The organism is Vibrio sp. (assembly GCF_048266485.1).
GTDB lineage: Bacteria > Pseudomonadota > Gammaproteobacteria > Enterobacterales > Vibrionaceae > Vibrio.
Genome location: NZ_JBLWZK010000006.1, coordinates 114,424 through 172,094, shown reverse-complemented (window position 1 = coordinate 172,094; position 57,671 = coordinate 114,424). Strand labels below are relative to the sequence as shown.

Annotated in this window: 50 protein-coding genes (2 of these 50 only partly in view); 27 read left to right on the top strand and 23 right to left on the bottom strand. The window is 42.7% G+C overall.

The features are described from left to right. Together ACN0T8_RS09795 and ACN0T8_RS09790 are read left to right on the top strand one after the other, a co-directional pair. A protein-coding gene (locus ACN0T8_RS09795; RefSeq protein WP_417880433.1) for a PEGA domain-containing protein crosses the window boundary here: on the top strand, nucleotides 1-1,012 show its 3' portion. Its footprint begins 767 nt before the window's first position; 1,012 of the gene's 1,779 nt are visible here — the last part of the coding sequence; its start codon lies off the left edge, out of view; its stop codon occupies nucleotides 1,010-1,012. Continuing rightward, on the top strand, nucleotides 978-1,562 hold the full coding sequence (locus ACN0T8_RS09790) for a D-Ala-D-Ala carboxypeptidase family metallohydrolase (RefSeq protein WP_417880431.1): 585 nt from the start codon (nucleotides 978-980) through the stop codon (nucleotides 1,560-1,562). The genes ACN0T8_RS09795 and ACN0T8_RS09790 overlap by 35 nt, the downstream gene beginning before the upstream one ends. A 159-nt stretch (nucleotides 1,563-1,721) precedes the next feature. Here ACN0T8_RS09790 and gorA read toward each other — a convergent pair whose 3' ends face one another. Together gorA and ACN0T8_RS09780 are read right to left on the bottom strand one after the other, a co-directional pair. Then, nucleotides 1,722-3,080 carry a glutathione-disulfide reductase gene (gene gorA, locus ACN0T8_RS09785; RefSeq protein WP_417880430.1) on the bottom strand — a complete coding sequence of 453 codons (1,359 nt, stop codon included), beginning with the start codon at nucleotides 3,078-3,080 and terminating at the stop codon, nucleotides 1,722-1,724. An 85-nt stretch (nucleotides 3,081-3,165) separates the two neighbouring features. After that, on the bottom strand, nucleotides 3,166-4,002 hold the full coding sequence (locus tag ACN0T8_RS09780; RefSeq protein WP_417880429.1) for a 23S rRNA (adenine(2030)-N(6))-methyltransferase RlmJ: 837 nt from the start codon (nucleotides 4,000-4,002) through the stop codon (nucleotides 3,166-3,168). Between the two features lie 337 nt (nucleotides 4,003-4,339). Here ACN0T8_RS09780 and prlC point away from each other — a divergent pair, with 337 nt between their 5' ends. Next, a complete protein-coding gene (gene prlC, locus ACN0T8_RS09775) occupies nucleotides 4,340-6,394 on the top strand; it encodes an oligopeptidase A (protein ID WP_417880428.1) in 2,055 nt (684 codons plus the stop codon). A 195-nt stretch (nucleotides 6,395-6,589) separates the two neighbouring features. Here prlC and ACN0T8_RS09770 read toward each other — a convergent pair whose 3' ends face one another. Further along, complete coding sequence (locus ACN0T8_RS09770) at nucleotides 6,590-7,477, bottom strand: ArgP/LysG family DNA-binding transcriptional regulator (protein ID WP_417880427.1); 888 nt, start codon at nucleotides 7,475-7,477, stop codon at nucleotides 6,590-6,592. 125 nt (nucleotides 7,478-7,602) lie between these two features. Here ACN0T8_RS09770 and ACN0T8_RS09765 point away from each other — a divergent pair, with 125 nt between their 5' ends. Next, on the top strand, nucleotides 7,603-8,226 hold the full coding sequence (locus tag ACN0T8_RS09765) for a LysE/ArgO family amino acid transporter (RefSeq protein ID WP_417880426.1): 624 nt from the start codon (nucleotides 7,603-7,605) through the stop codon (nucleotides 8,224-8,226). Nucleotides 8,227-8,636: 410 nt separating this feature from the next. On the opposite strand, the gene ACN0T8_RS09760 is transcribed toward ACN0T8_RS09765, so the two are convergent. Together ACN0T8_RS09760 and ACN0T8_RS09755 are read right to left on the bottom strand one after the other, a co-directional pair. Then, nucleotides 8,637-10,250: an isocitrate lyase gene (locus tag ACN0T8_RS09760; protein WP_417880425.1), complete on the bottom strand. Its 1,614-nt coding sequence runs from the start codon at nucleotides 10,248-10,250 to the stop codon at nucleotides 8,637-8,639. 170 nt (nucleotides 10,251-10,420) lie between these two features. Beyond that, the gene (locus ACN0T8_RS09755; protein ID WP_417880448.1) at nucleotides 10,421-12,589 is read right to left on the bottom strand and encodes a malate synthase G; all 2,169 of its coding nucleotides are present in this window, start codon (nucleotides 12,587-12,589) and stop codon (nucleotides 10,421-10,423) included. Between the two features lie 257 nt (nucleotides 12,590-12,846). Between ACN0T8_RS09755 and ACN0T8_RS09750 the strand changes: the two genes are divergently transcribed. After that, nucleotides 12,847-14,400 carry a DUF3612 domain-containing protein gene (locus ACN0T8_RS09750; RefSeq protein ID WP_417880424.1) on the top strand — a complete coding sequence of 518 codons (1,554 nt, stop codon included), beginning with the start codon at nucleotides 12,847-12,849 and terminating at the stop codon, nucleotides 14,398-14,400. A gap of 177 nt (nucleotides 14,401-14,577) precedes the next feature. Here ACN0T8_RS09750 and asnC read toward each other — a convergent pair whose 3' ends face one another. Continuing rightward, the gene (asnC, locus tag ACN0T8_RS09745) at nucleotides 14,578-15,042 is read right to left on the bottom strand and encodes a transcriptional regulator AsnC (RefSeq protein ID WP_089125020.1); all 465 of its coding nucleotides are present in this window, start codon (nucleotides 15,040-15,042) and stop codon (nucleotides 14,578-14,580) included. 146 nt (nucleotides 15,043-15,188) lie between these two features. Here asnC and ACN0T8_RS09740 point away from each other — a divergent pair, with 146 nt between their 5' ends. From ACN0T8_RS09740 to ACN0T8_RS09715, 6 genes are all read left to right on the top strand, one after another. Beyond that, nucleotides 15,189-17,537, top strand: a complete 2,349-nt coding sequence (locus ACN0T8_RS09740; protein WP_417880423.1) for an EAL and GGDEF domain-containing protein — start codon at nucleotides 15,189-15,191, stop codon at nucleotides 17,535-17,537. Between the two features lie 42 nt (nucleotides 17,538-17,579). After that, a complete protein-coding gene (locus ACN0T8_RS09735) occupies nucleotides 17,580-18,368 on the top strand; it encodes a class I SAM-dependent methyltransferase (protein WP_417880422.1) in 789 nt (262 codons plus the stop codon). Nucleotides 18,369-18,461: 93 nt separating this feature from the next. Continuing rightward, the gene (locus tag ACN0T8_RS09730) at nucleotides 18,462-18,977 is read left to right on the top strand and encodes an ATP-dependent zinc protease (protein WP_417880420.1); all 516 of its coding nucleotides are present in this window, start codon (nucleotides 18,462-18,464) and stop codon (nucleotides 18,975-18,977) included. Nucleotides 18,978-19,125: 148 nt separating this feature from the next. Beyond that, on the top strand, nucleotides 19,126-19,797 hold the full coding sequence (locus tag ACN0T8_RS09725) for a hypothetical protein (protein ID WP_417880419.1): 672 nt from the start codon (nucleotides 19,126-19,128) through the stop codon (nucleotides 19,795-19,797). A gap of 647 nt (nucleotides 19,798-20,444) precedes the next feature. Beyond that, a complete protein-coding gene (locus ACN0T8_RS09720; protein WP_417880418.1) occupies nucleotides 20,445-20,879 on the top strand; it encodes a Panacea domain-containing protein in 435 nt (144 codons plus the stop codon). Nucleotides 20,880-20,887: 8 nt separating this feature from the next. Further along, nucleotides 20,888-21,307 (top strand): hypothetical protein, encoded by a 420-nt coding sequence (locus ACN0T8_RS09715; protein WP_417880417.1) that lies wholly within the window; start codon nucleotides 20,888-20,890, stop codon nucleotides 21,305-21,307. A gap of 123 nt (nucleotides 21,308-21,430) precedes the next feature. Here ACN0T8_RS09715 and ACN0T8_RS09710 read toward each other — a convergent pair whose 3' ends face one another. Both ACN0T8_RS09710 and ACN0T8_RS09705 read right to left on the bottom strand, forming a co-directional pair. Then, entirely contained in the window at nucleotides 21,431-22,021 is a 591-nt protein-coding gene (locus tag ACN0T8_RS09710; protein WP_417880416.1) for a response regulator transcription factor, read from the bottom strand. A 47-nt stretch (nucleotides 22,022-22,068) separates the two neighbouring features. Next, the gene (locus ACN0T8_RS09705; protein WP_417880415.1) at nucleotides 22,069-23,889 is read right to left on the bottom strand and encodes a sensor histidine kinase; all 1,821 of its coding nucleotides are present in this window, start codon (nucleotides 23,887-23,889) and stop codon (nucleotides 22,069-22,071) included. Between the two features lie 141 nt (nucleotides 23,890-24,030). Between ACN0T8_RS09705 and dsrO the strand changes: the two genes are divergently transcribed. From dsrO to ACN0T8_RS09690, 3 genes are read left to right on the top strand one after another with little or no spacing between them, the layout of a single operon-like run. Beyond that, entirely contained in the window at nucleotides 24,031-24,789 is a 759-nt protein-coding gene (dsrO, locus tag ACN0T8_RS09700; protein ID WP_417880414.1) for a sulfate reduction electron transfer complex DsrMKJOP subunit DsrO, read from the top strand. Continuing rightward, nucleotides 24,789-25,904, top strand: a complete 1,116-nt coding sequence (gene nrfD / locus ACN0T8_RS09695) for an NrfD/PsrC family molybdoenzyme membrane anchor subunit (RefSeq protein WP_417880413.1) — start codon at nucleotides 24,789-24,791, stop codon at nucleotides 25,902-25,904. The genes dsrO and nrfD overlap by 1 nt, the downstream gene beginning before the upstream one ends. Nucleotides 25,905-25,913: 9 nt before the next feature. Continuing rightward, nucleotides 25,914-29,000 (top strand): tetrathionate reductase subunit A, encoded by a 3,087-nt coding sequence (locus ACN0T8_RS09690; protein ID WP_417880412.1) that lies wholly within the window; start codon nucleotides 25,914-25,916, stop codon nucleotides 28,998-29,000. A 132-nt stretch (nucleotides 29,001-29,132) separates the two neighbouring features. On the opposite strand, the gene ACN0T8_RS09685 is transcribed toward ACN0T8_RS09690, so the two are convergent. Next, on the bottom strand, nucleotides 29,133-30,005 hold the full coding sequence (locus ACN0T8_RS09685; RefSeq protein ID WP_417880411.1) for a carboxylate/amino acid/amine transporter: 873 nt from the start codon (nucleotides 30,003-30,005) through the stop codon (nucleotides 29,133-29,135). Nucleotides 30,006-30,078: 73 nt separating this feature from the next. Then, complete coding sequence (locus tag ACN0T8_RS09680) at nucleotides 30,079-30,504, bottom strand: universal stress protein (RefSeq protein ID WP_417880410.1); 426 nt, start codon at nucleotides 30,502-30,504, stop codon at nucleotides 30,079-30,081. 273 nt (nucleotides 30,505-30,777) lie between these two features. Between ACN0T8_RS09680 and ftnA the strand changes: the two genes are divergently transcribed. From ftnA to ACN0T8_RS09665, 3 genes are all read left to right on the top strand, one after another. Continuing rightward, nucleotides 30,778-31,308, top strand: coding sequence for a non-heme ferritin (gene ftnA, locus ACN0T8_RS09675; RefSeq protein ID WP_237294408.1), 531 nt, complete (start codon nucleotides 30,778-30,780; stop codon nucleotides 31,306-31,308). A gap of 81 nt (nucleotides 31,309-31,389) precedes the next feature. Further along, nucleotides 31,390-31,713, top strand: a complete 324-nt coding sequence (gene uspB / locus ACN0T8_RS09670; RefSeq protein ID WP_417880409.1) for a universal stress protein UspB — start codon at nucleotides 31,390-31,392, stop codon at nucleotides 31,711-31,713. Between the two features lie 140 nt (nucleotides 31,714-31,853). Continuing rightward, nucleotides 31,854-33,041 (top strand): NAD(P)/FAD-dependent oxidoreductase, encoded by a 1,188-nt coding sequence (locus ACN0T8_RS09665; protein ID WP_417880408.1) that lies wholly within the window; start codon nucleotides 31,854-31,856, stop codon nucleotides 33,039-33,041. Between the two features lie 276 nt (nucleotides 33,042-33,317). Here the strand turns inward: ACN0T8_RS09665 and norW are convergent, their stop codons facing one another. Both norW and norV read right to left on the bottom strand, forming a co-directional pair. Next, complete coding sequence (norW, locus tag ACN0T8_RS09660) at nucleotides 33,318-34,475, bottom strand: NADH:flavorubredoxin reductase NorW (protein ID WP_417880407.1); 1,158 nt, start codon at nucleotides 34,473-34,475, stop codon at nucleotides 33,318-33,320. Next, entirely contained in the window at nucleotides 34,475-36,052 is a 1,578-nt protein-coding gene (gene norV, locus ACN0T8_RS09655) for an anaerobic nitric oxide reductase flavorubredoxin (protein WP_417880406.1), read from the bottom strand. The genes norW and norV overlap by 1 nt, the downstream gene beginning before the upstream one ends. A gap of 237 nt (nucleotides 36,053-36,289) precedes the next feature. Here norV and norR point away from each other — a divergent pair, with 237 nt between their 5' ends. From norR to ACN0T8_RS09635, 4 genes are all read left to right on the top strand, one after another. Continuing rightward, nucleotides 36,290-37,873 carry a nitric oxide reductase transcriptional regulator NorR gene (gene norR, locus ACN0T8_RS09650; RefSeq protein WP_417880405.1) on the top strand — a complete coding sequence of 528 codons (1,584 nt, stop codon included), beginning with the start codon at nucleotides 36,290-36,292 and terminating at the stop codon, nucleotides 37,871-37,873. A 54-nt stretch (nucleotides 37,874-37,927) separates the two neighbouring features. Further along, nucleotides 37,928-38,305 carry a DUF1971 domain-containing protein gene (locus tag ACN0T8_RS09645; RefSeq protein ID WP_417880404.1) on the top strand — a complete coding sequence of 126 codons (378 nt, stop codon included), beginning with the start codon at nucleotides 37,928-37,930 and terminating at the stop codon, nucleotides 38,303-38,305. A gap of 144 nt (nucleotides 38,306-38,449) precedes the next feature. After that, nucleotides 38,450-38,920 carry a Dps family protein gene (locus tag ACN0T8_RS09640; protein WP_417880403.1) on the top strand — a complete coding sequence of 157 codons (471 nt, stop codon included), beginning with the start codon at nucleotides 38,450-38,452 and terminating at the stop codon, nucleotides 38,918-38,920. Nucleotides 38,921-39,147: 227 nt separating this feature from the next. Further along, entirely contained in the window at nucleotides 39,148-40,611 is a 1,464-nt protein-coding gene (locus tag ACN0T8_RS09635) for an SLC13 family permease (protein ID WP_417880402.1), read from the top strand. A gap of 149 nt (nucleotides 40,612-40,760) precedes the next feature. On the opposite strand, the gene ACN0T8_RS09630 is transcribed toward ACN0T8_RS09635, so the two are convergent. The 6 genes from ACN0T8_RS09630 to ACN0T8_RS09605 all read right to left on the bottom strand — a co-directional run bounded on the left by ACN0T8_RS09630 (nucleotide 40,761) and on the right by ACN0T8_RS09605 (nucleotide 46,284). Then, nucleotides 40,761-42,500 (bottom strand): lysophospholipid acyltransferase family protein, encoded by a 1,740-nt coding sequence (locus tag ACN0T8_RS09630; RefSeq protein ID WP_417880401.1) that lies wholly within the window; start codon nucleotides 42,498-42,500, stop codon nucleotides 40,761-40,763. Nucleotides 42,501-42,584: 84 nt separating this feature from the next. Further along, entirely contained in the window at nucleotides 42,585-43,055 is a 471-nt protein-coding gene (locus ACN0T8_RS09625) for a YHS domain-containing (seleno)protein (RefSeq protein WP_417880400.1), read from the bottom strand. Further along, the gene (locus ACN0T8_RS09620; protein ID WP_417880399.1) at nucleotides 43,052-43,822 is read right to left on the bottom strand and encodes an NRDE family protein; all 771 of its coding nucleotides are present in this window, start codon (nucleotides 43,820-43,822) and stop codon (nucleotides 43,052-43,054) included. Before ACN0T8_RS09620 ends, ACN0T8_RS09625 begins: the two co-directional genes overlap by 4 nt. 16 nt (nucleotides 43,823-43,838) lie before the next feature. Further along, the gene (locus ACN0T8_RS09615; RefSeq protein WP_417880398.1) at nucleotides 43,839-44,390 is read right to left on the bottom strand and encodes a DinB family protein; all 552 of its coding nucleotides are present in this window, start codon (nucleotides 44,388-44,390) and stop codon (nucleotides 43,839-43,841) included. An 81-nt stretch (nucleotides 44,391-44,471) separates the two neighbouring features. Then, nucleotides 44,472-45,560: a D-alanine--D-alanine ligase gene (locus tag ACN0T8_RS09610; protein ID WP_417880447.1), complete on the bottom strand. Its 1,089-nt coding sequence runs from the start codon at nucleotides 45,558-45,560 to the stop codon at nucleotides 44,472-44,474. Nucleotides 45,561-45,633: 73 nt separating this feature from the next. After that, nucleotides 45,634-46,284 (bottom strand): DedA family protein, encoded by a 651-nt coding sequence (locus tag ACN0T8_RS09605; protein WP_417880397.1) that lies wholly within the window; start codon nucleotides 46,282-46,284, stop codon nucleotides 45,634-45,636. 321 nt (nucleotides 46,285-46,605) lie between these two features. Here ACN0T8_RS09605 and uvrD point away from each other — a divergent pair, with 321 nt between their 5' ends. From uvrD to pfkA, 3 genes are all read left to right on the top strand, one after another. Continuing rightward, nucleotides 46,606-48,777: a DNA helicase II gene (gene uvrD / locus ACN0T8_RS09600; protein WP_417880396.1), complete on the top strand. Its 2,172-nt coding sequence runs from the start codon at nucleotides 46,606-46,608 to the stop codon at nucleotides 48,775-48,777. 33 nt (nucleotides 48,778-48,810) lie between these two features. After that, a complete protein-coding gene (fieF, locus tag ACN0T8_RS09595) occupies nucleotides 48,811-49,710 on the top strand; it encodes a CDF family cation-efflux transporter FieF (protein WP_417880395.1) in 900 nt (299 codons plus the stop codon). A 326-nt stretch (nucleotides 49,711-50,036) separates the two neighbouring features. Next, on the top strand, nucleotides 50,037-50,999 hold the full coding sequence (gene pfkA, locus ACN0T8_RS09590) for a 6-phosphofructokinase (protein ID WP_417880394.1): 963 nt from the start codon (nucleotides 50,037-50,039) through the stop codon (nucleotides 50,997-50,999). Between the two features lie 216 nt (nucleotides 51,000-51,215). Here pfkA and tpiA read toward each other — a convergent pair whose 3' ends face one another. Continuing rightward, nucleotides 51,216-51,986 carry a triose-phosphate isomerase gene (tpiA, locus tag ACN0T8_RS09585; protein WP_417880393.1) on the bottom strand — a complete coding sequence of 257 codons (771 nt, stop codon included), beginning with the start codon at nucleotides 51,984-51,986 and terminating at the stop codon, nucleotides 51,216-51,218. A gap of 219 nt (nucleotides 51,987-52,205) precedes the next feature. On the opposite strand from tpiA, the gene ACN0T8_RS09580 reads away from it, so the two are divergent. Both ACN0T8_RS09580 and ACN0T8_RS09575 read left to right on the top strand, forming a co-directional pair. Further along, complete coding sequence (locus ACN0T8_RS09580; protein ID WP_417880392.1) at nucleotides 52,206-52,556, top strand: 5-carboxymethyl-2-hydroxymuconate Delta-isomerase; 351 nt, start codon at nucleotides 52,206-52,208, stop codon at nucleotides 52,554-52,556. Nucleotides 52,557-52,580: 24 nt separating this feature from the next. Continuing rightward, nucleotides 52,581-53,012 carry a DUF805 domain-containing protein gene (locus ACN0T8_RS09575; RefSeq protein WP_417880391.1) on the top strand — a complete coding sequence of 144 codons (432 nt, stop codon included), beginning with the start codon at nucleotides 52,581-52,583 and terminating at the stop codon, nucleotides 53,010-53,012. 149 nt (nucleotides 53,013-53,161) lie between these two features. Here ACN0T8_RS09575 and ACN0T8_RS09570 read toward each other — a convergent pair whose 3' ends face one another. The 3 genes from ACN0T8_RS09570 to glpX form a co-directional block, all read right to left on the bottom strand. Continuing rightward, nucleotides 53,162-54,430, bottom strand: coding sequence for an MATE family efflux transporter (locus ACN0T8_RS09570; protein ID WP_417880446.1), 1,269 nt, complete (start codon nucleotides 54,428-54,430; stop codon nucleotides 53,162-53,164). 98 nt (nucleotides 54,431-54,528) lie between these two features. Continuing rightward, nucleotides 54,529-55,155 (bottom strand): helix-turn-helix transcriptional regulator, encoded by a 627-nt coding sequence (locus ACN0T8_RS09565; RefSeq protein WP_417880390.1) that lies wholly within the window; start codon nucleotides 55,153-55,155, stop codon nucleotides 54,529-54,531. Between the two features lie 287 nt (nucleotides 55,156-55,442). Beyond that, nucleotides 55,443-56,450 carry a class II fructose-bisphosphatase gene (glpX, locus tag ACN0T8_RS09560; protein WP_417880388.1) on the bottom strand — a complete coding sequence of 336 codons (1,008 nt, stop codon included), beginning with the start codon at nucleotides 56,448-56,450 and terminating at the stop codon, nucleotides 55,443-55,445. 310 nt (nucleotides 56,451-56,760) lie between these two features. Between glpX and zapB the strand changes: the two genes are divergently transcribed. Then, the gene (zapB, locus tag ACN0T8_RS09555) at nucleotides 56,761-57,003 is read left to right on the top strand and encodes a cell division protein ZapB (RefSeq protein WP_027696425.1); all 243 of its coding nucleotides are present in this window, start codon (nucleotides 56,761-56,763) and stop codon (nucleotides 57,001-57,003) included. A 256-nt stretch (nucleotides 57,004-57,259) separates the two neighbouring features. Here the strand turns inward: zapB and rraA are convergent, their stop codons facing one another. Further along, nucleotides 57,260-57,671: the 3' portion of a ribonuclease E activity regulator RraA gene (rraA, locus tag ACN0T8_RS09550; RefSeq protein WP_417880387.1), read on the bottom strand. The gene runs 119 nt beyond the window's last position; the window shows 412 of its 531 coding nt (coding positions 120-531); the start codon falls outside the window, past its right edge — the gene reads right to left on this strand; the stop codon is at nucleotides 57,260-57,262.

The window sequence follows — 57,671 nt, the reverse complement described above, 5'->3', positions numbered from 1 at the left end:
GAATACGACACCTTCAGGAGCATCGGTTTATCTAAATGGGGCGCTACAATCTCAACTCTCACCGTTTGTGATTCAAAATATCCCTAACGGTCAAAACGAGGTAAAACTCTATATTCCGGGCTACAATGAAAAATTCGTCAGTTTTGATATGGCGACAGCCAGCGTAGAACTTTCAGAGCAACTCGTGAGGGGTGACTCATCGGTTTCACCTTTGATTGAGTTGGTACCTGAGATCACCGATGGACTTGTCGTCTCCGATAATGTGTTTAAGCTCGTCGGCACAGTAGCCGATACCAATGGGACATTTGAAAATGGTCGGTTAGTGCTCAACTTGAATGGTCTTGATTCTTTTATCTCCGTAACGGCAAATGGTGAGTTCGATCACACTATCTCATTGTTGCCTGGATCAAACAGTATTGAGCTGAGAGCGACCGATGCACTCGGCAATACTGGCACAATACCCACACTTGAGATCATCAATCGTGAAGGGCAGCAAGTCCAATTGTTCTCTATCGACTCCACTGCGCGCGCGGCCGCACAAAGTACAACGCAGAATCGCTCAATCACCATCATATTAACATGGTCATCGAACGATACTGATGTGGATATGCACATTACCGATCCCAATGGCAATAAAGCGTGGTACGGCAATTTAAGCGGTATCCCAGGCGCAAGGCTAGATATCGATGATACCGATGGCTATGGGCCTGAGACATTTACATTTCTTGACCCAATTTTCGGTACTTACAAAGCGGATGTTCACTACTACTCCGATCATGGTAACGGCTCCACGACCGCGAACCTATCTATCCAAGTCGGTTCTCGTCTGATTTTTAATGGTAGCCGTACGCTATCAAATCAAGGATGGTGGAATGCGCATACGTTCGATATTGACGATTTTTCTATTATTGAAGTATTGCCAAATGATGGTGTCTTCACTACTCAGAGTGGTGAGAATCAGCTTATCGTTACCCTAAATGTGCCAGAACATATTGATCCCAGCTTCGCATAAGCTGAAATACCAAATCAAAGCGCTATCAGGTGGTGAAGAGACAGATTCTGTCGAAATAGAACAAGAAGTGAAATCTCAAATTCGGCAAGAGTACGTAGATAAACTCGATTTTCGTCCAGACTTTGCACGTAATACCCCCACTCGTGACAGCATTATTACAGCGGCGAATTTCCCAGCAGGCATTACAAACTTCACATTTGATGAGTTTTCTACCTATTCTGATTACGGCCCCACTTATGCTGTGATCGGTGAGTCTGTACACATCGCTCAAACAATTCGCCAAGCTTGGGGTTATCCACTGCGTGTCACGTCAGGTTGGCGTAATCCAAGAAGGAATGATTCATTAGGTCCATCAAGTATTAATAGTTTCCACCAAACCGGGGACGCGGTGGATCTCAATCCATCTTGGAACTCCGCCCACTGGCCGCAAGATGCTTTCACCTATCAACAAGCTCAGCAGGCACTAACTAACTTGGCGAGAAACACCATGGATGCCAACTACGACATTTTGTTTCATGCTAATCATTTGCATGTCGAGCTCGATCCTTAAGATCATAAGTTAGCGGCGATATAGCTAAACGTGAAAAGGTGAATCTAATGGTTCACCTTTTGATTATCACCGCTGAAGCATAAACCACTGACCATACACCATAGTCAGTAGTTGATTATTTTCCAGAATTATTTACGCGTGTAAGATGCTTTTTCTACACTAACCCCTCATGGTAACGAATTCTTCACTACCCGTTGGGTGAATGGCGACAACAGCATCAAAGTCTGCTTTGGTAGCACCCATCTTCATGGCAACCGCAAAGCCTTGGATCATTTCGTCAACGGTAAAACCAATACCGTGCAGACCAACCACTTTTTCATCATCACCAGCACACACCAGCTTCATTTTACATGGTTGACGGTGTGAAGTGACGGCGGTGTACATAGCGGTAAAGCCTGAGGTATAGACTTTGACATTGTCTTCACCGTATTGCGCTTTAGCGTCTTGCTCAGTTAAACCAATAGTACCAATTGGCGGGTGGCTAAATACCACGGTTGGCACTAGGTTGTAATCCATCTTAGCGTCGGTTTTACCGTTAAATAAACGCTCAGATAATTGACGACCGGCTTTGACTGCAACAGGGGTGAGTTCAATACCGCCTTCCATGATGTCGCCAACACAGTAGATGCCTTTAACATTGGTTTCTTGGTATTCATCCACTTTGATGTAACCGCGATCGTTGGTTGCTACGCCAGTCACATCTAAGTTAATGGCATCGGTTGCTGGATGACGACCAATTGCCCAAATTAGAGTATCAACATTTTGGCTTTCACCGTTTTCTAGGTGAAGAGTAATGCTACCGTCAGCTTCTTTTACTACCTCTTTTGGTACAGAGTTAGTGTGTAGCGTTGGGCCTTCGGTGTTCATTACTTCAACTAAAGTCTCGACAATCATAGGATCGAAGCTACGTAGCGGTGATTCTTTACGAACAAATAAATGAGTTTCCGTGCCAAGAGCGCTCAGTACGCCAGCAATCTCTACCGCGATGTAACCGGCACCAACCACAGCAACGCGTTTGGGCTGTTCGTTTAGCTCGAAAAAGCCATTTGAATCAATACCGTACTCAGCACCAGGAATGTTTGGAATGGTTGGACGACCACCGACAGCGATCAGGATATGATCCGCCGTGTATTGCTCGCCGTTAACTTCAACGGTTTTCTCATCCACAAACTTAGCAAAGCCTCGGATAACATTGATTTTGTTATTACCTAATACGCGGTCGTAAGATTGGTGAATACGGCCAATATAGGCTTGACGGTTTTCTACCATTTTGGCCCAGTTAAAGCTTTTTAGCTCAACATCAAAGCCGTAATCTTTTGAATACAGGTTAATCGCTTCCGCTACTTGCGCGCCGTGCCACATTACTTTTTTAGGTACACAGCCTACGTTGACACAAGTGCCACCCAGATCTTGTGCTTCAATCAGTGCCACTTTTGCGCCGTACATGGCTGCACGGTTAGCTGATGCAATACCGCCACTACCGCCACCAATACAAATGTAATCAAAATGCGTTGTCATTCTGTTCTCCGTAACCTGTTATGTCTGTCTTTATGTAATGAGGGTAGCAGATGAATTATGCAACCCTAGTTCAATTTATTGCTGATTATTCTGGAACAATCCACTCAACTTTATGATGGCCTGTGCTTGGCGCGATTGCTTGTTGTAGCATAGGCAAAATTTCGGTCATTTGGCTTTCTAATTTCCACGGTGGATTAATCACTATCATGCCCGATGCCGTCATACCGCGCTCAAGACTATCGGCAGAGACGCCTAATTCAATTTGCAAAATGTTACGAATATCGAGTTTTTTAAGATTGGCAATCATGTCATCAATCGTATGACGATAAACCACAGGATACCAAATGGCATAAATACCGGTCGCCCAGCGCTTATGGCTTTGTGCAATGGCTCTCACCACATCTTGGTATTCGTGAGCCAATTCATAAGGCGGATCGATGAGCACTAAACCACGACGCTCTTTCGGTGGCAAGCTGGCTTTTAAATGTTCGAAACCGTCTTTTTGATGGATTTTAACCTGGCGATCACGATGAAATTCTTGCTCTAAAAGCGGATGATCACTGGGGTGAAGTTCTGTTAACACCATGCGGTCTTGATTGCGTAAGTGAGCACGTGCTACGCGTGGAGAGCCCGGATAGTAACGTAGTTCGTCACTATCATTGAGTACTTTGATTGACTCTAAGTAGCTCGTCACTTCTTCAGGAAGGTTTTGTCCCCAAATGCGTGCGATGCCTTGTTTGTATTCACCGGTTTTTTCTGACCATTCGTGAGTTAAGTCGTAGCGGCCTACACCAGCATGCGTATCATGGTAAACGAACGGCTTATCTTTTTGCTTTAAGGCATTCAAAATTAAGCTTTGTACTATGTGTTTTACCACATCGGCATGGTTGCCAGCGTGAAAACTATGGCGATAACTCAGCATGGTTTATCTCTTGAAATTGGGTCAATATTACCGTCTATGATACCGAATATTATTGAGCCTTGCCTGATAAAAGAAAGCCCAAAGTAGTTTTTACTTTCAGCGCCATTGAAATCTAGTGAGTTAGCCTACATTTATACCTAAAGAAAAGTTTCTAAATATAGAAGAATCACTATCCCCAAAGTAATTGGAGTTGCAGTGAGGCGACAAGAGAATGAGGCCCCATGAGCATAGCTTGTCTATGACTTTCTTTAATAAAGAGATAGGGGGGCGAATGAACGCCGTCAACAAAGCTGCAGCTTCAAGTACAAAGGGGATACACGAATTAAGGAAAGCATTCATGTCTAATCCGTTACTCTCGTTCGTTGAATCTAAAGATGGTTTACCACCGTTTTCTCAAATTAAACCAGAGCATGTCCAGCCTGCTGTAGAACAAGCGATTGCCGATTGCCGCGCCCAAGTTGAAAAGGTGCTTGCTGGTGGTGAAAAGCCAACGTGGGATAACCTTTGTGAACCACTAACGGAAACGGATGATCGTTTAAGTCGTCTTTGGTCACCGGTCAGTCACTTAAACTCAGTTCAAAATAGCGAAGAGTTACGTGAAGCTTATGAAGCCTGTTTGCCACTATTGTCTGAGTACGGTACTTGGGTTGGTCAACATAAAGGGCTTTATGAAGCGTATAAAGCGCTTAAAGCCAGCGATGAATTTACTAGTCTCACTACCGCTCAGCAAAAATCGATCACCGATGCATTAAAAGATTTTGAACTATCGGGGATTGGTCTACCTGCCGATCAACAAAAGCGTTATGGTGAAATCAGCAAACGTTTATCTGAGCTTGGTTCTAAGTTCTCAAATAATGTGCTTGATGCCACTATGGGGTGGACTAAACATATTACCGATGAAGCAGAATTAGCCGGTATGCCAGAATCTGCCATGGCGGCAGCAAAAGCGAATGCAGAAGCGAAAGAGTTGGATGGTTGGTTATTAACGTTAGAAATGCCATCTTACATTCCCGTGATGACGTATTGTGATAACCAAGTATTGCGCCAAGAAATGTACGAAGCCTTTGTGACTCGCGCTTCTGATCGTGGTCCAAATGCGGGTAAGTGGGACAATACCGAAGTGATGGCTGAAGAATTAAAACTTCGTCATGAAATCGCACGCTTGCTTGGTTTTAGCTCTTATGCTGAAAAATCGCTCGCCACCAAAATGGCAGAAACGCCAGCGCAAGTCTTAGAGTTTCTTAATAACTTGGCGACTAAAGCCAAACCACAAGGTGAACGTGAAGTTGAAGCACTACGCCAATTTGCTGAGCAAGAATGTGGTGTGACCGAATTAAACCTGTGGGACATTGCATACTACAGCGAAAAGCAAAAACAAAAATTGTTCCAAATTTCCGATGAAGAGTTACGCCCATACTTCCCAGAATCAAAAGTAGTATCTGGTTTATTTGAAGTATTAAATCGAGTCTTTGGCATGACAGTGACTGAAAAAACTGGCGTTGATGTGTGGCATGAGTCAGTACGTTTCTTTGAAATCACCGATAGCCAAGGTCAATTGCGCGGTAGCTTCTACTTAGATTTATACGCTCGCGAGCACAAACGTGGTGGCGCTTGGATGGATGAGTGTCGGGTACGTCGCACGCTGGCTGATGGCTCAACTCAATCACCAGTGGCCTATTTAACCTGTAACTTCAACAAGCCAGTGGGTGATAAACCTGCCTTGTTTACGCATGATGAAGTCGTAACCTTGTTCCATGAATTTGGTCACGGTATTCACCACATGCTGACTCAAGTTGAAGTGGCAGCGGTATCGGGCATTAATGGCGTTCCTTGGGATGCGGTTGAGTTACCAAGTCAGTTCTTAGAAAACTGGTGTTGGGAAGAAGAGGCGCTATCGTTCATTTCTGGTCATTACCAAACCGGTGAAGCGCTACCAAAAGAAATGCTGGATAAGATGCTTGCGGCGAAGAACTTCCAATCGGCAATGTTTATCCTACGCCAGTTAGAGTTCGGTCTATTCGACTTCACGCTCCATTCACAATACGACCCAGAAATTGGCGCGAAAGTGCTGGAAACGCTGGCGGATGTGAAATCCAAAGTGGCGGTATTACCAAGTCTAGAATGGAACCGTTTCTCACATGCCTTCAGCCATATTTTTGCTGGTGGTTATAGCGCAGGTTACTACAGCTACTTATGGGCCGAACTGCTTTCAAGTGACGCTTATTCACGTTTTGAAGAAGAAGGTATCTTTAACAAAGACACCGGACAAAGCTTCTTGAATAACATCCTAGAAATGGGTGGCAGTGAAGAGCCGATGGAGCTATTCAAACGCTTCCGTGGTCGTGAGCCGAAAATTGATGCGTTATTGCGTCATGCGGGGATTGAAGGCTAACTTCGGTTCTCGAATATCGAGCGCTTCGCTGCTCGTGACTTGAAAAAGATAGAAGCGATTTCATTAAATGGAGTCGCTTCTATTGTTTTATTCTAGTGTGAAACTGACATGCTTATTCGAGACACGAGACACGAGACACGAGACACGAGACACGAGACACGAGACACGAGACACGAGACACGAGACACGAGACACCTACCTAATCATCTCCTTGGTTTTTTCTCCCACCAATACATCCGACAACTTATTCAATACTGACCCTGTTTGATGCCAATAATGCCAATATAGAGGGACTTCAATCCCTTCACGATCGGGGAATATATCAACCAATTGTTCAGCAAAAGGTTGGGCTTGAATCACGGGTAACAAACCATAACCTTGACCATGTAAGAGCATGTCGGCTAGACCTTCGCTTGATGGGCAAATATGGTAGGGGAATTGGGTAGGTAAGTTCCATTTTTGAAATTGCTGTTTTTGCAGCTTATCGTCTGCGCCGAAAATTACCGCGGGAGCCACCTGTAATATGTCCGCAAGATCTTGTGCCGATTGCGAAGTCTGGAAGTATCTTTTATTAAAATCTGGAGAACAATAGAAACGATATTCCATCGTGCCTAAGTACTCACAACGGATGCCAGATAAGGTTTTATTCGAACTGCATAAACAGCCCATCGCTAACCCTTCTTCGAGGTGCTTTAATCCTTCGCTTTGATCTTCAATTAAGAGTTCAAACATTACATTATGTTGTTGATGGAAATTTTGGGTCGCTTTGAACCACCAAGTGGCAAGGCTATCGGCATTGATGACAATTTTGAGTGGGTGAGATACGCCGTCTTCACCGAGTAGGTAGTGTAATTCGAATTCGAGTTGTTTAACCTTCATGGCGTGATTAACCAAATTTTGCCCAGTAGGTGTGAGGGTTAAGTTCTTACCTCGTTGCACTAAAATGGCACCGACCCGTTGCTCTAGGTTAGTAATTCGTTGTGAAATAGCCGATTGACTAATATTGAGTTCTTGTGCCGCAGCTTCAAAACTTTTCAACGCTGCAATTCTTTCCAGTGATTCTAATAATTTGTAGTCAAACATGCCCACACCTTTCTTAAGTAATTCTTATGAAGCTTTAATTATTTTAATTTTAACTTATGTGTTTGGTCGTGCAATATTAGCCTCTATCAAGTGTGAGTAAGCAAGAATAATCAAGGATAAAAAGCATGTTGAGTGTGGCATTAAAGGGCGCGTTTGTATCAGGTAGTCTTATTGTGGCGATTGGTAGTCAGAATGCCTTTTTGCTTAAATCCGGTTTGAAAAATAATTATGTAATGCTGGTGGCGACCTTATGTTTCTTAGGGGATGTATTGTTGATCAGTACTGGCGTCCTTGGGGTTGGCGCATTATTACATCAAGCCCCTGTGATGACAGAAATCTTAACCTTATGTGGTGTCGCCTTTTTATGTTGGTATGGATTTTTATCGGCAAAATCAGCGTGGCGTGGTCAAAGTCATTTAGATATTGATAACTCGGAAGTCAGTCGTAATTGGATCAAGGTGGCGTTAATGACCTTGGCAATGACGTTTTTGAATCCTCATGTTTATATCGACACAATTTTGGTGTTAGGTGGCATTACTTCATCATTAAACTTTGAAGAAAAACGTTGGTTCTTGGTTGGTGCGTTAACTGCTTCTGCGATTTGGTTTTATGGCGTAGCCTATATTGCCAAAAAGCTGATCCCATTTTTTGCTAACCCGAAAACCTGGCAGATTTTAGATACAGTGATATCGGTGATTATGTTTTCGATTGCGGTGGGGTTGGTGAAGAGTTTAGTTTCTAGTTTCTAGTTTCTAGTTTCTAGTTTCTAGTTTCTAGTTTCTAGTTTCTTGGTGCGTGACTCGGTGCTCGGGCACTGCGTTGATCGTAGCTCGAACGGCGGTGGAAGATAGTAATAAAAATTGTCATCCCTGAAACGACGAAGGAGTTATCAGGGATCTATATTCAGCGCGTTGTGATTAGATTCCTGTTCTCGCTATGGCTCGGCGGGAATGACGAGAAAATGAAGCAACTCAGGTTGCTTTGGATTTTAGCTTTTCGAACCAAGAGCAATAATGCGGCCGAGATTCCGAACTTCGAATAACGATAAAAAAAGGCTTCCATACTCTCGCCAATTGAGAAGTAGGAAGCCTTTTGGTTAAGGGAACGAGTTAATCTTTTTCAAGTTACGAGCAGCGAAGCACTCGAGACTCGAGAGACGTTACGAGAACTGATTCATCGTATTATTCTCTCCCGATGCTTTCAGCGCTTGGTCACCTGAGAAGTACTCTTTGTGATCATCGCCGATGTTCGAGCCAGACATATCTTGGTGTTTCACTGAAGCTAAGCCTTGACGCAGTTCTTTACGCTGAACACCAGCTACATAAGCCAACATACCTTGCTCACCGAAGTAGTCTTTCGCCAGGTTATCGGTTGAAAGTGCGGCGGTGTGGTAAGTCGGTAGCGTAATCAAGTGGTGGAAAATCCCCGCTTGCGCTGCCGCATCACGTTGGAAGCTTTGGATTTTTGCATCCGCTTCTAGTGCTAGTTCTGAACCGTCATACACTTGGCTCATTAATTGGTCACGGTCGTAAGCGGATACATCTTGGCCTGCCTCTGCCCACATATCGAATACTTGCTGACGGAAGTTGAGCGTCCAGTTGAACGATGGGCTGTTGTTGTACACCAATTTCGCATTTGGAATCACTTCACGGATACGATTTACCATTCCGGCGATTTGACCAATATGTGGTTTTTCGGTCTCAATCCATAGTAAATCGGCGCCGTTTTGTAGCGAAGTAATGCAATCTAGTACTACGCGATCTTCACCTGTATTTGGTTTAAAGCGAACCAAGCCATTTGGTAGTCGAGTTGGCTTAATTACCGCATCACCTTGTTTTATTACCATATCACCAGAGTTCAACTCTGTTAGAGATTGAATCTCAACCCCATCAATGTAGGCATTGTATTGGTCGGCTAAATCACCTTCGCTTTGTGATACTGGGATTTTTTGGGTAAGCCCCGCACCCAGTGAATCTGTACGCGCGACAATTACGCCATCTTCCACACCAAGCTCTAAGAATGCGTAGCGAACTGCGTTAATTTTCGCTAAAAAATCCTCATGTGGCACAGTGACTTTACCGTCTTGGTGACCACATTGTTTGGCATCTGACACCTGGTTTTCGATTTGAATACAGCATGCACCGGCTTCAATCATCTTCTTCGCCAGTAGGTAGGTCGCTTCTTCATTACCAAAACCTGCATCGATATCGGCAATGATAGGTACTACATGAGTTTCAAAATTATCGATCTGCTTTTGTACCGCTTGTACTTTAATTTGATCGCCTGACGCTTGCGCCGCATCAAGATCTTTAAATAGATGATTGAGTTCACGCGCATCGGCTTGTTTCAAGAAAGTGTACAACTCTTCAATCAGCATTGGCACTGAGGTTTTCTCGTGCATGGATTGGTCAGGCAATGGGCCAAATTCAGAACGCATTGCCGCGACCATCCAACCAGAAAGGTACAAGTAACGACCACGAGTCGTTTCAAAATGCTTTTTAATTGAAATCATTTTTTGTTGGCCGATAAATCCATGCCAGCAACCTAGAGATTGCGTGTAGTTGGCAGAGTTTTGATCGTAAGCCTCCATATCTTCACGCATGATTTTTGCTGTAAAGCGTGCAATATCAAGCCCAGTGCGGAAGCGATTTTGTAAGCGCATACGAGCGACATACTCCGGCGTGATAGCATTCCAAGTACTTTGGCTTTCAATGGTTTTTTGCGCTTCAGTAAGTTGGTGCTTGTAGCTATGTTGGGTTGTTGTATTTGGCATAATGATTCCCTTCTATATTTTCGTTGCTAGAGCGCTTCGCTTCTCGTGTTTCGTCGCTCGGACGCTCTGCGTTTTTCGTTATTGGATTTGGTATGTTTTTATCGTTTTCTAATGCACTGTGCTGTTCTTCGAGAAACGAGCAGCGTAGCGCCCTAGATTCGAGATTCGTTTTAACCTTTTGCCCAAGCTCGGTACTGATGCAGTAACGGTTCCGTATACCCACTCGGTTGATTACGGCCTTGGAAAATCAACTCTCTTGCGGCTTGAAATGCCAGGCTTTGCTCAACATTTGGCAGCATAGGTTGATAACCTTCTGAGCCTTCGTTTTGTGCATCAACTACCTGTGCCATTTTGTTCATGCTGTCCATCACTTGCTCTGGGCGGCAAACTTTGTGCAACAACCAGTTGGCAATGTGTTGGCTGGAGATACGCAAGGTGGCGCGGTCTTCCATTAGTTCGATGTTATTAATATCAGGCACTTTGGAGCAGCCAATTCCCATTTCAACCCAGCGCACTACGTAACCTAAGATGCCTTGAATGTTGTTATCGAGTTCCGCTTCAATTTGTTGTTGAGAAAGCGTTTCTTCTAGTAATTCAAGGGTTAATAAATCCGCTTGATTAGTCGGTGTGCGCTCAGCGATCATTTGTTGCTCGGCAAATACGTCTACTTGGTGATAATGCAAAGCGTGTAATGTGGCCGCGGTCGGCGAGGGCACCCAAGCGGTATTAGCGCCCGATTTTGGATGAGTGACTTTAGCCGCCATCATGGCTTTCATTTCCTCTGGCATTGCCCACATGCCTTTGCCAATCTGCGCTTTACCAGTAAAACCACATGCTAGACCCACTTCGACATTGTTGTTTTCATAAGCTTCAATCCAGGTTTGCTGCTTAATATCCGCTTTCGGTTTAAACGCACCGGCTTGCATGCTGGTGTGAATTTCATCGCCAGTGCGGTCTAAAAATCCGGTGTTGATGAATACCACGCGTGATTGTGCGGCGCGGATACATTCTTTTAAATTAACGGTTGTGCGACGTTCTTCATCCATAATCCCCATTTTGATGGTATTCGGCTCAAGATCGAGCATGTTCTCTACACGTTCGAATAGTTCATTGCTGAATGCCACTTCTTGTGGGCCATGCATTTTCGGTTTAACGATATAAATACTGCCAGTACGGCTATTGGTCACGCGACATGCTTGTGGATTCTTAATTTCAATCGCGGCAATAAGTGCTGTGATCACAGCATCAATTAAGCCTTCTGGCATATTTTTACCTTGTGCGGTTTGTACTAAATCACTTGTCATCAAGTGACCAACGTTACGAACCAGTAGCAATGAACGGCCATGTAAGTTGTAGTCATCACCATTTTTATGGGTGTAGTTACGGTCGCAGTTCAGGCGGCGAATTTGAGTTTGATTGCTTTTGCTGATCGTGGCGGTTAGGTTGCCAGTGATTAAGCCAAACCAATTTTGATAGGCCTCAAGTTTGTCTTGGCTATCAACGGCCGCAACGGAGTCTTCAAAATCCATAATGGTCGAAAGTGCCGATTCAACTTGAATATCATCCAAACCTGCAATGTCATGTTTACCAATTGCACCTTTACGGTTAATGATTAACTCAATGTGCAAACCGTGGTTTTTCAACACGATAGAAGTTGGTTCTACATCTGGGTTACTAGAAGCAACAAACTGACAAGGTTGCGCTAAACCTGATTGACTACCATCAGGGAACGTCGCCAATAAGTGATGGAAATACACTGAATAGCTTTGAACATCGTGATGTGAGCCTTGTTTTAGTGGGAAGTTGTCATCTAAAAAGGTTTTAGCGAAATCAATCACATGTTTGCCACGAGCTGGGTTGTATTTCTTACCCGCTTTTAAGCCTTCCGATTGAGTAATGATGTCGCTGCCGTACGCTGCATCGTAAAGACTACCCCAGCGAGCATTGGCAGCATTCAGTGCAAAGCGAGCATTTTTAATCGGTACGACAAGTTGTGGCCCCGCTAGTGTGGCAATTTCTTGATCAACATTTTGAGTGCTGATTTGGAAGTCGTCGCCTTGTTCAACTAGGTAGCCAATTTGTTGTAAAAATGCCTGATATTCGCCTTGATTAAATTGAGGGTGGCTTTTGTGCCAGTCATCAATTTGAGTTTGTAGACGAGTACGAGTTTCTAGCAACTCTTGATTCTTCGGCGCAAGATCATTCAACAGTTGGCTGAAATTAGCCCAAAATTGCTGCTGATCGAGACCCGTTAATGGCAACACTTGTTGATTGACGAATTGAACTAGCTCGGCATTGAATTGGTGTTGAGTGGCTAATGTTGTTTGTGTACTGGTCATTGGACCATCGATAGTATGTGCTAAGTTCATATTCATTCCCTCATGTTGCGACTCATTTTTTAGCAGTGGCGATGATTTGATATTGGCTTTTTGACTATTTTTTTTTGAATCACTGATCTCTCAATTAGTGACCGCTGTCTTAAAGTTGAACATCAAATGCTGCTTTTTCATCCTGTGACTAAAAGAATAGCGATAAACTGAATAAAATTTCACAAAGAAAATTACACAATGTAAATTTTACAAATAAGAGGTCAGGGATGAAGGCATCAAGTTCGTTAAATAGACAGTCACACTTTCTCGGCACAAAAGTTCGTAACCTACGGAAACGTAATGGTTTAACTTTGGAAGACTTGTCATCGCGTTGCATTAAAATTGACCCTGAAGATGCGCCTTCGGTGTCGTACCTTTCGATGATTGAACGAGGTAAGCGAGTACCAAGCGAAGCCATGTTAGATGTGATCGCGCAGGTATTTCAAAAGCCACTGCACTGGTTTTTAGATGATGCCAGTGAAGAACAAGAAATCACCCCAGAAAAGGGTAGTCGTGGTGGAATTAATGGCATGGTGCTCGAACCAAGCTTTTTGTTTTCCAATGATATTTTACAAATTGCCATCCCCGAAGTGTTGTCGCAAACCGGTACGACTGGGCATCAATTTGCACACCTTTTAATTCGTGCTCACCAAGAACATCATCAAAATCACTTTCCTGATCTCGAAAAGGCAGCGGAAAAAGTCGGTCAAAAGCGCATGCCGCTGTCGGTCGAGGATTTATTGGAGATTTGCCAAGAGGTCGGGGTGAAAATTAAATGGTTTGATGAGCCATCACAAGATGTGGAGGATGTTCATGGGGTAAAATCCAAACATATTGTGCGTTCTTATGCTGAAGTGCCGGGCGTGATCCGAGTCAACCGTGCATTAAAAGCTACACCAGAAAAACTTAAATACGATTTAGCAGTACACATTGGCCATAAAGTGTTGCACAACAGTGATGGTGAAAAGCATGTGATTGCTTCGGATAATCGTAATTTATCCACTTTAATGCCGGATCAAACACGGGATGTGAATAGTTTAGATTCCAAACATATTCTGCAAGCGTGGCGCGATTTTGAATGTTCATTTTTTGCCGGTGCGTTGCTGTGTCCGAAAGTACCATTTCGTCAGTTGCTCGATCGTCATGGTTATGAGATTAGTGTAAGTAAATTAATCGGTGTGTCAGAGTCGGTGGTGATGCGTCGTATGACCGCGGTTTCACCGTACCCTCATTGGCATTATTTTGATGCTTATAATCCGGGTAAATTGAAAGCGGTCTATCGTGGTAATGGCATTCCTCTACCTTGGGGCAATATGCGAATGGTAGAAGATCCGTGCCAACATTGGTCGGTTTTCCGCATGATAGGCATTCCTGGTAACACACCAGTCGCGCAAATATCCGTTCTGAATCAAGATGGTATACCACATATTTATTGTTGTGAGTCGGTTAAAGTCAAAGACATGGCAGGTAATTATCATGTGTTGTGTTCGGGGGTTGATTTAAATCCAGCTTTAGAAGCACAAGGGGAAGATGCGATCACCATTGCCACTGCTTTGCAAAAAGAATGTGTGCGTAAAGGTGGTCAATGTGAAATCCCTTATCAAATTAAACAACAACTATGTACCGTAGCGCGGATCTTAAATATAAATTGGATCGAACGTGGGATCGAAAATCAAGCGAGGGTGATTTGTTCACGAGGCGGAATGTGCCCAAGGCTGCCGAGATGTTATAAGGATAAAGTCGAAACTCGTAGCTCGAATGCTAGAGTCTCGACTTTGTAATGATAGCTGAATCGACCTTCTCGAGTTACGAGCATTCGAGAGACGAGAAACGTTTATGTCCCTAATTCCGAGTTCCTAGTTTCTAGGTGGTGGATTAAGGTTGACTAGGTGGTATAAAAAACCAGAAGCGCACGTGGCGTTTCTGGTTTTTGTGTTTTTATCGGGCAGCTTTGTCGTTTATGGATTAACGTTACGATTAATCGGGTTTTGTAATGAAATCAAGGTTTCGGTGGACTGTACTTCATCAATCGCTTGTAGCTTATCAATCAATACATATTGCAGCTCTTCGATATTTTTACACATCAATTTAACGAAAATATTGTAGGCACCGGTGGTGTAGTAGGCTTCGACCACTTCATCTAACGCATTGAGCTTTTCAATGGCAGAGTGGTAATCTCGCGCCGCATTTAAATTAATACCAATAAAACAACATACGTCATAACCTAGTTTTTTAGCATTAACGACCACTTCAGTGCCTTCAATTACTTTAGCGGCTCGCATTTTTTCCACTCGAACATGGACTGTCGCCGGACTCACATCAAAGCGTTTTGCCATCTCGGCATAAGGTGTTCGTGCATCGGCCATTAAAATCTTCAGAATCGCTTTATCAAGTTCATCTAATCGGACATTCGGATCGGGCATGTGGATTCCTTAACTCACAGTATTAATTTAATTTTTTTCTTTGTTTTACGAATATAACAAACAAAACAATAAAATAGTTGGTAAGGTTAATAACATAAATCTTTATTGCTAAAGTGAGTGATTGCTCATTTTTATTTGGGTACAGAATGAATGTAAATCTTCGGTATGTTATTACTTTCGCTCTTTCCTTTGCGAGTAGTCTTGTTTGGGCAACTGGCAACGAAACCACATCAAGAATAGAGTCTACAATGTCAGAAACAAACTCAGCGATGATCCGCCAAGCTCAGTCTAGTTCTTCAGCTATTCCTCACTCTAATGATATGTTGCATTTTCTCGCCTATTTGATTGTATTAACCGTCGTTTTATTTTTAATTATTCGTCATTTTAAGCGTGTTCGTATTACTGAAAATCAATCACAGAAAAGTCAGTATTTATTAGAAACGGTTTATGATTTAAGCCGACAAGCCATTGGTATTGTTGATAAAAAAGGGCTATTGATCTCTAGTAATCAAACTTTGAAAGAATGGGTGTATGACCCGAACTTTGATTATGGTTACCCAGTTTGGACCTATGGAGGCTGGAAGGCATCGAGTGGTGAAAACGTTCAGCAGGCGTTTCTCAAAGCACAGCAAGAAGGTGTCGTTCGTCTTGAAGTTGAATTAATGAGAACCAATATTGGACCGATTACTTTAGATTTAAGCATTAAAAAGTTGCCAATAACGGATGGGCATGATGAACAATATTTATTTGAAGGCAAGGATATTACCGACCGCAAATTGGCAGAAAAACGCTTAATTGAAAGTGAGGCTAAGTTTAGAAATTATTATCAATTACAGCCAGTGATGATGCTGACTATTGATGAACAGGATTGTATTCAAGCTGCTAACAAGTTTACCTCGGAAATATTAGGTTACGATAACTTGCCAATTTTAGGTCGAAAACTACAAAGTTTTTATGCCAAAACCACTGACATCAATGTGCTAGAAAAGCTACGTCAACCACAAAAAAAACATGCTTTAGTCGCGCGTCGTGAAATCCAATATATTGATAATACGGGTCAGTTAGTCTGGATAAGAGAAAATATTCGGCAAATCCCAGAAACTCGTCAACTACTCATTGTCGGTGAAGATATTACCGAAACCTACCTGTTAGCTGAGCAATTAAAATACCAAGTTCATCACGATGGTTTAACCGGCTTGTATAACCGATATCATTTTGAGCAACAATTAGTCATGGCTTTAAAGGAAGTGAAAGACAATGCACGTGAACATGCTTTATTTTTTCTCGATCTTGACCAGTTTAAATTAATTAATGATACCGTCGGCCATGAAGCTGGCGATGCGGCGATTGTCTATAGTGCAGAGCTGTTAGAGCAGTTAATTCCAGAAAAAGCGACACTGGCAAGAACCGATGGTGATGAGTTTGCTATTTTATTGTGTGATTGTGATGAGGACGAAGTGAATCAATTTGCTCAGTCGATTCTCAATGGTTTTAATCAAAGTCAGTTTATGTGGCGAGGTATTCACTTTAACTTAAATTGCTCGATCGGGATCCGTAAAATTGATAGCACTGCAGAATCGGTGCAAAAAATTAATGCCCAGGCGGATACCGCTTGTCATTTAGCCAAAGAAGAAGGGCGTAATCGAGCGCATTTTTATAATTGTGATGATGAATACTTCCGTCATCGTGAGTTGGAAATGGCCTGTGTTTGCCAGGTATATGACGCATTAGCCAATGATCGATTAGAACTGTATGCTCAACCGATTTTAGATATTGCGCCAGCACCGAGTGATAAATTGCACTTTGAAATATTGGTGCGCTTGCGTGATGATAAGAATGAGCTGATGTCACCGGGGATCTTTATTCCAGCGATTGAGCGCTATAACTTGGCTCATTTGGTTGACCGGGAAGTATTTAAGCAAACTTTAGCCTGGTTTGAAGCGCGACTGGATGTGATTGATAAGCTAGGGCGTTGCTCAATAAATCTTTCAGGTCAGTCTATGGGCGATAAAGACTTTATTGATTTTCTGATTGATCTGTTGCAAAACACCAGTGTACCAACAGAAAAAATCTGTATTGAAATCACTGAAACGGCTGCGGTAGGGAATATGCAACAAGCCTCCCAGTTGTTTACTCGCTTAAAGCGGTTAGGTTGTAAGATTGCGTTAGATGATTTCGGTTCCGGCTTGTCTTCTTTTGCTTATTTAAAAACCTTACCGTTAGATATCGTGAAAATTGATGGTTGCTTTGTGCGAGATATGCATCAAAATGAAGTTGACTATATTTTAGTGCAGTCAATTCATAATCTCGTTAAGCAGCTTGGTAAGCAAACTGTGGCTGAGTTTGTGGAAAATGAAGAAATATTATCGTGCCTAGTTGGCCTAGGCGTCGACTATGCTCAAGGCTACTTAATTAGTCCTCCTCAACCACTAGAGTATCTAGTCGAAAGTTTTATTTCTCAACCTGCTTCATCTTATGTTCCGGATAACGGATAATGCCGCGTCATTATTTGAATCTGTATTATTTTTGGAGTTTGTGTGCAACTGAACCTATGTTGTGATAACCCTTCTCAGCAAGCTCAATTAGATGAGATTGCTGCGCGTTGGCAACTTACCCATCAGCCCGATAGCGTGTTTGCTTTGGTACTGACCGAGCAACGTTTGGAGTTACGTAAATTAGATGAACCTAAGCTAGGCGCTATTTATGTTGATTTAGCCGGAGGCGCAGTCGCTCATCGTCGTAAATTTGGTGGGGGTAAAGGCCAAGCGATCGCTAAAGCAGCAGGTTTAAACAAAGGTGCCACACCGAGTGTACTGGATGCCACTGCCGGATTAGGGCGCGATGCATTTGTATTAGCATCGTTAGGGTGCAAGGTTCAAATGGTAGAGCGTAACCCTGTGGTTGCGGCTTTATTGGATGATGGTTTAACTCGCGCTAAACAAGATCCTGAAATTGGCGAGTGGGTCAGTGAACGCATGAGCTTATTGCACGCTTCTAGTCACGACGCCCTACAGAAATTAATGGCGCAAAGTGATTTCGTTCAGCCGGATGTCGTCTATCTCGATCCTATGTACCCTCATCCTGAAAACAAAAAGAAAAGCGCATTAGTTAAAAAAGAAATGCGAGTATTTCAATCGCTAGTAGGGGCCGATAATGATGCCGATGGCTTATTAGAACCTGCACTGCAACTTGCCACCAAGCGAGTGGTAGTCAAGCGCCCAGACTACGCGCCGTGGCTCGATCAACACAAACCTAGTATGGCGATTGAAACCAAGAAAAATCGCTTTGATGTATATGTTCTCAACAGTATGGTGACACAAAATTAACACGCCCTAATGAATTAATGTGCGAGCATAGAGTCGGAATAAGAGTTGTTCCCCAATTATTGGGTATTTATATTCAGAGATAAAAAGGTGATTATGAAATTCTCTCAAGTTTTATTGACCGCTTCGTTATTCACTCCTTTAGCTTCGTTTGTGGTAGTTGCCGAACCACAACAAGAGGTCGCACAATTACTACAAGATAAAATCGTGGTCGGCGAAAAAGAGTGGATCACGGTTTTAGATACCGATCAGCGTACTATCGCCAAAATAGATACCGGCGCGACCACATCTTCGATCAACGCCATCGATATTCATGATTTTGAAAAAGACGGCAAAGATATGGTGTCATTTAAAATTAAAGCCAAAGATGATGTGAGCAAAGAAATTACCTTGCCAGTTAAGCGCTGGGTGCATATTAAACAATCTTCAAGTCCAGAAACCTCACGTCGTCCAATTGTTGAATTAACTATTAAGCTGGGCGATAAGACCTACACTACGCCATTTAACTTGGTGGATCGTGACCACATGATCAATGCGATTTTGATTGGTCGCTCTTTCCTCAACCCCGTTGCATTAGTGGATGTTGAACAAAAATATATCCATAAGAATTAATCTTAAAATCAAACCTTTGTCATAACTGCTTTCAAATGCGAGTAATTTTCACTTGTATTGAATGATATTTAACTCTATAAAGAAATGAGAATCGTTGTTATTTGCCTTATCGTAATTTAGATTGGTCATTTCATTAGGGTGTGTAGTTATGGCAAAGTCTTTATGTAAATTTTCTCGCCGCGATATTAAAGCCGGAAAAATCGACAAGTTAGTGTTGGACTCGCAATTTTATTGTGGCTCTTGTGCACGCACGTCGAATCAAAAAGGTGCGCTATGCAAACCTGTCTCTCTGGCCAAACTTTCTCAATCTAATCAACTCGATAAAAATGTGACTCAAGCATTATTGCCCATTCAGGCGAGCAATGTGCCTGAGGTGATCGCCAAAGCCAAATCGATGAAAGCACAACGCGAATATAACCAGCAAGCAACCATCAAGGCGCTTAATAATGGCGTCAACTTGGTGGTGCCATCAAAAGTAATTGCTAAACCGAGCATTGAGCCAACCATGCCTGAACTTGAGGCTCAACCTTTGCTTGCCCCAAATGAAATCAAGCAACAGTTACAAACCTTGAAGAAAGGCTTAAAAGCACAGAAGAAACAACAAAAACAAATGAAAAAACTGCTGAAAAAGCAGCGTAAGTTAGCGAAGAAGCATAAGAAAGTTTTAAAACAAGAGCTTAAATTGAATAAGCAAGAAGCCAAGATTGCCAAACAAGAAGCGCGTATCGAAAAGCGTTTATCTAGCTTTAACACAGTCGAGCCAATCCCGTTTCCAAAAAATATCACCGGCAAAGTGGTCGGCCTGAAATCATTGCATTAAGAAAAGCTTTGGTTTGTATGTGTAAATTCAAGGCTAGGTACATCTTCAAATTTATGCATTGAAACAACAAGCGATCCCAAATAACTCCCTCCCTTACCAACGAAAAATACTTGGCATCAAGCTTTACAGCCAAGGGAGGGCGGGGGAAGGTTGATGTGAGAAATTTATTTGTATCCCAAAGTAGTTTTGTATAACCAACCCCATCCCCGCTTCCCCTTATATTAACTCCTGCTGACAAGTGGCTTCACCTATCAAGGGGAAGAGCTGATCTTTGCCGCAGCTACTTTCATTTTTATCTAAATAAATTAGTCCGCGGTGAGTGTTTTTTGAAATCGTCATTCCAGCCGAGCCTAAGCGAGAGCAGGAATCTACTTACCTCGCGCTGAATATTTAAAGTGTTTTTTATGCTGAATAAATATGAGGTGAATTCATACTTTATGAATAAATTTAATTATTTAGCTTGTTGTTCAAAAAAGTGACTGAGAAGATAGACGGAAAGACTATACGGATTTTATCCGTCTATTAAATTGTTAGTTGTTCTAAAGTTGAGGTTGCACACGTTAAGTGCGTCAATTTTTTTATAAGCTAAACTTGTTGGATATAGATACACCTGTATAATCGCACAGCTATTTGCGAGGGGGTATGATATGGCAGATGTAAAAGACGTAGCTAAGTATTTTATTCGCTTAGCGGATGAGAATGATGAAGGTATCTCGAACTTGAAAGTTCAGAAGCTTGTGTACTATGCACAAGGCTTTTACCTTGCTTTGAATGAAGAAACTCTTTTTGACGCGGATATTGAAGCGTGGGCACATGGTCCAGTGGTTCCTGAGCTTTACCATGATTATAAAGAGTTTGGCAGAGAAGCTATCGAACTAGACCTTAGGTTTAACCCACATACACGCTTGACGAAAGGTGAAATTGAACATATCGAAGAAATTTTTGATGTTTTCGGTCAGTTTAGTGCTTGGAAACTCAGAAATATGACTCATGAAGAAAGTCCTTGGATAGAAAATGAAGGACATGCTGGTGTTATCTCAAAACGAGATTTAAAAGCATATTTTGACACTAGAGTTGAGTAATTCAATTTATGGCTAAAAAGAAGATCAAACATCCTAAAGCCAATACTAAATCCAAAATCACCGCAAAAGAAGTTAATGTTAATTATGACGATAAGCCTCCAATCTTCTCTCTAGAGCGCTTACAAGCAGGTAGCTTCTGTCTCCAATGTCTTGACCAAGAAGGTAAAGCATTCTTTGCCGAAGCGATGTTTCGTCGCAAGAACAATACGTGGCGTGAAATTAAACAGATGCCTCGTCATGGCTTGGGTTTTGAGAAAATCGATAGACAGTCAATTAGCGCTCCTATCCCCAACTTTATTACTCCAGATGTAGACCATTTTTTATCATTTCGGTTTTATGGTAAACGTCCGATGGTGGGTTATAGACAAAACGATGTATTCTATGTTTTGTGGTTTGATAATAACTTCACCTTATATGACCACGGATAAAACAACATAACAAACATTAAATACTTCAAGATACTTCTTTTAACCTGGTAGAAGCGGTTTAGGACAATAATCCTACATTGCTTTTGTCCAACCCCGTGGCCTTTCTGATGGTGATAAGTGGCTTTATTTCAATTGAGCATACTGCATCACCAACTCAGCAATGCTTTTGGCGGAAAACTTCTTCATTAAATTCGAGCGGTGGACTTCGACCGTTCGTACTGCGATACATAACTTATCGGCGATTTGTTGATTCTTCATTCCTTGCACGACCAATCCTAAAATCGCCTGTTCTCGCTCAGTTAACGACTCAAATGCCTTTTGTATCGTCATTGCTTGAGTGGCTTGCTCTGAATACTCACACGCCTTATTGATGGCCTCTACCAGTACTTTGCCATCTACTGGCTTTTGTAGAAAATCCACCGCGCCTTGCTTTAATGCTTCGACCGCCATGGGCACATCGCCGTGGCCGGTTAAATAAATCACGCCTAATGGACTATGTTGTTGCTGCAACAGTTGGTGGACTTGCTGGCCTCGCATACTTGGCATGCGGCTGTCGAGTACTACACAACCAGCTTGATCGAGTTTCGCTTGCTGGAGAAAGCTCTCGCCATCGGAAAAGCATAGCACTTGGTAGTCAAACTCTTGCAGCAAGAAGGCAAGGGAATCGAGCACGGATTCATCGTCATCAACGAGGTAAATCGGTAATTGAGTCATAGTGATCCTTTAACTGTTTGGTTGATGGTTAGTAGGTTGCCAGAACATTAACGATAGGGGAGTTGAATATGCGCTTCACACCCGTGTGGCTCAAGAGGAGACAAAGAAAAATGGCCATGATGATGTTCAATAATATCGTGGCAAATTGATAGTCCCAAGCCTAGTCCTTTTTCTTTTGTGCTGACAAAGGCGCTTTGTAATTCGCGAATAGGCAGAGTTAAGCCTGCGCCGTTATCACGTAGATAAATATCCAGTTGTTGTTCGGCATAATTAATGACCACTTCAATGCGATTAGTCGCCTCTTGAGGGTAGCTGAGGCAAGAATCGGCAGCGTTATTGATGATATTGACTAACACTTGTTGCAAACCTACTGCATCAGCATAAATCTGTCTCGGATTGCCATTTGAGATGACTTTGATTTGTATTTTTTTATCCGTTAAGTCGTGGCTGAGTAGGGCTAACGTATCATCGATTAATGCGTCGATGTTTAGGTTTTTCTTAGCCACGGTACGCTTGGTGATTAGCGTTCGTAAGCGCTGCACAATCGCATCGACGCGTACTACTTGTTGCTCAATTTTATCCATAATGGGCGTTAGGCTGGTGGCATCCGCGCCTTTTTCAATCCGCAGTTTTGCCCCTTGACTGTAATTGCGGATCGCGGAAAGGGGCTGATTGATTTCATGGGCCAGATTAGTACCAAGCCCGCCGACAATCGCTACTCGCTGTGCATGTTCTAGCATTTGGCTTTTTTGTTTTAATTCGAATTGTGCTTGATTGAGTAGCTTTTGGTTGCGGTTAAAACGAAATTCCAACCAAAAGTGATAAATGTTCAGTGCGATAAATAATACCGCCGCACCCCACGCCCATTGTTGATGCTGTTTAAGCCACATTAATGCCTGTTGCCACCAAGGGGTTTGTTGAGGGTGAATGTTCAAATCACGATACATTTTCACTACGCTTAATGAACTGATCGGCGATGACCAACCTTGTGATTTAGCAGTAATCGCAGCAGGACTATCTTTGGGTAGATTTAATAACGCTTGAGTAACGGCGGTGGCGACGATTTCATTGGCTTTGCTGGTTTTGGCAAATGACCAGTTGGGATACAGCGGGGTAGAGACTGCGCAAGGAAAGTTTTGCGGGGCGCTATTGTTGATTACTCGAAATTGCGATTTATCGATCAGGCCTTCTTGGTCCATATTCTCTAGTAAACAGACGGGAGTAATTGCCACATCGAACTGATGATCGCGTAGGTGGTACAGCATGGCATCAATAGGAAAACCGAGATAATCGATTTTTTTGAAAAATAAACTCGGGTCTTTTTGTTTGGATTTTAAATACTGACTTAAAGTTAGAAACCCACCAAATGCATCCGGTGACACGGCAACTACGTGACTATTTTGCAAATCTTCTAGGTCGATAAACGAGCTGTCATTTCTGACAACTAAGGTGCTGCCGAGCGCTTGATTGGTGCCATTGGGCCACGGGCTTTTTAACGTCGCGATCCAAGATAACGGATACTGCCACCCCAATTTTACTGACTGGCCAGGATTGGTGATCACAAATTCTGCGCTGTTGGTTTTAATTACGTCTTCCATTTGCTCCAGATTTCTTGGTCTTAGAGAAAATTGGTATTGAGGTAATTGCTGGTTGAGCCAATCAATAGTCGGTTGCCAACGTTGTATTGCTTGAGGATTACCGCGAGTCGCCAGTACGGCAACTTGAATCGGAAGTGGTTGAACTTTAGGTTGAGATTGAGTCTGTGAATTTTCTGCATGAGCTAAAGAAAAGTCGCTTACTCCGAAAATAATAAATAACAGGCGAAGTGACCATATAGCTTGAGTGAGTGGTTTGATAAAGCGGTTCACATGCTTTCCTTATTCGAAATAGTTCACGCAAAACTTGTTTTAGATCAAGTCAGATTGGGTTATGTGGAAAACCACAATAGAGCAAAAAGTATCCCTTGGTGAGAATACCTCTTAAGAGTTATCACCAGCAAGGTCAATCTCATGGATCAAACAAAACGACGCTTTCTCCGTGGTCTCGGCGCAGTTTCTGCCGGGGCTGCCATTATTCCGGTGGCGACCGCCGCCCCTATTATTCGTAATAACCAAGAGCCGGGCCGTCAAGGCATGAAGAGCAAACGTTATGCAATGATCGTCGACCTACGTAAATGTGTTGGTTGCCAAGCCTGTACTGTGGGTTGCAGCATTGAAAATCAAGCACCGATTGGTCAGTTCCGCACTACTGTTAAACAGTATGAAGTCACTTTAGATGACGGTTCAACAGCCAAAAAAGAAAGCAAGGTATTCACTTTACCGCGCCTTTGTAACCATTGTGAAAACCCACCTTGTGTGGCGGTTTGCCCTGTACAAGCGACCTTCCAGCGTGAAGATGGCATTGTGATGGTTGATAACAAACGCTGCGTGGCTTGTGCTTATTGCGTGCAAGCTTGTCCTTACGATGCACGCTTTATCAATGAAGAAACGCTCACTGCTGATAAATGTACTTTCTGTGCTCATCGCCTAGAAGACGGTTTGCTTCCAGCTTGCGTAGAAACCTGCGTTGGCGGCGCGCGTGTGATTGGTGATTTAAATGATGCCAATAGCCAAATTAGTCAATTGATGCGTGAATTTAAAAATGAAATCAAAGTGCTAAAACCGGAAGCTGGTACGCAACCGCATGTTTTCTATATCGGCTTGCAAGATGAGTTTACCTCACATATTGAAGGTAAAGCGGCGATTTACGATCCTCAAGGAGAGCACTAATGAATATTACTGAAGTTTTAATTCCGTCTCAGACGGTGGCTTGGCTTCCGTGGGCAGTGCAATACTTTTTCTATATTGGCTCGGCTTATGCGGCGGCGATTTTGTTTTTTGCTAGCCTAGTCCTACGAGATAAGACGAGTCATACATTACGTGCAGCATTGGCGTTATGTTTAGGTATTTGTGCGATTGTTGGCCCGTTAGCCTTAACCGCTGACTTACACCAACCGGGTCGTGCTTGGCATTTTTTCCCTCATTTAACTTCTTGGTCTTGGATGTCGCGTGGCGCAATTTTATTGCCAATATTTTCAATGTTAGCGGTATTAGCAGCGTGGTTATATTTACGCCCTGAGATTAGCAAGCTAGCCAATAGCGATAATAAATACCTTCGTCTTGTTGGCTTACTCACCCTCGGTCAGTGGCAAGCGTCCGCTAAATTAATTACTGCGGTTGCTGGGGTAACCGTTTTATCTGGCTTGTCGATTGCTCTGTACACCGGAATGGAAATCTACGTGGTTGCCGCTCGTCCAATGTGGCATCAACCTGCGTCGCCTATCTTATGGTTTGTGACGGCTTTCTTTGGTGCGATTGGTTTTACGTTGTTTATTTTGAACTTAATACCGAACCAAGATAAGGCCATTCAACTAACTTCAACTGATATGAGTTTGCTGAAACGTTGCGTGGAGATTTGCTCAGTGTTGTCGTTAATCCTATTACCTATCTGGGTATCGAATGGTGCCTATATGAATCTACTGCAATACGGCAGTTGGTTTAGCAACCTAGTGTTAATGATGGCCGCGTTTGTTGCTTGCTTAGTGATGGCAATGGTTGTAATGCGTGGTCAGCAATTTAAGCGACTTTCATTACTGGTTTGTAGTGCGCTTACTATTGCCACGTGTTGGGCGATTCGCTGGATGACCATGATTGAAGTGCAAACTCTGCCGAAATATGACCAAGGCCCGTACCCTTATGATTTGCCATTAGGCGCACCAGGTATGCTGGGGGTAGTTGGTATGGCGGGTTTATGGCTATTGTTGGCGGTGATATTAACCGAAGTAGTGCAATCTAAATCTGACAAATCAGTTTCATCAAACACTCCTTTATCAACTCAAGAGTAAGAGGTCATCATGGATAACAAACGTCGTAAGTTTATAAAATCTGGTCTTGCTGTTGGAGGTGGTGCTGCATTTGCTGCGGGGTATGTTTCCACTGCAATGCATGCTTCTAAAGGAATTATAGAAGGAACTGCTGGAGAGAAAACCAAACATATTCATTTTGGTAACTCACTTGACCCCGAATATCAGGTGAAGAACGGTAATTTAATTGCTAACTCCAAACAACGTGTTGCACCATCTATGTGTTTTGGCTGTTGGACGTTGTGTGGCGTTCGTGTACGTGTGGATAATGAAACCGATGAGATTCTGCGCATCTCAGGTAACCCTTATCACCCACTTTCCAGTGAGCAAAAAATCCCATTTGAAACCCCGGTTAAAGACGCTTATTTATCATTAACTGGTGAAGCGGGCATTGAAGGTCGTTCGACTGCTTGTGCACGTGGCAATGCTATGATGGATATTCGCACCAGTCCATATCGTATTACTCAACCATTAAAGCGTGTCGGTAAACGTGGTGAAGGTAAGTGGGAGCCGATCAGCTATGAGCAATTATTAAAAGAAGTGGTTGAAGGTGGTGATTTGTTTGGTGAAGGGCATGTCGATGGCTTAAAAGCGATTCGTGATGTTAAAACGCCAGTTGATCCGAATAACCCTGAATACGGCCCGCTAGCCAATCAACTATTAATGACCAATGCGAGTAATGAAGGTCGTGATGACATCATTAAGCGTTTTGCTTTTAATAGTTTTGGTACTCGTAACTTTGGTCATCACGGTTCGTATTGTGGTTACGCGTTCCGTGCTGGATCTGGCGCATTTATGAATGATCTGGATGGTTTCTCTCATATGAAGCCAGATTTTGAACATGCAGAATTTGCATTATTTATTGGTACTGCGCCAGCGCAAGCCGGTAATCCATTTAAGCGTCAAGCACGTCAATTAGCCAATGCGCGTACTCGCGGTAATTTTGAATACACGGTGGTTACGCCAACGTTGCAAATGTCGACTAGCCTTGCCACGGGGAATAATAACCATTGGTTGGCCATTAAATCGGGTACGGATTCAGCCTTAGTATTAGCCATCATTCAATGGATGATCAGCAACGACAAATACGATAAAAACTTCCTTGTCCAGCCTGGTGCTTCTGCAATGAAAAAAGCTGGTAATGCCCATTGGTGTAATGCAACGCATTTAGTGATTGTTGAGCAAGGCCATGAGCGAGAAGGGGGGTTCTTACGTGCCTCCGATCTTGGTCTTGCTTACCGTGGTGACAAATTGTCAGATGGCGATGCGTATGTGATTGTTGATCAGGCCTCTGGTAAGTTAGCTCTGCATACTCAAGACAAACCTGCACAGTTGTATGTCGATCAAAAGATAAGCACGCCAAATGGTGAGATTGCAGTTCGTTCATCGATGCAACAACTCAAGCAAGCGGCATTTGAATACTCTATTGATGAATTTGCTGATCTTTGTGGTATTCCTGCTAATGAAATTACTCAGTTAGCGGCTAAATTACATCAACATGGCAGCAAGTCGGTAGTCGATACTCATGGTGGCAACATGCACAGCAATGGTTTCTACAATGCTTTTAGTATTGTGATGCTTAACGCTATGTTAGGGAACATCAACAAAAAAGGTGGCATGATGGCTAAAGCGGGGGGTTACCCTACTTCGTCTGCTGGTCCACGTTACGATTTCACTAAGTTTGATGGCATGGTCGCGCCGAAGGGAGTATTTCTTTCTCGTTCTAAATTCCCATATCAAAAAACCACGGAATATAAACGTCGTATTGAAGCCGGTGAATCGCCGTATCCAACCCGTGCACCTTGGTATCCAATTTCTGCGCCATTACTAACTGAGCATTTATCGGCGGCAATTGATGGTTATCCTTATCGCTTAAAAGTTTGGATCAACCACATGGCGAATCCTTTATATGGTGTACCGGGGTTAACCACGTTGTTACGTGACAAATTGTGCGATCCGAAAGAGTTGCCTTTGATTGTTTCGGTGGATGCATTTATCAATGAAACCACGGCAATTTCTGACTATATTGTGCCAGATACCGTGACTTATGAAAGTTGGGGTATGGCTGGTCCTTGGCATGATGTTCCAACCAAAGCAGTAACGGCTCGTTGGCCGATTGTCGAATCTCGTACAGAAAAGACGGCCGATGGTCGCGAAATTTGCTTAGAAACCTTCTTAATTGATATGGCGAAAAGCATGAAGCTAGGTGGTTTTGGTGATAACGCGATTAAAGATGCGCAAGGTAATTGGCACGGCATTCATAATGCGGCTGATTTCTACCTACGTTCAGCGGCTAACCTTGCTTATGTTGCTGGTGGAACACCGAATGCCAGCAGTGAAGATATTTACTTCTCAGGACTAGAGCGTTTGCTGCCCGATATGCAACGCGTGTTAAGCAAAGATGAATTGGCGAAAGTGGCCTTTATTTATGCTCGCGGTGGACGTTTTGAAAATGCCACTGAAGCCTACAAAGGTGATGTCATGAAATATCAATGGCAAAAACCGGTGGCGATTTGGAATGAAAAACTCGGTACTTCGCGTAATACCATGACAGGTGAGTTGTATTCTGGTTGCCCAACTTGGTATCCACAAAAGCTGGCAGATGGTACGCCAATGGATGAGATGTATGCTAAATCAGAGTGGCCCTTTACCTTAACCAACTTTAAGTCGAATATTCATAGTGCAGTATCTAACCTTTCACCACGTTTGAATTCGATTAAAGGCAATAATCCAGTTTATATTCACCCAGAAGATGCCAAGCAATACGGCATGCAAACGGGCGATCAGTTTACGGTTGAAACGCCAACTCACTCAATCAAAGCAACGGCAATGCTGGTGGATGGTATTCATCGTGGCGTACTCGGCTTTGAACATGGCTTTGGTCATACCGAGCTTGGTGAACGATCTCACTGGATTGGTGATAAGCAACAACCGGTGAAAATGAAATCGAGCGATGGGGTGAATATCAACGATATCGGCCTGATTGATCCAACTCGTGAAGGGAAAGGCGTGTTACTGGATTGGGTAGTGGGTTCCGCTGCTCGTCAGGCGCTACCGGGTAAGATTAAACTGCCTTAATTGAGTATAGATTAATAATCTAGAACGAAAAACGGACGCTCATTAATTTGAACGTCCGTTTTTTATTGGGAGAATATTCTCGTTTCTCGTTTCTCGTTTCTCGTTTCTCGTTTCTCGTTTCTCGTTTCTCGTTTACGCGTTACACACCAATGCTTTGCGTTTTACCCAGGTTTCATTAACCCATAGCGACAACATAATGACTGAACCGCCTAGTAATAAACGGGTTAAATCCACATCGCGATTCCAAATCACAATATTGACGATTAATCCTGCCGGCACCAGTGCATTATTCATTACCGCCAATGCGCCAGCGTTCACTAGACAAGCGCCTTTATTCCATAAGAAATAGCCTAGTCCAGATGCAATCAAACCTAGGTAGGTTAAAATTCCCCATTGCAGATTGGTCGTCGGAAGCTTTTCTGGATTGCCCATCAAAGCAAAAGCGATAGAAGCGATGACAAACGCACCAATATAGAAGTATCCAAACACTGTACGTTGTGAGATCTCGACGTTGTTTTGCTCCATCACATGCTTATAGCCGACTTGACCAAGGGCAAAGCAAAGGTTGGCACCTTGTACCACTAAGAAACCAGTGAGGAAGTTTTCATTGATGCCGGCAAATTTAATGATGGCGGCACCGGCAACGGCAATCACTGCAGTTAACAAATACCAAGGTGAGAAACGACCTTTCAATAGATCATAAATCAGCGTCACATAGATAGGTGTGAAGACGGTGAATAACAATACTTCAGGCACGGAAAGCAACAGAAACGATTGATAATAAAAGCAGTACATTAAGCCTAGTTGAATGCCGCCAATTGCCATTAATTTACCGATTAAGTTAGCCGGAATGTTTTTAAATTTAAGGAAAGGAAGAAAAACGAGGCCAGCTAGGGCAATACGCATCCAAACAGAAAACCAAGCATCAACTTGACCTGCAAGATAGACACCGATCAAGCTAAATGAAAACGCCCACAAAAGAGTGACCGCAGAAAGATAAAACATAACTCACCAATTTAAATTAGATGTAAACTAAAAAGTAATTTTGTAGTTTACATTAATTTAAATTGAAAACACATTAGTCTTCTAAAGGTACGATTAGCATATCGACAGAAGTATCGTTAATCAGTTGGCGAGAGGTTGAAAGTAGCTTGCTCCAAAAATCTTTATGGTGACCACACAACACTAAATCGACATGTTGTTGCTCAATCGCATGGGAAATTTCATTACATAAATCACCGCTAGAGACGATGGTTTCAGTAATGGGGAAATCAATGCTCTCCACTAAGGTTTTAATTTTTTTCTGTGCAGCCTCAAGCATGGCATTTTGCGTTTCAGCAAAGTTGATTTCCATGAAGCCGGTATATATGTCAGTGAAATTGACATCAATATGAATCAGCGACAATTTAGCATCACAGACTTTGGCTAAGGCAGCGGCTTTATTGACGAGAATAACGCTGTCATCAGATAGGTCTACCGCTACAAGGATATGTTTGTACGTCATAATGCACTCTCCAATTATCATAATTTCAGTGCTTAGTTACTTGGGTATAGATTAAGATTTTAAGCACTGGGTCTATATTGAGACTATCATTAACATAGCGTAAAAAGTGTTGGTGATCTCTCACTATCTTTTACTATTTTAAGGTGGTAAATGATTTTCCATTAATGCAATAAGCAATGAGTTTAGTGATAAAATTGATGTGGTCGAGCCTTTTGTTTAGGTGGCGTGTTATAATTTGCAGAGGTGCGTATCAAAATATTGAAGGAGTCACAAATGCTGTCTAAAGCAATGGTTGAGCAGTTGAATGAGCAAATTAACCTAGAATTTTTCTCATCTAATCTATACTTACAGATGAGTGCTTGGTGTGAAGATAAAGGCTTCGAAGGTGCAGCAGAGTTTCTACGTACTCATGCAACTGAAGAGATGGAACACATGCAGCGTTTATTTACTTACGTGAGTGAAACCGGTGGCTTACCAATTCTAGGTGCGATTGATGCGCCAAAGCATAATTTTGATAGCCTAGGTGATGTGTTCCGTGAAACTTATGAACATGAGCAAATGATCACTCAATGCATCAATAAATTGGCTCACTTAGCTTTTACCAGTCAAGACTACTCAACCTTTAACTTTTTGCAGTGGTACGTGGCAGAGCAACACGAAGAAGAGAAGTTGTTTAAAGGGATTTTAGATAAGTTAGAGTTAGTTGGTGAAGATGGCAAGGCCTTGTTCTTCATTGATAAAGACCTAGCTGAGTTAGCAAAACAAGGTTCATCATCTGTGATGGCAGGTTCTACGACCGTTTAATCGATCGCGAAAAGCCAAGGCAACATAACGGTTGTTGAGATTGTCTTTTCCTCCTGTCATTTATGATGTTTGGAGGGAAAGATGATCAGTGCAGATATACTATTAACCGCGTTATCCATTGTTACCCTTATTAATTTAGTGCGTTATATTACCGCACTTCGCTCACTCATTTTCATTATGAGAGAAGCGCATCCTCTTCTTTACCAGCAAGTCGATGGTCGAGGCTTTTTTAGCACTCATGGCAATATGACTAAACAAGTTCGTCTCTATCACTATCTGAAAGGTAAAGAGTATCTTCATCATCACGAAGAAGTCTTTATTAATAAATGCAGTAAAGTTCGTGAACTGTTCGTGTTAACTTCCGGATTAGCTGGATTTACTTTGTTGATGGCATTTGTAGTTTAGCTTCATAGTATTGGTTGATATTTCTGCTGAACAAATGATGTGACATTGAAAGGATGTGCGTTAAAATCGCGCGTCCTTTTATTTTGCCTATATACCCAAGTCATTTGGATATATAGGCAAGCAGAGCAAGAGAAGTAGTTATGAGTACTCATTATGATGTGGTGATTATCGGTGCTGGCGCCGCGGGCTTAATGTGCGCAGCGGAAGCCGGAAAACGAGGTCGCACAACTTTAGTGATCGATCATGCGAAAAAGCCAGGGCGTAAAATCCTGATCTCTGGTGGCGGTCGTTGTAACTTCACTAATTACGATGTCAGTGCCAATCATTATCTCTGCCAAAATCCGCACTTTGTGAAATCTGCGCTATCGCAATACACCAATTGGGATTTTATCAGCCTAGTGTCGAAATATGGCATTGAGTTTGAAGAGCGCGAACACGGTCAATTATTCTGTGTTGATTCTGCTAAGCAAATCGTTGATATGCTCCTCAAGGAGTGTGACTACCCAAATGTCTCGCAGCGCTATCGTTGTGATATTCACGATATTGAAAAAACCGATAACGGCTTTCGTTTTAAAGCCAACAACGATGAAATCACTTGTGAATCTTTAGTGGTGGCAACCGGTGGGCTTTCGATGCCAAAACTTGGCGCAACGCCATTTGGCTACAAAGTAGCAGAGCAATTTGGTTTGTCAGTGATCAACACCACCGCTGGACTAGTGCCATTTACCTTGCACAAAGAAGACAAAGAAGACTTTGCCGAGCTTTCTGGTATTGCAATTCCTGCTGAAATTACCGCGCAAGATGGTACCGTCTTCAAAGAAGCGCTGCTGTTTACTCACCGTGGTCTATCTGGCCCATCGGTATTACAAATTTCTTCGTACTGGCAGCCGGGCCAAACTGTCACCATCAACCTGATCCCAGAGACCGATGTTTTAGAGCTATTAACTCAATCGCGTGAAAAACATCCTAATCAAAGCTTGAAAAATACCTTAGCCAAAGTACTGCCGAAGCGTCTCGTTGAAGTGCTAATTGAGCGTAAAATGCTACAAGACAAACCTCTTAAGCAGTTCAACCCAAATCAACTGCAAGTTATCGATCAGCAACTGCAAAACTGGCAAGTTCTTCCTAACGGCACTGAAGGCTATCGCACCGCAGAAGTAACACTAGGCGGTGTGGACACTAAACATCTCTCATCAAAAACCATGCAATGTAATAGCGTACAAGGTTTGTACTTTATCGGTGAAGTAATGGACGTAAGTGGTTGGTTAGGTGGCTATAATTTCCAATGGGCATGGGCCTCTGGTTTTGTTGCTGGGCAGTGGGTGTAAACTATACTTTTTAAATACCACAATGCATATTAAACAACATAAGAAACCTTAAATCGGCCACTTATGTTGTTTCAGTGTAGTAAAAATACTTACTTGGTTGTTATCTGATAATACTCACAAGCAAGCTCATGGTGGAGTGGGGAGGATTCGAGTTCGCACTCTCTTGGCTTATGCCGTGTTCGGCGGCTCACCATGTTTACTGACCATTTAGCCCATGATGTTTGTAGTTCATTGATATAATGATTTAGCACTTTCATATCTCCTCCCTCGCTCTATCTACACTAATGCTGGTAATGTTTTGAGCATTTTCAACGCATTACTCATGTGGTTTTGTGTGGTGACAAAGCCCACGAGTTTATCATTGTCATCAAATGCACGGGCGGTGATGCCTTGCTGATCTAATTCAATCGTCCACTTTGGTACGGATTGTCCCGTTTGCCCGGCTAATTGAATGGGCAAATTAGGCGTTTTTACTTTTACCAACATGGCCGGCAATTTTAACGTTGCTGCTGGGCCTGCTGTTTTTGATAAGACTTTAGCTAATACGTTGGCGCTTAATAAGGTTGGCTGTAGGTAGGAGCGAACTTTGTTCTCAATTTGAGCACAATCACCAAGTGCGTAGATATTAGAATCGGATGTTTGTAATTGACGATTGACTACGATGCCTTTATCTACCGTTAAACCAGTCTGTTGTGCTAGTTGGATATTGGGTTTGAGTCCTGAAGCTGAAATAACGCTATCGACAAGAAATTGTTCACCAGAATTGAGAATCACCTCTACGCCAAAGTCCGTTTGTTCGAGCGCTTGCACGGTATTATTTAAATGTAACTTCACGCCACTTTCGGTTAACTTTTTCTGTAAAGGCGCAGAAATAGCATCTGGTAACATGGTTTGCATGACGCTGTCGCAAGGATCAACAACCGACACGGTTTTACCTGATGTTGAAAGATCCATGGCCAGTTCAGTGCCAATTAAGCCCGCGCCAATAATGAGTACATGTTCTGCTTGGTAAAGTTTATGCTGTGCGGCTTGATACTCGATACGGCTATTGAGTGTCATCACCTCTTTAACCGCTGAGCCATTCATCGCTGGAATAAAGGTTGAAGCGCCGGTCGCCAAGACCAGTTTGGAATAGCTAAGCACATCCCCTTTGGTTGTTGTCACGTTTTGTGCATGGCGATCAATCGTTTCCACTTTGGTTTGGGTGTAGATAGTAATCTCATTATCTTGAGCGAAGCTATTTGCAGCTTGGCGGATAAGCGCATCGGCATTGTGTTTGTTGGTAAACACATGACTAAGATCGGGCTTATTGTAGTCATGCCCATCATCAGCGGTAATCACTGTGATTGGGGTTTGTTTATCTGAACGGCGCAATGCCTTCACTAATTGATAGGCAGCGAAACCACTGCCTATGATCATAATTGGATTACTCATTACGCCACCTGAGATTGGTTATCTTTGTCGATATTGTTACCTAATGTGCTTGCGCAAGGTTCAAACACTTCTTTACCAATACCACATTCAGGGCATAAGAAATCTTCAGGTACTTGCCCCCAAGCGGTTCCCGGTTCAACGCCTTGGTTGGGCTCACCAAGTTTAGGCTCATAGACCCATTGGCAAACGGTGCATAACATTGCTTGCTGATCTTCGGCTGACGAATTTGTGCTATTCACTGGCTCGACAGTCGTCGGTTCGATTGCAGGCTCATTTGTCGCTTCAATCGCACTGGCAGCTTGAGTAGGTTGAGCAACCGCTTTATTTGTCATGATATTGGTGACGTTCTTAGGCGCAGAATGACTCACATTGGATAGATCATGCAGCGCCCATTCTTTTGCTATTTGACGGCCATAATCACGACATTCTTGCATTGCTTTGCCATCAGGACGCCATTTGGTTTTCTTACTAATTGCAGTTTCAAAGCCGCAATCCATCAAGCGAGTGTGGATACGGTCAACTGCACCGCCATTCCAGCCATAGCTACCAAATGCCGCCGCTTTTTTATTTTTAAAGCGTAATCCTGTGATTTCTTCTAGCATGCCAGCGACTTTAGGCATCATGACGTTGTTCATGGTAGAAGAGCCAACCAAGAGGCCTTTTGAACGGAATACATTCGATAAGATTTCATTTTTATCGTGCAAAGAGACGTTAAACACTTTCACCGCCACATTCGGATCAACATCATTAATCCCTTGAGCAATCGCATCAGCCATCATGCGTGTGTTGTTCGACATTGAGTCATAAAATAAAGTGATGCGATCTTCTTGGTAGTTATCCGCCCATTCTAGGTATTGGTGAATAATTTGAGTTGGGTTATCGCGCCATACAATACCGTGAGCGGTTGCGATCATATCAACGGGTAGCTCTAGGCTAAGCACCTCTTTGATTTTAGAGGTCACTAATGGGCTAAATGGTGTCAGAATGTTGGCGTAATAACGTAAACATTGTTCATAAAGCTCAACCTGATCAACTTCATCATTAAATAGGTGTTCGTCACAGTAGTGCTGACCAAATGCATCGTTACTAAATAGTACGGCATCTCCAGTCATATAAGTCATCATGCTATCTGGCCAATGCAGCATTGGGGACTCGACAAATACAAGTGCTTTACCATTACCTAAGTCAATGCTGTCGCCGGTTTTCACCACATTAAAGTTCCAATCAGGCTGGTGGTGGTGACCGGTGATCGAATCAACGGCATTCTCAGTACAATAAATTGGCGTGTTAGGGATTTTGGCTAATAGCGCGCCTAAAGCCCCAGCGTGATCTTCTTCAGCATGGTTGATAACGATGTAGTCAATCTGGTTAAGATCAATTTCCATTTCTAAGTTTTGGACAAACTGCTGGCTAAAACGATGATCGACGGTATCGATTAAAACGGTTTTTTCTTCTTTAATTAGGTAGCTGTTATAGCTGGTGCCACGTGTGATTTTATATTCTGTACCATGGAAATTTTGCACTTCCCAATCACGTTGGCCAACCCAGTGGATATTATTTTTAACATGAATAGACATAAAACGACTCCTAAGTATGAATTCTAAATTTGGATAAAAAGTAAATGAATAAATTTCTTATCCATACTATTGCAGCATGCGTGCCAACTTTTAAATTCATTGTTTTTCAGTGTCTTATGTTTTTAGTGTTGTTTTTGTTGTCATAATGACAGTGTTTGTTTGGTGTCAAAAAGACATTTGATGTGTCATATTGACATGGCGCTTAAAGAAAGTAATAAAATTAAAGAGAGCGGGAAAATGCAGAAATTTCATTCACAAATAACGCAACTCGCGCTTGATTTGACGTTAGGAATATCCAATCAAGACCGTTTTGAGCGTCTTCTCGAAGTATTAAGGAATACTTTAAATTGTGATGCAGCGGCATTGCTTGCTTATCGAAACCAACAGTTCGTGCCATTAGCGATTGATGGCTTGTATGATGAGGTGATGGGACGACGATTTAATCTTGATGAACATCCCCGTTTAGAAGCGATTGCACGAGCGGGGGATGTGGTTCGCTTTCCAGCTGATAGTGATATTGCTGACCCCTATGATGGGCTGATCCCAAATAAAGGGGATAAGTTACACGTCCATGCTTGTGTCGGATTACCGTTAATTGCACATGGCCATTTGATTGGGGCGCTGACGATAGATGGCTTTGATGCTCATCAGTTTGACACTTTCACTGATGGTGACTTACGGACCATTAGTGCATTGGCAGCCGCGAGCTTACATACCTCCTTATTAGTGAAGCAATTGGAATCACAGGTGGTGAATACTAGTGATGCGGACTCTCATATCACCAAAGAAATGAATTTAACTGAGGAGATGGTTGGCCAGTCAGGCGCGATGATGGATTTAAGAATGCAGATCCAAGCAGTGGCGAATACCGATCTTTCAGTTTTGATTATGGGTGAAACGGGGGTTGGTAAAGAACTTGTCGCGACCGCCATTCATAATCAATCGAATCGTGCCAAGCAAAATTTGGTGTATTTAAACTGTGCGGCTTTACCTGAGTCGGTGGCGGAAAGTGAATTATTTGGCCATGTAAAAGGCGCTTTTACTGGCGCGATCAGTCACCGTAAAGGTAAGTTTGAATTAGCTGATAATGGCACGCTATTTTTAGATGAAGTGGGTGAATTGCCTTTAGGACTGCAATCTAAATTATTGCGAGTATTGCAATATGGCGATTTGCAGCGAGTTGGCGATGACAGTGTGCTTAAAGTGAATACCCGGATTGTGGCCGCAACCAATCGAGACTTGCATCAAGATGTCGTGAACGGAAAGTTTCGGGCGGATTTATATCACCGCTTGAGTGTCTTTCCTATTCATGTTCCAGCGCTCAGAGAGCGAACTGGGGATATTACCTTATTGAGTGGTTTTTTTATTGAAAAGTGCAAACACAAATTGAATTTGAATCATTTGAGTATCTCCCCTGCGGCTTTGCAGTTATTGGGGCAATATAGTTGGCCGGGTAATATTCGTCAGCTTGAGCATGCTATCCACCGTGCGGCGGTGTTATCAAAAACGGAAAAGGTAGCAAAAACAGAAAATAATCAGTCTAGCCCGATTAGTTTACAGCCCCATCATTTTGAATTGATACAAGCAGAATCCACCTCACTGCAAGGTAGTGAGAATCAAAATCAGCTAGCGGATACCGTTAATTCTGATTTAGCTAAGGACTACTCTTTGGGTCTAAAAGCCGCTACTGACACATTTCAAGCGCAAGTGATTATGGATGCACTAAATAAGAACCAGCAGAACTGGTCAGCTACCGCTCGTGAGTTGAAAATTGACAGTGGTAACTTGCATCGACTAGCAAGACGCCTAGGATTAAAGTGATATACCAAAATGACTTCACTAAACTGCGATCTAATGAGCACCTAAGGGGAATATATGAGCCATTTAGTCATTCCAAAACATTGGAAAATCCGCCGTTCTACTCACTTTTTTACTAAAGATAATGTGCCTAAAGCGTTGCTGACTCATCACAATACCGCAGAAGGTGTGTTTGGGCAGATCTGTGTCATGCAAGGAACGGTTACTTTTTATGGATTTGCAAATGAAGAAGCCACGGAACCAGAGCAAGTCGTGGTGATTAATGCCGGTTCGTTTGCCACGAGTCCACCTCAATATTGGCATCGTGTTGAACTCAGCGATGATGCTCAATTTAATATTAATTTTTGGGCGGAAGAAGAAACCGGTAATAAAGCCATGTTTAAGAGCTCAAGAATTCATAGCAAACCCATCGATGGGTTATTAGATAGTGAATAGGTAGCTTAATCATTTCTAAATGGTTAATAGCTTATACCTATCAAATCGATATATTCAATCCATTAGCCCTTATTAACTAGAAGGGATATTCTGTATCCATAGCAAAGTTAATGTTAATCACTACTCAAGATAAGAGAGGCGATAATGGAAAAGAATATGATTGGTTTGAATAAACAACAAACAGCAACATTAGTAGATGACCTCAACCAACTATTGGCAGATTACCAAATTCTCTATACCAATGTACGTGGTTATCATTGGAACATTAAAGGTCGCGATTTCTTTGAATTACATGCAAAATTTGAAGAGATTTATAACGACCTGGTTCTGAAAGTAGATGAAATTGCTGAGCGTATTTTGACTCTAGGTGGTACACCAGTTCATGCTTTCTCTCGTTATTTAGAGATGTCGGATCTGGAAGAAACCTTGAATGTGTCGAATGGTACTGAAGCGGTGGGTAATATTTTATCGGCTTACCGAGTGCTACTGACTAAGCAACGTCAAATTGTGAAAGTTGCAGCCGATGTTGATGATGAAGGTACGGTTTCACTGATGAGTGACTATATCAGTCAGCAAGAAAAAGAAAGTTGGATGCTGAACGCTTATCTTCAATAAAAATAGATAAGTGACAATAAATGAATCTGAGCCCAAGTTTGAATGCTTGGGCTCTTTTTTGTATTTAAATTAACCATAACAAAAGAAAGGTTAAAGTGATCACATTTATTAAACAATAAGTTACACCTTGATCACGATCTGATTTCTTTTTAGTTCTGCTCAATTAAAATATGATTTAAAACTAACACTTATTCACTACACGATATGTATTATAAGGTGACGAAGTTATGTCAGTATTAACACAAGAAGAATCAATCTCTGGCGGCTCGCGTTATGTAGGTTTAATTCTTGGTCCTTTAGTTCTTATTTTAACGCTTATCTTTCCTGCACCTTTTGAAGGTTTAACAGAGCCTGCTTGGCGCATGATTGGTTTAGCGACCTTTATGGCTATTTGGTGGGTAACCGAAGCTGCTCCTATTCCTGTTACGTCATTTTTGCCAATCATTCTTTCTCCATTACTCGGTACAGCGGATATTAAAACCGCAACTGCAGCCTATGCTAACCCATTAATTTTCCTATTTCTTGGTGGCTTTATGTTGTCGCTTGCGATGGAGAAGTGGAATCTGCATCGGCGCGTTGCACTGATTGCGATGTTAGCGGTAGGGAACAAACCCGCACATCAAGTCGGTGGATTAATGTTAGTCACAGCGTTTCTTTCTATGTGGATGAGTAATACGGCAACTGCGGTGATGATGCTGCCAATTGGTATGTCAATTATTACGATGGTATGCGGTGAGAAAGGCGATAAAAATCCACAGTTTGCCAGTGCCTTATTATTGGGTATTGCCTATTCCGCCAGTATTGGTGGGCTTGCAACGTTAATTGGTACACCACCAAATGCTCTGCTTGCTGCTTATTTATCTAGCTCTTACCAAATTGAGTTAGGTTTTGGTCGTTGGATGATGGTGGGATTACCTCTTACAATTGTCATGCTGACATTGGCTTGGTTGTGGCTGACTAAGGTGTCTTATAAGTTGCCAAATGAAGATGCAGGTGATGCTCGCAGTTTATTGAAAAACCAATTGCAGTTATTGGGTAAATTAAGCAAGGGTGAAAAATGGGTTGCAGTGATTTTTGTGGGTGCAGCCGTTAGTTGGATTACCCGTCCTCTATTAGCAAAATGGACTGGGCTTCCGATCAACGATACCAGTATTGCGATTTTTGCTGCTTTATTATTGTTTGTTATTCCAGTAAATACGAAAAAACAAGAGTTTGTTCTTGATTGGGAAAGTACCAAGAAATTACCTTGGGGCGTATTATTATTATTTGGTGGGGGCCTAAGTTTAGCCGCGCAAATTAAATCTTCTGGTTTAGCTGATTTTATTGGTGATAGTTTAGGTGCAACGAATGGCATGCCGATTATTGTTGTGATGTTAATCGTTACCGCTGCAATTATCTTTTTAACCGAAGTGACCAGTAATACTGCAACCGCAGCAGGCTTCTTGCCGTTACTAGGACCAATTGCGGTTGCGATGGGGGAAGGCCCAATGATGTTAGCGATTCCAGCAGCACTGGCGGCAAGTTGCGCCTTTATGATGCCAGTGGCCACACCACCAAACAGCATCGTATTTGCTTCCGGTCAACTTAAAATCAAAGAAATGATCCGCGCAGGCTTTGCATTGAATATAATGGGTATTTTTATTATTACCGCATTAAGCTACACGCTGGCCGCTTGGGTGTTTGGGATGTAGGGGAACGTTGCTCGAGCGCTTTGCTTCTAGGGCGCTACGCTGCTCGTAACTCGATGATGCTGTAGTGATTTAACTAAGCCGATAACTGTCATTGTTATCGGCTTTTTTTCTTTTTCGAGACACGAGCTACGAGAAACGGAGTGCTCGAGTTACGCCTTATGTTTTTTCAAATACCCCAAACTTTCCTCTTTTCCCATATATTTTGCCAAAGTACGTTGCGGCACTTTACGTAGATCCACCACAATTAATCCATCAAGTGCATCATTAAAGTCTTTATCAACATTAAAGCATATCAACTTACCATTTAGGTTGAGGTATTGTTTTAGCAATACAGGAATACTTTTTTGTCCTAAACGGGTGAGCACTTTAGAGAGCAGTTGAATATCGGCCAATGACGATAACATATCAGCCCGCCAGAAGTTGTTTTTACTTTTTTTCAGTGGGTTACTGGCTTTGACTAACGTAGCGTTATCTTTATCGAAATGATGCATTTCAAGGGTAGATACCATTAATTCACGTGCTGTGGGGCTGTATTCACTACTAATGCTGACCGGGCCGAATAAGTGGGTATATTGTGGGTTTCGGTAGGTGTAAGTGGCAATGCCTTTCCACAATAACAGTAATGCAGTCAGACTACGTTGGTAAGGTAAGTCGATCACTGAGCGGCCCATTTCAATCGCATGACCAAATTGATTGATCAAGGTTTCATCAAATTGGAATAGGGTGCGAGAGTATAAACCTTTGACGCCTTTATTTTTCAGTATGCGATCGGTTAAACCGAGTCGATAGGCACCGACTAATCTTTGGGCTTTGTTATCCCAAATGAAGAGGTGTTGATAGTCGTGATCAAATTCATCAAGGTCACATTTTTTTCCTGTACCTTCGTTAACGAGGCGAAAATTGACCTCGCGAATTCGACCTATTTCCTGTAACACATTCGGTATGTCAGAGCTGTCGCAGCAATAAACATCAAAGTTTTTAAAGTTTAATAAGTGGGCTGATGTTGGTAGTTTGTGAATATCCGAAACCAATCGATCTTGTAAGATCGGTGCGATCACAGCAGTTTGGTGGGGCAAACTAGGCGCTTGATGTTCAGCTCTAGGCGCGAGTAAGTAAGTATTTAATCTTAAATAATCAACGATATGTTGTTCACTTGATAAGCTTTCAATCTCATTTCGATCAATCAGATCTCCAATTGAAATATCGATCATTTGATTGGTTTTATTGAGCATTTCTCGGCCTAACAGGGCAGTTCGCAAGTAGGGATGAAGCATACCCGCCCAATAAAAAGGCTTACTATTATGACCGTTGATATGTATAGCAAGCGCGTTGGCATTGCTACGTTTGATTAATTTGGCGATTGAACGACTCCAAGGTTTGTCATTGAGCTGCCCTTGCTCGTCAATACTTGAGACTTCTCCGGCAGGAAAAACCAATAATACGCCATCATTATGCAGGTGTTTCAGTCCTTCGCGTAGTGCTTTGATATTGGCACTAACGGCATTTTTTCCTTCAAATACATCGACACTAATAAAGAGTGGCGCAAGCTCCGGTAATCTCTTTAAAAATTGATTGGCCAGTATTTTGACATCAGGGCGAACTTGCAACAACATTTCTGCCAGTATCACGCCTTCCACCGCGCCGAGTGGATGATTGGCGACGATCACTAAAGGCCCCGTTGCCGGAATATTACTAAGGTGACCAGAGGCGACTTGATATTGTAGTCCTAGCTTTTCTAAGGTGTGACGTAAAAAGCTTTTAGTGTCGAGATCTCTTGGCAATTCTCGATAGTAAGTATCTAAGGTGTGCAGGCCGGTGACTCTTTCCGCGGCACGTTCTAGTAGGCGAAAAGGCGTCACGTTGGGTAAGCGAAAAGGACTAGTTTGCATATCAAGCTCCTAGGTAACTATCGATTCATTTCATTATTTATCTAACTTACTCGTTGAATCTTTCAATTTTTTTACAGACTCGTTTTATGATTCATCTAAAATGGCCGGCCAGTTTTGATTCGCGGCTTTGATAAAGTTGTCTTTTTTAGGAAGCCAAGTCTCTTGAACGCTTTGGTCGTAGTTAATGTATAGCTTTCCTTGATGGATAGTCCATTGGTGTGGATCGCCCGGTGCCAATTGATTTTTTTCACCGACCGCCCAAGCGCAGTAACCGCCGTATTGAGGCGCGTATTTCTCAGGGTCATCGGTAAACATATCGAGATGTTGTTTGCTGGCAAACCACCATTCGGCGCCTTGGTATTTGGCTTTAAAGTTACTAGTACCTTCCACCGCTTTGCCTTCAGTAAAGTAGGCCACGGTGTCATAACCTTCGAGCGCTTTATTGCTGAAAAAGCCAGTATAAATAGGGTCACTTGCGGCGATTGCTTGGGTGCTAAATAAAGCCTGGCAAGTGAGTAATAGAGCAAATGTTAGCGTTTTCCAATAAGCTTTCATGCTGGTATCTCCGTCTTTATGATTCTTGGTTCTGTCAGACTATGTATGGCTTGAGACTGACATGGTGAACCGGGTTGGTAATCCATTGTGATGCGGTTAGCGTCGACATTAATCATGGTTAAGCTGACGGTTTGGGCGTCATCACGATGCATGCATACTGAGTGCGCGCCGGCTTGTGGCGAATGGCTCTTATGGTAGTCCTGCAATTGGCTGAAGCTAGGCTGCGTCTGATGTTTGGTTTGATGCTTGATTCGATGTTTAGCTTGATGGTTGAAGTGTGCCAATCGTGCGGCTTGCACTTGCTCAAATTCAAGTGAAGATGAGGTGATCGGGCTAGATTGCTCGCGCTGTAACACTTCAAGGCCACCCCAGATAATCGCGGGTATTTGGCAGTTTGGTGTCAGTTTTTCAGGATCAAAAATTAATAAGCTAAATGGTGGGTAGTCGCTCCAATTGATGGTCGTTAATTGCTCAACAACTTGTGAGTAATTTTGACAATAAGCCAATTGGCGTACCAGTTGTCCACGGCTTTGTTTGGCTGAGCTTGGGGTTTGTCCTTGATAAAAATTCAGTAAGCACAAACTTAAACCGTGATTATTAGTGGCCACCCAAGTGCCTTGTCCATCTGGGTCGATGGGCATCAACGCTACGCTATCTTGTTTGCTGAAAGCTTGAGGCGGTAGTGCAATCGAACGAGTTTTCTGTTCATCACGATTAAACAGTATTTGATAGCCACTTGGTGTGACTCGCCACGTTAAGGTACACATTAGCTTAGTCTCCTCATTAACATAGCCCCCTCAAATAACTCGCGGTCGCCGGTGCATAAGAAAAAATGTCGTCGGTTTTAATCTGGCAAGCTTCGGCGTTGACTCTCATCACCGAAAAGTGGTGTGTCGTATGGCTCGACACAAACAGCAACTCTCGCTCTAGGCTAGAAGCCATCTGACATATTTGTTGTTGGTAAATCGACGTTTCACTTTTGATGGTGACCGGCGTTGTTAAGTCTTGTTCGTCTAGCGCGAGTAACCAACGCTTAATTGCTTGTAACTCATCCATACCGACTTCACGCTGAGTTTCAACTAAGGCCCCACGACGACGTTGATCGTAATCGATAACCCCTTGCGGGTCGTTCATCAGGGCAAAGTACATATCATTAATATGGCGCAAGTGAGCCCCTATGCTACTTTGTACATAAGGTGTGGCAATATAGATGTATTGAGCGTTATCAAGTTGCCCAAGTAGCTGCAAAGCTTGCTCAATCCCTTCAAGATTGGCACTCACTAATGGATGGTGAGTATTGTGATTGACTGATGATGCTGCCATAGATGTCGACATTCCTTACCTTCTTACCTTCTTACCTTCTTACGTTCTATAAAGTGTTTAAGCTGCGTGTGCTTAAAGCCCTTAATTCGTTTTTTAATCAGTAGCTGGGTAGTGTTTAATTAATTGTTTTTCTTGCTTTAACGCGCGGAACAATTCGCCAAACGTGGGGACTTTATGGCCGGCTTTTTTTTGCAATGCGCCAATTTCATATAAGCAGCGATATTGATAAAGCAAGGTAGAAAAAATCTCTTTGAGTGGGGTGTTACTATCCCAAATGTGTCCCGCCTCGCTGCTCGCCCCATTCATTTCTAAAATATCGAAATCCTTGCCTTGCATCAGCGAGTCAATGTCTTTGAATTTCACATCCAAGCGCCCAAAGTGATAGCCGGGGTAGTCATCAAAAATCTGGTCTAATTTTTCGGCGAGGGCATCGGTAATATAAGCGTTACCATTTTTGAAAATGCAGCCACGACTATGGCTACCGGCAAAGGCGAGTTGGAAAGGTTTGCCATGATCCAAAACCTGTTCGAGCTGATCTTGATGGCGAGGTAGGTATAAATGCGCAAGCTGACTGGCGCGTGGGTCTTGTTCAATCAATTGACGCAGAGTGTGCTTTCCTGTGCCGATTACTACCGGTGAATATTTAAGGGTGATCGAGAATACTTTGCCTTTTGCTTGGTTAGGATAACGGATATAAAAGAGCCCAGCTTCGGCTTGATAAGGCGATTTTTTTTGCAGCATGTAGCGAGCATGATCTGGGAAAGAGGTGATGTATTGTTGTAGCTCTTGATCGGATTCCACCAACTGTACGCCGACCCCACGGCAACCTTGATCTGGCTTGGCAACCACTGGGTAGTTTAATCCGGCATTAATCATGGCTTGTTTGGCTTCTAGCCATTGCGCTGATAAGGAAGATCGCTCTGATTCAGTTTGTTTGGTTAAGGTAACAAACGGCGGGATCCATTGTTTGGCGTAATCGCCCGCCAGTTCTAATATTTCTTGTTTCGATTCACCGACCATACCGCTGAGTTTGATGTGTGGGTTGGCGACCATAGGCAGGCGAAAATCACGATATTTCACGCCATACCATAAGCTTTGTAAAACCACTGGGGTATAGAAGAACCAAGTTGGCCAAAACTCAAAACGAGAAACAGCCTTACCCGAATCATCCATTGTCGGCATACCTTGATTGGGTAACGCAGATGATGGTTGCCTAGTTAATGTCTCAGTGCGATCTTCAGGCGTTGCGTACATATTAAAGTTTCCCTTTTGAAATGCGATGGGATTGAGAGAGTTCGGCTAGGTTGCGGTTGCGATTTGAGCTTTTGATATTGTGATGAAATGAGCGGCCCGCAATACGGTTTACTCCCCACAATAAAATTAATGCGATTGGGCCAAGCAACCATTTCAGTGGATGTTGTTGTAAATATTCGGTGCTACCGATCTGGTAAATGATGCCGAAGACTAAGGCTGTCCATGCGGCTGTCGCCAATAACACCGCAATCAAGAATTGATGAAATGGAATGCGAAAGTAGCCGCATAAAGTAAAGCTGACGCTACGTAGACCGGGAATAAAACGGATGATAACAATGTTGATAATGGCGTGATGTTTTAAGCGGCGTCTAGCTTGACGCAATAATGGCATGCTCAATAAGCGATAACGCAGCGCGCGCCAACGTCTTGCCCATACTCCAAAGGCGTACAACAACGCATCTCCACTGGCGATACCGACTAAGATGGCTAATAACGCCACTTCAAAAGACATCGAACTTTGGCTTGCCATTACCGCGGCGGTGATAATTGCCAAGTCTTCCAACAAATACGACAGCAGCACGATGCCAATAAAGGCTAACCATGCATTTTGTTGTATCATTTTGGGTTGGAGTAAGGTTATGTAGTCTTCCATTCGAATTTAGTCTATTTGATTAATAAAACATCACTGATAAAGAACCCATAATGCACATTTAAATTTCAATGTTATTCTATGAATTTCTTAACACGCTGAATTTTCTAAAATATTTTATAATTGTCCCTACCTTTATTATTGAAGGTTTAAGCTGCAAAACGATGACAGGGTTATGTTCCATTTACATAGGGTTTCCTTTTATACAAAGGCCATTTTTAGTGTAGTTGTCGGTACAAAAAATGAAACCTCACCTTGTGGTCTAAAATCCTAGTAAAAGTTCGTGTATACTCGCTTTTATGTATAAATAACCAGTAGATAACGATGGATCCTTCTTTATTACTCGACGGTCTTAATGACAGACAACGTGAAGCGGTAGCCGCTCCATTGGAAAACTTACTCGTATTGGCGGGCGCAGGTAGTGGTAAAACTCGCGTGTTGGTTCATCGAATTGCTTGGTTATTATCGGTAGAACAAGCGTCGCCGTTTTCGATCATGTCGGTGACCTTTACCAATAAAGCCGCTAAAGAAATGCGTGGCCGAATTGAAGAGCTGATGATGGGGACATCATCGGGCATGTGGAATGGTACTTTCCACGGTATTTGTCACCGTATTCTTCGTGCCCATTATATGGATGCGAAACTACCGGAAGATTTTCAAATCTTAGATTCGGAAGACCAAGTTCGTCTACTGCGCCGTTTGATCAAAGCGCAAAATCTCGATGAAAAGCAATTTCCTGCCAAGCAAGCCAGCTGGTGGATCAATGGTAAGAAAGATGAGGGTTTACGCCCTAGTCATATCGATACTTATCATGATCCGGTCGCTAAAACCTATCTGCAAATTTATCAAGCGTATCAAGAGGCTTGTGACCGTGCAGGCTTAATCGATTTTGCTGAAATCCTACTACGTTGCCATGAATTACTGCGCGATAAAGTGCATGTGCGTGAACATTATCAAGCGCGCTTTAAGCATATTTTGGTCGACGAATTTCAAGATACCAATAATATTCAATACGCTTGGCTACGCATGATGGCTGGAGCGGATTCGCATGTGATGATTGTCGGTGATGATGATCAGTCGATCTATGGCTGGCGTGGCGCACAAATCGACAATATTCAAAAGTTCCTGCGTGAATTCCCCGGCGCGCATACCATTCGTTTGGAGCAAAATTACCGCTCGACCAAAAATATCCTGAATGCTGCCAATGAGCTGATCAGCAATAATACTGAGCGTATGGGTAAAGACTTATGGACCGATGGTCATGACGGTGAGCCAATCTCTCTGTATTCGGCTTATAACGATTTGGATGAAGCGCGCTTTGCGGTCAATAAAATTAAAGAATGGCATGAAAAGGGTACCCCTCTAGTCGATTGTGCCATGTTGTACCGTAACAATGCTCAGTCTCGTGTCTTGGAAGAAGCGTTAATTCAAGCGCGTTTGCCGTATCGTATTTATGGCGGTATGCGATTCTTCGAACGTCAAGAAATCAAAGATGCTTTGAGTTATTTGCGCTTGATGAACAATCGTAATGATGATGCTGCATTTGAACGTATTGTGAATACTCCAACTCGTGGGCTCGGGGATAAAACATTAGAGACCATTCGTATGACGGCGCGTGATCGTGGTACTACCTTATGGCATGCTGGCGTTCAATTAATTGATGAGAAAGTATTATCTGGCCGTGCGGCGAGTGCATTTAGCCGTTTTGTTGAGTTAATCAATGCGATGGAAGATGACACCTTTGATTTAGCACTACATGAACAATTTGACCATGCAATTAAATCCTCCGGTCTATTTGCCATGTATGAAATGGAAAAGGGCGAAAAATCCAAGGCACGTATTGAGAACTTAGAAGAACTGGTTACCGCAGCACGCCAGTTTGAAAAGCCCGAAGAAGCTGATGATATGAGTATGTTGTCGGCCTTCTTATCACATGCTGCATTAGAAGCGGGTGAAGGGCAAGCGGATGAATTTACCGATGCAGTACAGTTAATGACACTGCATAGTGCTAAAGGTTTGGAATTCCCATTAGTGTTTATGGTGGGCGTTGAAGAGGGGATGTTCCCTAATCAAATGTCGGCCGAAGATGCCGCGCGTTTAGAAGAAGAACGCCGCTTGTGTTATGTTGGTATGACTCGCGCAATGCAAAAGCTTTATATTACTTATGCTGAAATGCGACGTGTGTATGGTCAAGATAAGTACCATAAGCCATCACGTTTTATTCGTGAAATTCCAGAAAGCTGTGTGGAAGAAGTTCGCATGAAAGCGCAGGTGAGTCGTCCGGCTACGTCGGGTCGATTTGGGGCAACGGCAGTCAAAGAAAATTTTAATAGCACCGGTTATTCATTAGGTCAGCGAGTTAAGCACGCCAAATTTGGCGAAGGTACCATTATCAACTTCGAAGGCAGTGGTGCACAAAGTCGAGTACAAGTGGCCTTTAACGGTGAAGGTATTAAGTGGCTAGTGACCGAATATGCTCGTTTAGAGACGCTTTAGTAGATGCTTCAAAAATAGGTTGGTTAAATAAACATGGATAAAACGTATTCTAAGTTAGTCAACTCTGCCGCGTGGGCCGCCATGGTGATCGCGACTATTTTACTATTAGTGAAATTAGTGGCGTGGTGGCAAACTAATTCAGTAAGTTTATTAGCTTCATTGGTTGATTCCTTGTTGGATATGGCAGCTTCACTGACTAATTTATTGGTGGTGCGCTATGCAACTCAACCAGCCGATGACGAACATCAATTTGGTCATGGTAAGGCAGAATCTTTAGCCGCATTGGCACAAGCGATGTTTATCTCAGGTTCAGCGTGTTTCTTATTACTGAATGGGGTAGACCGTTTTTTCCGCCCGCAAGAATTGGTCTCGCCAGAGCTTGGTGTGTGGGTCAGTGGTTTTGCTATTTTGTTAACTTCAGGGCTAGTGCTGTTTCAAAAGCATGTCGTGCGAAAAACTGGTAGCCAAGCTATTGCTGCTGACTCTCTGCATTATCAAACCGACTTATTTATGAATATTGCGATCATGATTGCGCTGGTATTAAGTTGGTATGGCTTAAAACAAGCCGATGCAGTATTTGCCGTGGGGATTGGTTTATACATTCTGTATAGCGCTTACCAAATGGCGCAAGAGGCGGTGCAATCATTACTAGATCGCCAGTTACCAGAAGAGGAAGTCCAAGCGATTCATCTGGCTTGTGTGTCAGTAGAAGGGGTACTCGGCGCGCATGATCTACGTACTCGCATGTCAGGTCCGGTACGCTTTATTCAAGTGCATATTGAGCTTGATGATAATTTACCTTTGGTTGAAGCGCATCGCATCTCCGATGAAGTAGAGGGTAAATTAGAGACATTGTTTCCTCATTCAGATGTGCTTATTCATCAAGATCCAATATCGGTGGTACCTGACGTAAAATATCAGCCGTTAAATTAGCCGAAATGCGGTGAATAACATAAAATTATGTGACTTGGCTCATTATTATTGAGACAATTTAGTGGTTAATGTCTATCTTATAGGCAGATAAAACGCAGTTGATAGTGATATGAATCAACATCACTAAGCGTCAAACTTGTATATTATGCTTAATGTTATTTATGTAATTTTCACGCTGGGATAAAGGCTCGTAGTTAAAGAAGCCAGTAAACGGACTAGCGAAGAATTGGGTTGAGTTGCCAATTAAGTATTAGGCTAAAAATAGATAGCCAGTTTCGGTAGCTGAACAAATGAGTTTCTTTTTTTAATATTTTTAGAGGGTGATCATGGTTAAGAAGATCGGTGTTTTAACAAGTGGTGGCGATGCACCAGGCATGAACGCAGCAATTCGTGGTGTCGTGCGTACCGCATTAGGTGAAGGGTTAGAAGTCTTTGGTATTTACGATGGTTATCTTGGTTTGGTTGAAGACCGTATTGAGAAACTAGATCGCTCAAGCGTTTCTGATGTAATTAACCGTGGCGGCACTTTTCTTGGTTCTGCTCGCTTCCCTGAGTTTAAAGAATTGGCAGTTCGTGAAAAAGCGATTGAAAACTTAAAAGCACACGGCATTGATGCGCTAGTGGTTATCGGTGGTGATGGTTCTTACATGGGTGCGAAAAAACTGACTGAAATGGGTTACCCATGTATCGGTTTACCAGGCACAATCGATAACGATATCGCAGGTACTGACTACACGATTGGTTACTTAACGGCATTAAATACCGTTATTGATGCGATTGACCGTCTACGTGATACTTCTACATCACACCAACGTATTTCGATTGTTGAAATCATGGGTCGTCACTGTGGTGATTTGACTTTGATGTCTGCAATTGCCGGTGGTTGTGAGTACATCATCACCCCTGAGAATAATTTAGATAAACCAGCATTAATCCAAAATATCAAAGATGGAATTGCGAAAGGTAAGAAGCATGCCATTATTGCTTTGACTGAATTACAAATGGACCCAGATGAATTAGCAAAAGATATTCAAGCAGCAACTGGTCGTGAAACCCGTGCAACTGTTCTTGGTCATATTCAGCGTGGTGGTCGTCCGACAGCATTTGACCGTGTGTTAGCTTCTCGTATGGGTAACTACGCGGTACACTTATTGATTGAAGGTCACGGTGGTCGTTGTGTTGGTATCCAAAAAGAAGAGCTGGTTCACCACGATATTATTGATGCGATTGAAAATATGAAGCGTCCAGTACGTACTGACCTTTATAAAGTCGCTGAAGAGTTATTCTAATTCGTTGGTAATGATTTGATTGGTAAAACCGTTGGCGAAAGTCAGCGGTTTTTTTATGCTTTTAAGACCCTAGACCCTAGACCCTAGACCCTAGACCCTAGACCCTAGACCCTAGACCCGAAAAAAAGACTGACACATGGCCAGTCTAATGTTTATTCTTTCGAGCTTTCGAGCTTTCGAGCTTTCGAGCTTTCGAGCTTTCGAGCTACGAATAAATTACGCTTTTGCTTCAGCCGCTGCTTTAGCGATAGCGGCAAAGCTTTTCGCGTCAAGTGCAGCACCACCAACTAGAGCACCATCGATGTCTGGTTGGGCAAAGTAAGCTGCTGCGTTTTCTGGTTTAACAGAACCGCCGTATTGGATTACCACGTTTTTCGCAACTTCTTCTGATTTTTCAGCAATGTGAGCACGGATTTGAGCGTGGATGCGTTGTGCATCATCAGCTGTTGCAGCTTTACCAGTACCGATTGCCCAGATTGGTTCGTAAGCGATGATTGCGCCTTCAAGAGCATCAACACCTAGAAGGTTGATTACTGCGTCGATTTGACGAGCACATACTGCAACGGTTTCGCCAGCTTCGTTTTGTGCTTCAGATTCACCAATGCAGAGAACAGGCGTTAGATCGTTCTCTTTTAGGAAAGCGAATTTCTTCGCAACGAACTCGTCTGATTCGTTATGGTATTCACGACGCTCAGAGTGACCGATGATGATGTGAGAGGCACCGAATTCTTTCAACATAGCAGGAGACATATCACCTGTGAATGCACCGCTGTTGTTTAGGTCAGTGTTTTGAGCACCAAGAATGATCGCGCTACCCGCGTCAGTTAGTGTACGTTCAGCAAGATCGATGAATAGTGCTGGTGGCGCGACTGCAACGTCGACGCCTGTTACGCCTTCAAGTTCAGCATTTAGACCAGTTAGCAAATCAACAACCATTTCTTTGCTGCCGTTTAGTTTCCAGTTACCCATAACTACAGGATGACGCATAGGATATTCTCCAATTCGATTAAATTAAAATTAAGACCGAACGATCTTAAATGAGCTATCAAAGAATATAACAGAATAATGTGATGAGATCATGATTCTCATCATGTCAAAACGATCAATAATGCTAGTTTAGTTTATCGATACTTGCCATTAAGCTAGAGCATTTATAAAGCGGCGTCTTCTACGTCTATTTTTAACGTTTTTAATTAAGGAATTTACATGCCAAATGTTGTGATGGAATACTCTCATTCAATTGAAGAGCGTGCTAATGTTCAAGCGCTATTGGAAGATCTACATCAAGTGACCATTCAAAGCGGTTTATTTGAGGTTAAGGATGTAAAATCGAGAACCTTAAGAACGCATCACTGGCTTATCGGAGATTTAGAGGATAGTGTCGGCTTTATTCATGTTACCGTTGAATTGTTGGATGGACGCAGTGATGAACAAAAACGAGCGTTATCGGAAGCTTTGATGCAAGCATTGCAAGCTAAGGCGGCTTTTGTGGCTAGTTTAACGGTGAATATTCGCGATATGAATCGTTGTTGCTTTCAAAAAGTGACTAATTTTTAATTAATGTCGAAGGTTATTCTAGTTATGGCAATTAAACATTGGCTTTTTTCTTTCCAAGGTCGTATTGGACGCCAGCGTTTTTGGATGTGGAATTTATTTTACTACCTTGTGATGCTCGCAATTATTGGCAGTGCAGCACAAAACCTATTTGGTAGCTTTACTGGCGTAGCGATTTTTATTATGAGCGCTACCTTACTGGTGCCAGATCTAGCGGTAACGGCAAAGCGTTGGCATGACCGCAATAAATCTAACTGGTGGTTGTTGATGCATGCACCTTTGGTTGCTGGTCGTTTAATGGCACCGATTGGTGGTGCTGAAACGGTTGAGCCATCGATGATACAAACGTTGGTATCGATAATAGCGATTGTTTGTGGTGTTTGGATGTTGGTCGAATGTGGCCTGCTAAAAGGTACCCAAGGTGATAATCGTTATGGGCCAGAGCCGACAAAGCACTAGTCTATACCCGTCTTACTTGACGTTGCAGCTTTGTTGGTCGCGTTCACTCACCCCAATCATTTGCCGCCTCACTGCAACTCCAATTACTTTGGGTCTAATGTTTAAGATTTCAAATACTTTGCCACTCAGTTATTACCCACAGATCTGGCTTATTCGCTTGAGTTGTGGGTAATTTGTTTAAAGCTTTTACGGAAAATCAACCAAGCATTCAATCCAGCCAACAAGTTCCCCAACAAAGCACCGATAAATAAGCCTTCAATGCCTGCGAGCTGGGCACCTAACCATAAGCAAGGAAGGAAGAAGACAAATAAGCGCAGCGCTGAAATTAATAATGCGGAATAAGAACGACCAATCGCGTTAGATAACGACACCAGCAACATACAAACACCTAATGACCCAAGGCTTAACGGCACGATAGTAAGATGCCAATACAAAATATGGGTTACTTGTTGATCGCTGGTCATTAAATTCGCTAAACCATTGGCTACCAAAAAGGTAATGACGGCGATGGCGAATTGGAATATTAAGATAAAGCGAATCGCAATTGTGGTGAGTTTTTTAATATCATCATATTGTTTAGCACCTAGTAGCCTACCAACCATTGGTGGCATCGACATAGTAAGTGCTAACACGCCAACGATGGCGAAAAACTCATAACGTGAACCGATTGCCCATGCTGCGACCGCAGTAGTGCCAAAGCTAGCTAATAGCTTAGTGGCAAGCATTGAGGAAACCGGTGGTAATAGTTGGCTCACCATTGCCGGCCCCATAATGTTAGTGAGTGAGAAAATACTGCGACGAATATTTAAGTCGTTCCAGTCAAATTTAATCCAATCTTTGGCCCATATTTTGGGCATTACCACGATCAAACCAATTGAAAAGGAGAGTAATGTTGCAATCGCAGCACCATTGATTCCAAGACCGAAAGTAAAGATGAATAGAGGGTCAAGCACTATATTAAGTAGACTGGTCACCATCATCATACTTCCCGGCAAAATTGTATTGCCGTTAGCGCGACATAAGCTATAAAAGAAATACAGCAAAGCGCCACACCACGTGCTGAGAAGCCAATAAATCCAGTAACTATTCACGATAGGTTGAATGGTTTCAGGCGCACTTAATAAGTCAAGGATTGGATTGCGTAGCCCATAAATAATTAATGAAAATAAGGCAATACCAATGCTACCGATAGTGACGACTAGTCCACCTAATTGTTTAGCATAACGAAAATTATTTTGTCCGAGTGCTTTTGAAATCACAGCAGTAGTGGCGATTCCTAAACCTACTTGTAAGCCAATAATGACCATTTGGATTGGTTGGGTGAAGCCTTGTACTGCCAGCGGTAAAACTCCCAACTGGCCAATAAAAGCACTATCCACCAATTGAAAGCTCATAAGCGAGAGTACGCCAAATAGCATCGGCCAGGTTTGCTGAAATAATTGGCGAGCAAGCGAAGGAGTCTGTGATGAAGTCACGAAAATAATGTTCCTAATTAAGGCGTTTAAGGGTGATGCTACTAATTACCCTTGAGCGGGGTAATTAGATAACAGCAACGGTGCGATCCAGCAATAATATGCTCTTGACGAACAACTTTATACTCATTCTCTAATAAGGTCTGGAAGATGTTAAGCTCGGATTGACACAGTGCTGGGCATTGCTTGGCGGTATGACAAATTGGGCAATGGTTTTCAATTAGTTGATATCCAGCCTCTGTGGTTTTAAGCTCAGCCATGTAGCCTTCTTGTTCTCGCAATTGAACTAAAGTTTGCAGTTTTTGTTCGGTGTTAGAGCATTGGGATAAAGTTTTCTGATAGCGCTGGAGAATTTTTGCTTCTCGTTGGGCGGTGACCTTTTCTACCCCTTGTTGACCATAAACTTGGTCTATGGCGTTGATGATATCGATACTCAGATCTTGGTGGCGATCGATAAATTGATCATGGCCTTTTTGAGTTAAAGACCAGTGACGGGCAGGACGTCCTACTTTGACTTTAATATCAGAGTAGTTCAATAAGCCTTCATTTTCTAACGCTTGTAAGTGTTGGCGCGCACCCATACTGGTGATCGACAGGTCGTCGGCCAATTGGCGTGCGGTAATTCTTCCTTCCCGCTTTATTTTGTGGAGAATTTTATCGCTGCTTTTCATTGATTGCCTTTGGGGACTGTATATTACGCCGTATTCTTGAAGTTGCAGCTTTGTTGACGGCATTCATTCACCCCTATATCTTGATTAAAGAAAGTCATAGACGAGCTGTGCTCATGGGGTCTCATTCACTTGTCGTCTCACTGCAACTTCAATTACTTTGGGTATATGATGGCGCAAAAATTAAATAAAGCAAATGCTTAACATATCCTAAAAGTCATTGATGAAGGCAATAAAAAAACGCAACTCGAAAGCTGCGTTTGTAAGCTATATGAACAGTTAGATTTGGATTATAAGATGTGCTGCCTTACTTCGTCATCTTTACGCTCAAGGTAGTGAATCGACTTGATGCGACGAATGGTACGGCTCTTACCACGAATGACTAAGGTTTCTGTCGTCGCGATGTTCCCATTACGAGTAATGCCTTCAAGTAGGTCACCTTTGGTAATTCCGGTTGCCGCAAAGACGACGTTATCACTGCGCGCCATATCATCCATTTTTAAGATAACGTTGGCTTGTACACCCATTTCTGCGCAGCGTTGTAATTCCAATTCACCGTGAGTGCGGTTTTCTGGTGTATCGCCTTTTACTTCATGGCGAGGTAATAGACGACCTTGCATGTCACCATCGAGTGCACGAATAACTGCAGCAGAGACTACACCTTCAGGTGCACCACCGATGCAGTACATCATGTCGACTTCGCTATCTGGCATACAAGTTAAAATAGACGCAGCAACATCACCATCTGGCACGGCAAATACGCGTGCACCCATTTGTTGAATTTTAGCAATAATCTCATCATGACGAGGTTTGGCTAAAGTGATAACGGTCAATTCATTGAGTGGCTTGTTGAGTGCTTTTGCCACATTGAGAATGTTATCTTCTACTGATTTAGAAAGGTCAAGACACCCTTTCGCACCAGGGCCAACGACAAGCTTTTCCATGTACATATCGGGTGCTTTTAAGAAGCTACCTTTTTCGCCAGCGGCTAGGACCGCTAACGCATTTGACTGGCCCATTGCGGTCATGCGGGTGCCTTCAATAGGGTCAACCGCGATATCTACCGCATCGCCACCTAAGCCAACTTTTTCACCGATATAAAGCATAGGCGCTTCATCAATTTCGCCTTCACCGATAACAATTTCACCGCTAATTTCTGTGTCATTCAGTAGAGTACGCATTACGGCGACTGCAGAGCCATCGGCTGCGTTTTTATCACCTCGACCTAACCATTTATATCCGGCAAGCGCAGCACCTTCTGTAACTCGAGAAAATGCCAATGCTAAATCGCGTTTCATACTGACTCCAAATAAAACAAAGGGAAAAAAATTATGCGGCGCATTTTAGCACAGCCAGAACGGTAACGTTTGCTTTTTTGGTTGAATCCTTACCAAGCCATCGTTATAGAGCCGATCAAAGGGAGTGAAGATATGGGCTAATGTCATAATTAAGTTAGCTTTGCTGTTTTTTTGTGCAACCGAACAGAAATAGTTAAATAAGACGGTGGCGCTTGCAACGAAGCTGAGTAGAATGAGGGTAACAAACGTGATAGGGCGTGACCTTGGGTTAGCTTTATTGCTCACCATGATCATTTAATAGGTATCAGAGATGTCTTTCGAAGTATTAGAACAGCTAGAAGCAAAAATTCAAACCGCGGTAGATACTATTGCATTATTACAAATGGAAGTTGAAGAGCTTAAAGAAAAGAATGAGCAATTGGCTTCAGAAGCAGGTCAACTACGCGAAGGTCGTGAAGAGTTAGAACAACAAACTCAAGCGATGCGCCAAGAGCAACAAGCATGGCAAGAGAGAATCCGTAATCTTCTTGGTAAAATGGATGACGTTGAATAATTGATACTGTTATACCAACTCCAACAAATAATGGATCATCTTAGCTTGTTAAAAAACTTTCTAACTGCGTTATAAAATTTGTATGTAGAACCACTACGAACAGAAATTTTATGCCTTGTTATCAAGCTTTTTCTCTACGCTAATTTAGCTCACTTATTTATTGAAATTGGTATTATCGTTTTAGATAGCAGTATAGAAACAAAAAAACAGAGCCGATTGAGCTCTGTTTTTTTGTTTGTGAGTATCTGAAATGAGATTAATCGTTTAAAGGCTCAATATCGTCCAGTTCTTCATCTAATTCTAAATCAATATCTAGCGGTTCTTGAGAAATGATCACGCCAGTATTGTCTGCATAAAGGTGATCTTCTGGTAAGAAGGTAACGCCACCAAAGTTTACCGGTACATCAACTTCACCGATGTTGTTTTGAGTCGCTCCTACTGGAATTGCTGCAATAGCTTGAATGCCAATTTCCATTTCTTCTAAATCATCAATTTCACGAACGCAGCCGTAAATCACTAGGCCTTCCCAGTCATTTTCTTCTGCTAACGCGGCAATCTCTGCATCAATCAGTGCGCGACGCAGTGAGCCGCCACCATCAATTAATAGCACTCGACCAGTTCCATCCTCTTGTAAAATAGAGCGAATAATGCCGTTATCTTCAAAGCAT

Bases quoted from the DNA above. Each gene is read 5' to 3' on its own strand.
- ACN0T8_RS09605 (WP_417880397.1), bottom strand. From the start codon at position 46,284: ATGGAAGACTACATAACCTTACTCCAACCCAAAATGATACAACAAAAT.
- ACN0T8_RS09635 (WP_417880402.1), top strand. From the start codon at position 39,148: ATGTCAGTATTAACACAAGAAGAATCAATCTCTGGCGGCTCGCGTTAT.
- ACN0T8_RS09580 (WP_417880392.1), top strand. From the start codon at position 52,206: ATGCCAAATGTTGTGATGGAATACTCTCATTCAATTGAAGAGCGTGCT.
- ACN0T8_RS09760 (WP_417880425.1), bottom strand. From the start codon at position 10,250: ATGCCAAATACAACAACCCAACATAGCTACAAGCACCAACTTACTGAA.
- ACN0T8_RS09685 (WP_417880411.1), bottom strand. From the start codon at position 30,005: ATGTTTTATCTTTCTGCGGTCACTCTTTTGTGGGCGTTTTCATTTAGC.
- ACN0T8_RS09780 (WP_417880429.1), bottom strand. From the start codon at position 4,002: ATGCTGAGTTATCGCCATAGTTTTCACGCTGGCAACCATGCCGATGTG.
- nrfD (WP_417880413.1), top strand. From the start codon at position 24,789: ATGAATATTACTGAAGTTTTAATTCCGTCTCAGACGGTGGCTTGGCTT.
- ACN0T8_RS09570 (WP_417880446.1), bottom strand. From the start codon at position 54,430: ATGCTATTTGGCGTACTCTCGCTTATGAGCTTTCAATTGGTGGATAGT.
- norR (WP_417880405.1), top strand. From the start codon at position 36,290: ATGCAGAAATTTCATTCACAAATAACGCAACTCGCGCTTGATTTGACG.
- ftnA (WP_237294408.1), top strand. From the start codon at position 30,778: ATGCTGTCTAAAGCAATGGTTGAGCAGTTGAATGAGCAAATTAACCTA.
- ACN0T8_RS09715 (WP_417880417.1), top strand. From the start codon at position 20,888: ATGGCTAAAAAGAAGATCAAACATCCTAAAGCCAATACTAAATCCAAA.
- ACN0T8_RS09720 (WP_417880418.1), top strand. From the start codon at position 20,445: ATGGCAGATGTAAAAGACGTAGCTAAGTATTTTATTCGCTTAGCGGAT.
- ACN0T8_RS09630 (WP_417880401.1), bottom strand. From the start codon at position 42,500: ATGCAAACTAGTCCTTTTCGCTTACCCAACGTGACGCCTTTTCGCCTA.
- ACN0T8_RS09755 (WP_417880448.1), bottom strand. From the start codon at position 12,589: ATGACCAGTACACAAACAACATTAGCCACTCAACACCAATTCAATGCC.
- ACN0T8_RS09690 (WP_417880412.1), top strand. From the start codon at position 25,914: ATGGATAACAAACGTCGTAAGTTTATAAAATCTGGTCTTGCTGTTGGA.
- pfkA (WP_417880394.1), top strand. From the start codon at position 50,037: ATGGTTAAGAAGATCGGTGTTTTAACAAGTGGTGGCGATGCACCAGGC.
- ACN0T8_RS09620 (WP_417880399.1), bottom strand. From the start codon at position 43,822: ATGTGTACCTTAACGTGGCGAGTCACACCAAGTGGCTATCAAATACTG.
- ACN0T8_RS09680 (WP_417880410.1), bottom strand. From the start codon at position 30,504: ATGACGTACAAACATATCCTTGTAGCGGTAGACCTATCTGATGACAGC.
- norV (WP_417880406.1), bottom strand. From the start codon at position 36,052: ATGTCTATTCATGTTAAAAATAATATCCACTGGGTTGGCCAACGTGAT.
- asnC (WP_089125020.1), bottom strand. From the start codon at position 15,042: ATGCCCGATCCGAATGTCCGATTAGATGAACTTGATAAAGCGATTCTG.
- ACN0T8_RS09610 (WP_417880447.1), bottom strand. From the start codon at position 45,560: ATGCCGACAATGGATGATTCGGGTAAGGCTGTTTCTCGTTTTGAGTTT.
- ACN0T8_RS09750 (WP_417880424.1), top strand. From the start codon at position 12,847: ATGAAGGCATCAAGTTCGTTAAATAGACAGTCACACTTTCTCGGCACA.
- tpiA (WP_417880393.1), bottom strand. From the start codon at position 51,986: ATGCGTCATCCTGTAGTTATGGGTAACTGGAAACTAAACGGCAGCAAA.
- ACN0T8_RS09615 (WP_417880398.1), bottom strand. From the start codon at position 44,390: ATGTCGACATCTATGGCAGCATCATCAGTCAATCACAATACTCACCAT.
- prlC (WP_417880428.1), top strand. From the start codon at position 4,340: ATGTCTAATCCGTTACTCTCGTTCGTTGAATCTAAAGATGGTTTACCA.
- zapB (WP_027696425.1), top strand. From the start codon at position 56,761: ATGTCTTTCGAAGTATTAGAACAGCTAGAAGCAAAAATTCAAACCGCG.
- glpX (WP_417880388.1), bottom strand. From the start codon at position 56,450: ATGAAACGCGATTTAGCATTGGCATTTTCTCGAGTTACAGAAGGTGCT.
- norW (WP_417880407.1), bottom strand. From the start codon at position 34,475: ATGAGTAATCCAATTATGATCATAGGCAGTGGTTTCGCTGCCTATCAA.
- ACN0T8_RS09710 (WP_417880416.1), bottom strand. From the start codon at position 22,021: ATGACTCAATTACCGATTTACCTCGTTGATGACGATGAATCCGTGCTC.
- ACN0T8_RS09790 (WP_417880431.1), top strand. From the start codon at position 978: ATGTGCCAGAACATATTGATCCCAGCTTCGCATAAGCTGAAATACCAA.
- uspB (WP_417880409.1), top strand. From the start codon at position 31,390: ATGATCAGTGCAGATATACTATTAACCGCGTTATCCATTGTTACCCTT.
- ACN0T8_RS09665 (WP_417880408.1), top strand. From the start codon at position 31,854: ATGAGTACTCATTATGATGTGGTGATTATCGGTGCTGGCGCCGCGGGC.
- gorA (WP_417880430.1), bottom strand. From the start codon at position 3,080: ATGACAACGCATTTTGATTACATTTGTATTGGTGGCGGTAGTGGCGGT.
- ACN0T8_RS09725 (WP_417880419.1), top strand. From the start codon at position 19,126: ATGGCAAAGTCTTTATGTAAATTTTCTCGCCGCGATATTAAAGCCGGA.
- ACN0T8_RS09765 (WP_417880426.1), top strand. From the start codon at position 7,603: ATGTTGAGTGTGGCATTAAAGGGCGCGTTTGTATCAGGTAGTCTTATT.
- dsrO (WP_417880414.1), top strand. From the start codon at position 24,031: ATGGATCAAACAAAACGACGCTTTCTCCGTGGTCTCGGCGCAGTTTCT.
- ACN0T8_RS09740 (WP_417880423.1), top strand. From the start codon at position 15,189: ATGAATGTAAATCTTCGGTATGTTATTACTTTCGCTCTTTCCTTTGCG.
- ACN0T8_RS09625 (WP_417880400.1), bottom strand. From the start codon at position 43,055: ATGAAAGCTTATTGGAAAACGCTAACATTTGCTCTATTACTCACTTGC.
- fieF (WP_417880395.1), top strand. From the start codon at position 48,811: ATGGATAAAACGTATTCTAAGTTAGTCAACTCTGCCGCGTGGGCCGCC.
- ACN0T8_RS09640 (WP_417880403.1), top strand. From the start codon at position 38,450: ATGGAAAAGAATATGATTGGTTTGAATAAACAACAAACAGCAACATTA.
- ACN0T8_RS09770 (WP_417880427.1), bottom strand. From the start codon at position 7,477: ATGTTTGACTACAAATTATTAGAATCACTGGAAAGAATTGCAGCGTTG.
- ACN0T8_RS09645 (WP_417880404.1), top strand. From the start codon at position 37,928: ATGAGCCATTTAGTCATTCCAAAACATTGGAAAATCCGCCGTTCTACT.
- ACN0T8_RS09565 (WP_417880390.1), bottom strand. From the start codon at position 55,155: ATGAAAAGCAGCGATAAAATTCTCCACAAAATAAAGCGGGAAGGAAGA.
- ACN0T8_RS09730 (WP_417880420.1), top strand. From the start codon at position 18,462: ATGAAATTCTCTCAAGTTTTATTGACCGCTTCGTTATTCACTCCTTTA.
- uvrD (WP_417880396.1), top strand. From the start codon at position 46,606: ATGGATCCTTCTTTATTACTCGACGGTCTTAATGACAGACAACGTGAA.
- ACN0T8_RS09575 (WP_417880391.1), top strand. From the start codon at position 52,581: ATGGCAATTAAACATTGGCTTTTTTCTTTCCAAGGTCGTATTGGACGC.